Source organism: Pseudomonas sp. USTB-Z, from assembly GCF_019691255.1.
GTDB lineage: Bacteria > Pseudomonadota > Gammaproteobacteria > Pseudomonadales > Pseudomonadaceae > Aquipseudomonas > Aquipseudomonas alloputida.
On the sequence record NZ_JAECZP010000019.1, the window covers coordinates 1 to 57671 of the forward strand.

A 57671-nucleotide genomic window follows, 5' to 3' on the forward strand; every position below is an offset into this window, starting at 1 on the left:
CTACGGCAACCCGGACTTCGTCAAGTATGCCGAAGCCTACGGCGCCAACGGCCACCGCGTGGAAAGCGCCGAAGGCCTGCTGCCGCTGCTGGAGCACTGCATCAAGACCCCGGGTGTGCACGTGATCGACTGCCCGGTCGATTACAGCGAGAACGACCGCATCCTCAACAGCGAGCTGCGTGAGCGCGCGCTGGCGGTGTAAGCCCTGACGACCTTATCGCTGTAAGCCGGCACCCACAGGTATCTCAGATCCTGTAGGTGCCGGCGGGTGGTAGATGGCAACCACTTCACGCCTGTTGCAATTGATCATTCTCAGGTTCTCTACTCATGGAGAACCCGAGAACATGACTATTGGTTCGACACACAACCCTCCTGCCGATCTGGCCATCGACCCATCACTGCCTATGCAGCCATGGGCCGCACGTTTCCCTAATCCCCCGGATCTCTGCTTCGACTACCGCCGGCTTCTCGAACAAGATCAGGTTGGGAAATAACGGCGTACGGGCCATTTTGTAGGGGGAGTCCTACTGCCATTATGTGACTTTCCTTTGGTCCCATAGGACTCTCCTGACTGTCGCTCCCTGGCCCAACATCGCTTTACTGGCGTCCTTCCAAAACAACCACAAAAAGGAAGCCGCCATGTCTGAATCCTGTTCCCCCGTCAGCCCCGTACGTATCGCTGTCATCCAGTACGACCCTCAGGTCGGTCTTGAGCACTGTGAGAGCAACGTGAGCAGAGGCCTGGCATTGGCCCGGCGCGCAGCACGCGAAGGTGCCAACCTGATCGTACTGCCTGAACTGGCCAACACGGGCTACACCTTCAACTCCCGTGCCGAAGCCTATTCCCATGCGCAGGTGCTGCAGGACGGCCCTTGCCTGAAAACCTGGGCCGACTTCGCCAAGCAGTACCAGGTATACCTGGCTGCGGGGTTTGCCGAATGTGACGGGCTGAAGCTCTACGACAGTGCTGTACTGTTTGGCCCCGAAGGCCTGCTCGGGCACTACCGCAAAGCGCATCTGTGGAACCAGGAAAAGCTTTGGTTCACCCCTGGTGACCTGGGGTTCCCGGTGTTCGAGACGCCTATCGGCCGTATCGGCCTGCTGATCTGCTGGGACATCTGGTTCCCGGAAGTACCACGGGTGATGGCCGCGCAAGGTGCCGACATCATCTGCAGCCTCAACAACTGGGTATGGACCCCGCCGCCGTTGTTCGATGATGCAGGGCGCTGCATGGCCTCGTACCTGACCATGACGGCAGCGCATGTCAACAACGTTTATATCGCCGCCGCGAACCGTGTCGGCAGCGAACGGGGCGGGCGCTTCCTGGGCTGCTCGCTGATCGCCGGTACCAATGGCTGGCCGATCGGCGAGGTGGGCAGTGCAGAAGCCGAGGAGATTATCTATGCCGATGTCGATTTGAGCAGTGCACGCTCGGCACCTATCTGGAACAGCCTCAACGACCTGCCAAGAGACCGGCGCACCGACCTCTACGATGCCACCCTTGGCTATCGCTTGCATGCACCTATGCCACGTTGAGGAGTTGCGAATGAACACGCACTTCTTCTCACGACAGCAGCATTGGCTTGTGTTGATGTTCGGCTGCCTGCTGGTGTTTTTCGCTGCAAGCCTTGGCCATGGCCAATGGCTGGATTATGCACAGAGGGTGGCGACGCTCGATGAGCCGCTCAGCCGCTTGCGCTGGATTGTTGGTGATATCAGTGAAGTGGCTTTCTACAAGCACGAACTGCCCGCGCTAGGCTTGCTGCTGGGGGCGTGCCTGGCGCACTGGGCGCAGCTGCGAGGGTACCGCTGGCAGGGCTTTGCCATTTGCTATGGCAGCGGATTATGGCCATGGGTGTTTACCAGCTCGCTCTTGGGCTTGCTGCTCAGCCATGCGTTGTGGGGATGGACCTTGGCCAGTGGCATCTGGCAACCAACGTTCGTTGCCTTCGTGTCATTGCCGGCAGCCATGGTCTTGCTTTTTGGTGCGGGCTGGCGGGTGACGCTCACGGGGGCGCTAATGGGGGCTCTACTGGTAACACCGGCCAGCCTGCTGATGGTCAATTACCTGTGTTATCCCCTGCAGTTGCCCGTGGTAGTGGGCAATGTGAGTGGCATGGCAGTGGCAAGCGTGGTGGCCTTCATCCTGTGCAAGCGCTTTCCTTCATGGGTACGCCAATGCCGTGAACCCACCGTCGTGGAGCCGGTTGTCAATCAGCCTGACTACGGTGTGGTCTGGACTTTGCGGCGCGTTCTGGCCGACTTCAGCGAAGCCCCATTCTTTGGTAATGAACTGGCCAGCCTCGGGCTACTGCTGGGTGTGTTGCTGGCTTACCTGTTGAGCCCGGCTGCACTGTCCTACGGTTCTATGCTGGTGATGCAAATAGTGGCCGGGCAGGCCCTGGCATCCCTGGTCGGGGTTGTATGCTGGCGTGGACAGTGGAAAGCCCGTGGGTGGTACCCTACCTACATTCCGATCGTGTCGATCGTCCCGGCCGCGGTGTTGACACATGGCGGCAGCTGGCAAGTGGTGGTGGCCAGTGCAGTGCTGGGTGCACTGGTGGCTCCGCCGCTGGCAGTGGCGATCACTCAGAGGTTGCCGGCCTATGTGCATGGCTACATCGGCAATGTGGTGTCGATGGCCATCTGCACGCTTGGCATTGTGCCGGTAGTCGGGTTGATTGTGGGGGGAGAAGCATGAGCGAACATTCGAGCCTGCCCAGGCTGTCGATCGCTACTCTGGGCGGCACGGTCAGTATGCGGGCCGGTGCTGTCGGGGATGGTGTGACGCCAAGTCTGGATTGTGAGCGGCAACTGCTTCAGGTTCCACAGTTGCGCGAGATGGCGCAGTTGAACGTTGCTTCATTGTGCCTGCTCCCCAGTGCATCGCTGGGCTTCGCGACGTTGCTGGAGGTGCTGGCATGGGCCCGGGGCGAGGTGGAGCGCGGAGCTCAGGCCTTGGTATTGAGCCAAGGGACCGACAGCCTTGAGGAAACGGCCTATTTCCTGGATCTGCTCTGGCCATTCGATGCGCCATTGGTGATGACCGGTGCCATGCGCTCGGCGAGTCAGCCGGGCAATGATGGGCCGGCCAATTTGTTGGCTGCGGCTCAGGTTGCATTGGCACAAGACAGCCGTGGGCGAGGTGTGCTTGTGGTCATGAATGATCAGGTCCACTGCGCGGCAAGGGTTCGCAAGACGGCCAGCCTGGCGATGGCGGCATTCGAGTCGCCCGGATGTGGCCCGTTGGGCGACGTTGTGGAGGGTGTTGTGTTGTATCGCCATCCGCCCGGGCGACGGAAAGTGTTGCCGTTACCGTATCGCACCGACCAGCGCGTTGCCCTGCTGGAAGCCTGCCTGGATGCGGACACGGCGCTGCTGCGGGCTGTGGCCACATTGGGTTATGAGGGGGTGGTCATCGCCGGTTTCGGTGCTGGGCATGTTTCCGCCAGTTGGTCCGAAGTGCTGGAACACCTGGCGCCCACCTTGCCGGTCATGGTTGCTACGCGCACAGGTAGGGGGCCTACAGCCCGGGCAACCTACGGGTTTGCTGGTGCAGAGATCGACCTGCAGAAAAAAGGCGTCTACATGGCTGGGCAACTCTGCCCGCGCAAATGCCGCATCTTGCTGTGGCTGCTGATAGGCACCGACCGGCAACATGAGCTGCAGGACTGGTTGCAGCCCTGAACCATCTGCCCGCGCGGGCGTTCGCGCGGGCAGCCCTTCCGGCGTTGCTGTGCTAGGGTGCACACACTTTTGCTTCCCAGGATTCTTACCCATGCTCCCCGTACTCAGCGAAAAAGAACTAGACCGCCTCGAAGACCTGCTGATCACCTATGGCAATGACTACTCGGTGCTGGACCTGGCCGAGCTCAATGGCTTTTTCGTCGCACTCGCCAGTTCGCCGATCACTGTCCTGCCGGAACAATGGCTGCCGGCGGTAGCGGGTGGCAAGGTACCGAAGTTCAAGAAGCCCGCCCATGAGGAGGCCTACACGGCATTGATGCTGCGTTATGCCAGCCAGGTGGCAGAAGAACTGAGCAATGAGGTCGACCAGTTCGAACCGCTGTTCGAGGAACGCGAATGCGAGCAGGGCACTGTGATCGTGATGGAGGAGTGGTGTTTCGGCTACATGCGCGGTACCCAGGTGGCCGGTTGGGGCGAGTTGCCACCGGAGCAGGCCCCGCTCCTCAAGGCCATTTCGCTACATGGGTTGGAAGATAACTTCGAGCTGCTGGACCAGATGAGCAATGAGGATATCCAGGCCTGTGTGCCGCAGGTGGTCGAGGCTGCGCGTGGGCTGTACCGACATTTCAAAAAACTGCACTGATCGGATCGTAGGCTAGCGCTCACCTGCAGGCGCCAGCGCAAGTGTTTGGAAACCATTATTCCGCCCTGCGAAATTATGGTTTCCCCTGCGCACTGATTCTGCTGCCAGCCGATCCAGTGCAGCATGTGCTCCATCAGCCCCATCCCGGCGCTGACCAGGAGCCAAGCCCATGTCGAACCCGATCAAGCTCTACAACTTCCCCAAGTCTGGCCATGCTCATCGCATCGAGTTGATGCTCTCGCTACTGAACCTGCCCACCGAGCTGGTGTTCGTCGACCTGGCCAAAGGCGCGCACAAGCAGCCGGACTTCCTCGCCCTCAACCCGTTCGGCCAGGTTCCGGTCATCGATGACAACGGCACGGTGATTGCCGACTCCAACGCCATCCTCGTCTACCTGGCCAAAAAATATGACAACGGTGCCTGGCTGCCCGAAGAACCTGCCGCCGCCGCCCGTGTGCAACGCTGGTTATCAGTCGCTGCCGGCCCGCTGGCCTTTGGCCCGGCCGCCGCCCGCCTGGTCACGGTGTTCGGGGCTTCATTCAATGCCGACGAAGTGATTTCCCGTGCCCACACCTTGCTCAAGGTGATCGATGCCGAGTTGGCGAAGACGCCATTCCTGGCGGGTAGCACACCCACGATCGCGGACATTGCCAACTACTCCTACATCGCTCACGCCCCCGAAGGCAACGTGTCGCTGGAGCCCTATGCCAATGTGCGCAACTGGCTGGCGCGGATCGAGGCGCTGCCGCGTTTCGTCCCCATGCCGCGCACCGTGATCGGGCTGCAAACCCACGCCTGAAACCCCGCCATCGCGAGGAACGCCGCCATGCAACAATCTCCTGATCACCGCCCCTCGCCCTGGCATACGGGTGAAAAGACCCTGCAGGAAAAGGTCGGTGTAGCAGAACGCATGGAGGCGTTCGGGCAAAAGGTCATTCGTGACCACATGCCCGACCAGCACCGAACGTTCTATCACCAGTTACCCTTCATGGTCGCCGCCAGTGTGGATGCCCAGGGTCGGCCTTGGGCCACGCTGCTGGAGGGGCCAGAAGGGTTCGTAAGCTCGCCCGACCCCCGTATGCTGACGATCCACACCACGCTGCCAGCAGATGACCCCGCCACCCCCGGGTTGGCAGCCGGGCAGGCGGTCGGCCTGCTGGGGATCGAACTGCACACCCGTCGGCGCAATCGCATCAACGGGCAGATCCGTCACGCTGCCCAAGGGCAACTGCAAGTGGCCGTAGAGCAGGCGTTTGGCAACTGCCCGCAGTACATCCAGTTGCGTGACTACACCCGCGTCACCGAACCCGCCCTCGGGCGCATCGATGCGACAACACTGGATACCTCAACCGTCAGCATGATCCAGGCGGCCGATACCTTCTTCGTCGCCAGCTATGTCCAGCATGCTGACGGCCAGCGCTCGGTAGATGTCTCTCATCGTGGTGGCCGGCCAGGGTTCATCAAGGTCGAAGGTAATCGGCTGACGATTCCCGACTATGCTGGCAATCTGCATTTCAACACCTTGGGCAACCTGGTGGTCAACCCGCGGGCCGGCTTGCTGTTCATCGACTTCAATAATGGCAATGTGTTGCAACTGTACGGGCGTGCGGAGGTGCTGCTGGACAGCCCGGCCATCCAGGCCTTTGAAGGGGCTGAGCGGTTATGGACACTGCAGGTCGAGCAGGTGGTGTGGCGTCCGGCAGCCGTTGCGCTGCGCTGGGCTTTCAAGGAATACGCGCCGACCAGTCTGATGACCGGTACCTGGGCCGAGGCCGATGCGCGCCTGGAGCAGCGGCAACAACAGCGCCAATGGCTGGCCTGGCGGGTGCTGCGGGTGGAGCAGGAAAGCCGCGACATCCGCTCGTTCTATCTCGAACCACCGGCAGGCTGCCATGTGGCCTTTGCCCCTGGCCAGCATCTGCCTGTGCAGGTGCCGCGTGATGGCGAGCCGGCGCTGATCCGCACCTACAGCCTTTCAAGTGCCCCCGACGATGGATTCTTGCGCATCAGCGTCAAAGCCCAGGGCCCGGCTTCGCGGTATTTGAATGAGCACGTTGTGGCCGGCGAGGTGTTGAATGTGCGGTCGCCGATGGGCAGCTTCACGCTTGATCAGCAAAGCACGCGCCCGTTGGTGCTGATCGGCGCGGGGGTGGGCATCACGCCGTTGCTGGCCATGCTGCGTCAGCAGTTGAGGACGGGGCAGGCCCGGCGCATTCATCTGTTCCATGGCGCACGCAGCCTGGCCGACTTGCCGTTCCAGCAGGAACTGGCGACCTTGCAGCAACAGGCTGGCGAACTACTGCATATACACCGCGCCCTGAGCCAGCCTGAAGGGCACGCGCAGGTCGGTCGTGATTACGAGTTTGCCGGCCGGTTGGGTATCGAACAGGTCAAGGCAACGCTGGCGTTGGACGACTACGATTTCTACCTGTGTGGGCCGGGCAGCTTCACCCAGCAGCTTTACGAAGGGCTGCGTGGGGTGCATGTGCCGGATGCGCGGATTCACGCCGAAGCGTTTGGCCCGTCGACGCTGCGGCGGCACAGCGACGCAGACCAGCCAATCTTGCAACAGCCGCCTGCCGCCGACGAACCGGTGCCGGTGTATTTTGCTGCGTCGGCCAAGGAGGCTCGCTGGGTGCCCGGTAGCGGCACCTTGCTGGAACTGGCCGAGGCGCGTGGGCTGGCACCGGAGTTCAGTTGCCGGGGTGGTTCGTGTGGTACCTGCAAGACCCGGCTGGTGAGCGGCCAGGTGCATTATCCGAATCCGCCGGCAGAGTTGCCGGAAGCAGGGTCGGTGCTGATCTGTTGTGCTGTGCCAGCGAAGGGGGAGGAGGGGACGCAGGCGTTGGTGCTGGATGTCTGATTCAAGCCAGTCGTAGGAGCGGGCTTGCCCGCGAAGAGGCCGGCACAGCTAACACCACGCATCCAGATGAACGATAATCCGCACGCCCCATTACCCTCAGGAGCCCGCATGGACCAGATCCACCTGATGAAGGTATTCGTCGCCGTCGGCGAGCTGGAAAGCTTCGCCGCGGCTGCCCGCCGTCTGGACATTTCTGCGGCCGCCGTCACCCGCGCCGTCAGCGCCCTGGAAGAGCAGCTCGGGGTCAAACTGTTGCTGCGCACAACACGCAGCGTGCGTCTGACCGAGGCCGGCGGCCGCTATCTGGAAGACACCCGGCACATCCTCGCCAGTATTCACGAGGCCAATGAAGCCGCTGCCGGCATCAATGCGACGCCCAGGGGCGACCTGGCGGTGACCGCGCCGATTTTGTTCGGCAAGAAGTTCGTCATGCCGTGCATCGTCCGTTACCTGCAGCAGTACCCGGAAGTCGATGTTTCCGCGTTTTTTCTCGACCGCGTGGTGAACATGGTCGAGGAGGGCATGGACGTGGCCGTGCGCATCGGGCCGTTGCCCGACTCCGGGTTGAAGGCGTTGCGGGTGGGCAGGGTGCGGCGCATGTTGTGTGCCTCACCCGACTACCTGGCGCGCCATGGTGTGCCGAAGCACCCGTCGGACCTGGCCGGGCATGCGATAATCGGCACCACCAACCTGTCGCCGCGGGCGGGTTGGCGCTTCGGAGTGACCGACGAGCCGACCTTGGTGCGCATGAAGCCACGGCTGACGGTAACCAGCAATGACGGGGCAATCGCAGCTGCCAGCGGCGGGCTGGGGATTGCCCGGCTGCTGTCGTACCAAGTGGCAGACGAACTGGCCAGCGGGCAGTTACAGGTGCTGCTGGCCGAGTACGAAGAGGCGCCCTGGCCCATTCATGTGCTGCACCGCGAAAGCAAGTACGGCTCGGCCAAGGTCAGGGCCTTTATCGACATGCTGGCGCAAGACTTGCGCGATCAGCAGCTGGATTGAGGTCGTGTAGCGCGTCGAGAAATGGCGCCAGACAATGTTCGCTATCGTGACGGCCCTTTTTCAGGCAGCCCGCTCACAACACCCGATACTGCATCCTGAACCCCAGGGTCATTGCCTCCCCCCGGTTCAGCAACCGCAACCCCGGTCGCCCTGGCAGGTGATGCGCATTGATTGGGTGGCTAACAGGTTCAAAGCAGAAAAAACCTTGTCCCTGCGGGCAATACAGCAAGAAGTGTTCGGCCCCATTGGCACTGCACGCCAGTCGATAACCCGCGCTGGGCTGTTCGATCACGCACTCGCCTGGCCAGCCACTGAAGGCGTGATCAACCACTGTCTCGGGTAAACGCCCCATGGCATTGAAGCGCCATTGTTCGGGCACCTCGGCCTGGTACGACGGCAACCGCCCATCCTCGGCCAGCCACACGTTGCGTGCCGATGCGTACAACTTGGTATCGGGATACCGCGGAAAGTAAGGGTGCAACCCCAACCCGTACCAGTTGGCCGACTCATCCAGATGGGTTACATGCAGGTCCAGGTTCAGGCACCCCTCATGCAGATGCACATCCAGCGTGGCCCGGTAAGCAAACGGCACAGCACTGTCTAGCGTCAGCCGTGCTCGCTGTTCACTGTGGTGCTCCACCTGCCAGGCCTGCTGCCAGGCACTGCCATGGATCGGGTAAGGGTCATGCCCGGTATTGGGTGCCAGTGCCTGCCACCCCTCGGGTCGGGCAAAGCCACCCTCGCCAATGCGGTTGGACCAAGGCGCCAGTGGGTAGCAGGCGAGGCGTCGTGGCGTACCACTTTCCAGTGCGGCCAGGTCGGAATGGCGCAGCAGCGCTTGCCCGGTCGCTTTCACTTCCCAGTTGACCAGGCTGGCGCCCAACTCCGGAGCCAGGCTCAGGCGGGTCAGGCGGTCCTGCAGGTGCAGTTCGGTCGCAGGCATTCAAGGCTCCATTTAAATGAACGATCAATTGGCCCGACGGTAGGTGAGCAGCACGATGCCGCACACCACCACCGCGCCGCCGAGTAATTGCAGGGTGCCCAGTTGCTGGTCGAGCAAGGCCCAGCCCAGCAGTAGCGTGGCGATGGGTTCGACGTTCATCACGGGTGCGTTCTGCGCCATGTTCAGCCTTGGCACACAAACGAACAGCAAGGTGAAGGCCAAGCCATACAGCACTACCAGGCTGGCCAAGGCCGCCCAGCCACTGCTGCTGCCTGGCAGTGACAAACCGGACGGCATCACGCCGCTTGCGCCTGCAACCAGCATGCTGGAGAACACGATCAGCAAAGTCAGCAGGCTGCGCACGGGGCCGCGCACGCTGGCCAGTTTATGGTCGGTGATCCACAAGGCGCAGGCAAAGGCACAGGCGGCGCCGAAGGCCAGGCTGACCCCCGGCACCCAGTGCGGGTTGGCCGCAGCGCTGTCGGCCAGGCGTGCCGGGACATCCAGCGCCAGCACCAGGCCGCACAGGATCAGGCCCATGAACAGTACGGTGCGGCCCGTGGGGCGTGCGCCGCCCAGCGCCCAGGTGAGCAGCGCCAACAGCATCGGGAAGGTGTTGCCCACCAGCAGTGCCAGAGCCACCGGAATACGCGCCACCGCCGAGTACAGGCAGAGGCTCTGGGTGGCAATCAGCAAGCCGAGCAGCAGCTGCCAGCGGCGCGCACCAGCGGGCAGGGCCAGGGCCTGACGTTGCCACAGCAGCAGCCCGGCCAGTACCAGGAAGGTGATGCCCGAGCGACAGAGAATGGCCAGCAACACGCCGGTGCCGTCATCGAAGGCAATGCGCGCGGCGACATGGTTGCCGGCGAACGAACAGGCCAGCAGGGCCAGCAGGGCGATGGCCAGCTTGCGTGGGAACAGGGGTACGGCAGAGGAGGGGACAGCCATGTGCAGGATCCATTTGCAAGAGCCCAGGGGCCGCCAAGCGGCCCCCGGTCATAATTACAGCACCACGCTAGGCAGCCACAGCGAGATCGCTGGAATGTAAGTCACTGCCATCAGCACCAGGAACAGCGCCAGGTAAAACGGCAGCAGCGCCTTCACCGTCGACTCGATGCTCACCTTGCCAATGGCCGAGCCCACGAACAGCACCGCGCCCACCGGTGGCGTTATCAGGCCGATCCCCAGGTTTACCAGCATGATCATGCCAAAGTGCACCGGGTCCACGCCGATACCGGTAATCACCGGCAGCAGGATCGGGGTAAGAATCAGGATCAGCGGCGCCATGTCCATCACCGTGCCCAGCAGCAACAACATGAAGTTGATGCACATCAGGATCACGTAGCGGTTGTCCGACAGGGTCAGGAACGCCGTGGTGATCTTCGACGGGATCTGCATCAGCGTCATTACGTAGCCGAAGCTGGCGGCGAAGCCGATCAGGATCATCACGATGGAGATGGTCCGTACTGTGCGGTGCATCAGCTTGGGCAGGTCGCGCCACTTGTAGTCGCGGTAGATGAACATGGTCACGAAGAACGACCACACCACCGCCACGGCTGCCGATTCGGTGGCGGTGAACACCCCCGACAGGATACCGCCGAGGATGATGACCATGGCCATCAGGCCCCACAGCGCCTCACCGGCAATTTTCAGCGCCTGGCGCAGCGGGATCACTTCGCCCTTGGGGTAGTTGCGCTTCTTGGCGAACAACAGGCACAGGCCCATCATCACCGCGCTCAGCAGCAGGCCGGGCATCACCCCTGCCATGAACAGCGAGGCGATCGATACCGTGCCGCCCGCCGCCAGCGAGTACAGCACCGAGTTGTGGCTAGGCGGGGTCAGCAACGCCTGCACCGAACCGCTGACGGTTACGGCGGTGGAGAACTCGCGGGGGTAACCCTTGCGTTCCATCTCCGGGATCAGCACCGAGCCCACCGAGGCGGTATCGGCTACCGACGAGCCGGAAATCGCGCCAAAGAAGGTCGAGGCCATGATGTTGACCAGCGACAGCCCGCCACGCACGAAGCCCACCAGCACTCCGGCAAAAGCCACCAGCCGCCGCGACATGCCGCCTTCGGCCATGATCGCGCCCGCCAGCACGAAGAACGGAATCGCCAGCAGCGAGAACTTGTTAACCCCACTGGCCACCTGGATCATCATCGCCTGCAGCGGGATGTCGATCCACCAGGCGCCGATCAGTGCCGACAGGCCCAGGGCGTAGGCTACCGGCATGCCGATCAGAATCAGCACGATGAAACTGCCCAACAGAATGAACGCTTCCATTTACGCAGCTCCTTCGTTTTCTTCGACCAGATCAAAGCGCACGACCTTGCGGTTGCTCTGATCGTCCAGCAGGAGTTTTTCCAGCACGAACACCAGCGTCAGCACGCCGCCGACCGGGATCGGCGCGTAAGTCATGCCGACCCGCACACCGGGCAGCGAGGCCAGCGACTGGTTCCAGGTGGTGATGCACAGCCGGGTGCCGTAATAGGTCATGAACACGCACACCACGATCATCAGCAGTTGTACCAGCAGGGCGACCAGCTGGCGCTGCAGCGGCGGCAACCGGTCGGTAATCATCCCCACCGCCATATGCGCCCCGGCGCGATAGCTGGCGGCGGCACCAACGAAGGTGAATACCACCATCAGCAGGATCGAGACCGGCTCTGGCCAGCTGGAGCCGGTACCCAGCACGTAGCGGGCGAAGATGCCCCACGGGATGATCAGCGTCATGGCCAGGATCGACAGGCCCGCGATCCAGATGCAACTGCGGTACAGCGTGTCGTTCACGCTCAGGAAAAGCGATTTCATAGGCATCACCAAAGCGGCAGGGCGGCGGCGGCCGCACTGCCGAGGTCGTCTTGGAAGGGGCTGGTATTACTGGACGGCGTCGATACGCTTCATCAGGTCGGCGTACTGCGCGCCGTACTTCTCGCGTACCGAGGCGGTGGCGTCATAGAACGGCTTCTTGTCGACAGTGATGAACTCGACACCGGCGGCCTTGAGCTTCTCTTCGCTGGCGGCAGACTTGGCGTCCCACAGCGCGCGTTCTTCCATCTGTGCTTCGCGCGCGACCTTTTTCACCAGCACCTGCTGCTCGGGAGTGAGCTTGTTCCAGGTGGTCTTGGACATCACCACCGGCTCCGGCAGGATCAGGTGGCCGGTCAGGGTGTAGTACTTGGCGCTCTGGAAATGGTTGTGCTCAAGCAAGGTCGGCGGGTTGTTCTCGGCGCCATCGATCACCCCGGTTTGCAGGGCACTGAAGATTTCCCCGGTGTCCATGGCGATACCGTTGCCGCCCATGGCGTTCATCATGTCGATGAACAGCGGGTTGCCCTGTACGCGAATCTTCATGCCTTTGAGGTCTTCCAGGCTGCGCACCGGCTTTTTGGTGTAGATGCTGCGCGAGCCGCCGTCCATCCAGGCCAAGGCCACCAGGTTGAAGTCGGAGTTGGTGATCTTGTCGAGGATCTCCTGGCCGATCTCGCCATCGATAATCTTGCGCATGTGATCATGGTCGCGGAACACGAACGGCATGTTGAACACGTTCACATCCGGTACGACCGGGCCGACGATCCCTAAGCTGACGCGGGTCATCTGCACGGCGCCGATCTGAGCCTGTTCGATCACTTCCTTCTCCGATCCCAGCACCCCGCCGGCGAACATCTTGAAGGTAATGTCGCCATTGCTGGCCTGTTCCAGCTTTTTACCCATGTTCTGCTCGGCGACCACGGTCGGGTAGCCGGCCGGGTGGATTTCGGCGAACTTGATGTCCAGCGCCGAGGCGGGCATGGCCACGCTGAAGGCGAACGGGAGTACGGCAAGAAGCAGCTTGCGTTTGAACGTCATGATGAAACTCCGTGGTTTTTATTATCCGGTTTCGGGCGTGCAAGTGTGGGTGTGGCAGTGGGGCTCAGCCCCGGTAGGCAGGTTCCTCCAGGCCCTTGGTGCCAGGGTTGAGGGCAAATACCCCGCCAGCCAGTGGCTGGTCGCCGAGGTCGATGCCCGCGGGGCGGATCGAGGTGACGTACAGGGTGTCGAGGTTGGCGCCACCAAAGGCGCACATGGCCGGCTTTTTCACCGGCACGCTGAGCGAGCGGTCGAGGCGCCCGTCAGGGGTGAAGCGGTGAACTTGCCCGGCGTCGTTGCCGCAGATCCAGTAGCAGCCATCCTGGTCGATCGCGGCGCCGTCGGGGCGCCCTGGGTAGCCGCGCATGTCGACGAACAGCCGTTTGTTGTGCGGCGTACCGCTGTCGGTGTCGTAGTCGAAGGCCCACACCTTTTGCACGTTGGGGTGCGAGTCGGACAGGTACATGCGCTTGCCATCGGGGCTGAACGCCAGGCCGTTGGGCACGATCATGCCGTCCTGCTGCAGGTGCAGGTGGCCTTCGCCGTCATGCCGGTACAGCGCACCCACATGGGCGCCTTGCTGCATGTCCAGCAGCATGGTCCCGGCCCAGAAGCGGCCCTGACGGTCGCAGCGGCCATCGTTGAAGCGCATGCTGGCCTGGGCGTGCTGCACGTTGCTGAGCAGCCGGCTGTCCAGGATGCCGTCCGCCCTGGCCTGGAGCTGAAAGATGCCGCTTTCCATACCCGCAACCCAGCCCTGACCGCTGCGGGCGATGCAGGCCAGCATCTCGTCGCCTTGCCAGCACTGGTGTTTGCCATCGGCCGCTTGCCAGCGATGCAATTGGCGAGCGGGAATGTCTACCCAGTACAGGGCCTGTTCACCGGGGTGCCACACAGGGCTTTCGCCGGTACCGTTACGGGCGTCGACGATCAGTTCGCAGTTCATGGCCGTGCCTCCTGGCGTGGGGTCAGTTGAACGGGCCGGCCACGGCGAAAGCGCCGCCCTGGTAGACCATGCTCGGGTCATCGGCGGCGGGTGCCGGTTGGGCCTCCACGGCTGCGCGGAAGGCTTCCGAGCTGTCCTTGGGCACATAGCCCAGGTGCGCGGCATGGCGGTTGTCCCACCACACGGTGCGATTGTCGGAGGCGCCGTAGACGATGGTATGGCCAACGTCGGGCGTCGATAGGCCACGTTCGATCAGTTGCACCAAGTCGTCATAGCTCAGCCAGGTGCAGAGCATGCGCGGGTTCTGTGGCTGCGGGAACGACGAGCCGATGCGAATGCTGACGGTCTCGATGCCGTAGCGGTCAAAGTAGAAGCTGGCCACATCTTCGCCGTAGCACTTGGACAGCCCGTAATAGCTGTCGGGACGGCGCGGCGCGTGAGCATCGATGCGCTCATCCTGGCGATAGAAACCGATGGTGTGGTTGGAGCTGGCGAAGATGATGCGCTTGACCCCATGCTTGCGCGCCGCCTCGTACACGTGGAACACGCCGCAGATATTGGGGCCGAGAATCTCTTCGAAGGCGTGCTCGGTAGAAACCCCGCCGAAGTGGATGATGGCGTCCACGCCTTCGACCAGTGCATGCACCGCAGCCTTGTCGGCCAGGTCGCAGGTGATGACTTCCTCATGCGGGCCAGCAGCAGGCGCCATGGGGCTGATGTCGGAAAGGCGCAGGACCTCGGCGTAGCCTTTCAGGCGTTCGCGAAGGACCTTGCCCAGGCCGCCTGCGGCTCCGGTGAGCAGCAGGCGATTGAAGGGGGTAGTGGTCATGGCCGGCTCTTGTTGTTAGTTGTTGTAGGTTGTCGTATGACTTGGGTGATTATTGGCGGTGGTTCTGTGTGTTGTCAATGAGGCTTGGGCGGCTTTTGCCGGCCTTTTCGCGGGTAAGAAAAGGCGAAAGGCCTGCGCGGTCGCCCGTAGGAGCGGGTTTACCCGCGAATGGGCCAGGCCTGCTGGCCAATCTCCACCCGCCGTTCACCGTCGCCGCCACCACCGTATTCGCGGGTAAACCCGCTCCTACACCTGATCAATGGTGGACACAGGTCGGTGGTTGGGCGCAGGCCGTCGTGTAGGAGCGGGTTTACCCGCGAAGAGGCCAGGCCTGCTGGCCAATCTCCCCCCGCCGCTCACCGTCTCCGCCACTACCGTATTCGCGGGTAAATCCGCAGGTCTTGATCAGAGCAACGACAATGGGTAGTTGAAGATCAGCCGGTTCTCATCAAACTCGTTATTGCTGTAATCCCGGCGAATCGACGAGTTACGCCATTTCACACTCAAATCCTTGAATGCCCCGCTCTGGATCACATACGCAAGCTCCGTTTCACGCACCCACTCCTTGCCATCGGTCACCCCCCCGCTGTGCACATCGCGCCCGCTGATGTAGCGGTTCATCAAGGTCAGCCCTGGCACCCCGACGGTGACGAAGTTGAAGTCATGACGCACCTGCCACGAACGTTCGTTGGCGTTGTCGAAGCTGGAGTTGTAGCTGTCGTTGGCCAGGGTCCCGCCGCTGGTGCCGTTGACCCGCATCCAGGTATCGCCATCGACCTTCTGCAGCCCGACCCAGAAGGTGCTGCCACCGTACTTGGCCGAGAACATCCCCGAGTAGGTCTTGTTATCCAGTTCACCAGCGCGTCTGGAGCCGTCGTCATCGCCATGGAAGTAGCCCAGGTTGGCGCCCAGTGTCCAGTCTCCAACCGGCTGGCTGTGGCTCAGTTGCAGGTACTGCTGCTGATACACGTCCTTGAGCACCGCATTCCACAGCCCGACCAGGGTACGGTCCTTGTTGAACTTGTACTCGCCGCCGACGAAGTTGAAGCGGTCCGATACCCCGCCGCCGTAGCTCATGTCTTCCATGCTGGCGTCGTTGCGCGGGCTGTTGCCGCGGAACTGCCCGCCGTACAAGGTCAGGCCGGCAATTTCGTTTGATGTGACCTGCCCGCCACGGAACGTCTGTGGCAACGAACGCCCGTCGTCCGAGCGAAGAATCGGCAGCACCGGCATCCATTCACCGATCTTCAGTTCGGTCTTGGAGATTCGGGCCTTGCCTGCCACTGCCAGGCGCCCGTAATCGTCAGCAGGCTTGCCATCGTCATGGCGTGGCAGCAACGCCGTGCCATAGGTACCGCCACCGCCGTCGAGCTTGACCGACCACAGCCCCAGCACATCCACGCCGAAGCCGATTGGCCCTTCTGTGAACCCCGAGCGGGCATCGAGAATGAAGCTTTGCGTCCACTCCTCGGCCTTGCTCTGTGGGTTGCTGGGGTTGGTGAAGTTGCGGTTGATGTAGAAGTTGCGCAGCCCGAGCGTGGCCTTGCTGTCCTCGACAAATCCCGCAGCCAGGCTGGTGCCCGGCAGGCCGGCGATAACCCCGGCGCCAAGCAGGGCGAAGGGCAGGGTGTGGCAGATTTTCATTATTGTTGTGCTCCCTAAGGGTGTGGCAGCCCGTCCACCGGGCACGCGCAAGCGGCCTGCGGCAGGGGCGGGTAGATAACGGGCCGGTCAGGGCCAGGGGTGAATACGCGGTAACCGGGCGCTACGTATTGGCAGGCGTACGCGAGCTGGCCGGGGGAAGAGGGGTATGCAACAGACGTAGGTGTAGCGGGATGGATGTCGACATGAGTTCGTCCACTGATTGTTGTTTTTGTTATGTGTTGTCGTACAACTATGGGCGATTATTAGCAAGGGGGAGGAGGGCTGTCAACGGCTGATCGCAGAGCAAATAGGGTACTAGACGCCAAAAACTGAGCTGCAGAGGCTCTAGCCTGAACGCGCTGCAGACATACTACAACTGCCATGCACCACGCACGTCCACGATCTATTGCTAGCAGGCGGGCTTGCCCGCGAACACGGGTAAAGCCTGTGCCATCCACCCCATTGGCTGCTTCGCACCGCAAACCGGGGACAGGGTTACAAATCAAATCGAAACAGCGGTGGCCCCATCCCCGAGCCTGCGCTATCTTCAGATCTGGCCTCGCCCTTGACCACTTAGACTGGCATGTCCAGTCCCGGCATCCTTGCTGGTGCCGTACCCCTCCTGTCGGCAAGGGCGAGGCCTCTTCATTTGAAGGGAATGGCGCTGTGGTCACTTCCGGCAGACAAACTGCCATTGCAGAATAGCCAAGATCAGTGCTTTGTAATGACAATCGTCTTTACATGAGGGCTATGTCATGGCTTCTATCAATATCCGCGTCGACGACGATCTCAAAGCCCGCGCCTACAAAGAGCTCGATCGCCTCGGTGTCACCCCCTCCGAACTCATGCGCCAGGCCCTGCAATATGTAACTGAGCGGGGCAAGCTACCCTTCCGGCCGGTCCTGATGACCGAGGAAGATGAAGACCTCATTGCCACTGTACAAGAGCGGCTTGCTTCTCCGCAGCGCGTGAGGGTACAGCTGGATGACCTATAGCCTCGACTTTGATTCCCGCGCATTGAAAGAGTGGAAGAAGCTGGGCGATACCGTGCGTCAGCAGTTAAGAAGAAACTGGCAGAGGTCCTGCTGAAACCTCGAATCGAGGCAAGCCGCCTTCACTCGCTGCCAGATCGCTACAAAATAAAGCTTCGCAGCAGTGGGTACGGGCTGGTCTATCAGGTCATTGATCAAGAGATCGTGGTTTTTGTCGTCGCTGTCGATCGCCGTGAGCGGGATCAAGCTTATAAAAAGGCTGCTGAGCGACTTTAGTAGGCCTATAGGGTTTGGCAGCCCCAGGCCGAAATCTCAAGGTAAAACACCGCCTCAAAGCTAGAGCTGTGCTTTGGTGGGAGCGGGCTTGCCCGCGAAGAGGCCAGCACAGGCAATAAATGGCCCCTGTTCACATGGGCCTTCGCAGGGGCGGTCTTTTATAGGATTAAGAAATCAATCTTCTTAACTGACGTCAGGACTCTCGGGGAAAATCATAAAAAAAGGCTGCCAATCGGCAGCCTTCTCGATGCTCAGCCCTCATTTTTCACTGAGCGTCGAATAAAACCCTTTAATGAATAGAGGTTTTATCAGCAAGAAACGAACGAAAGAATCAAGAAAACTGAACCGGATGATAACTTTTCACTAACGATCGAATGACGTTGGCAAAAAATATGGTGATTACAGGTAGGGCATCCGCTCAGTGACCGGGAAGGCAGCTAGAATTGCTAGCTTGCATCGTACGTTTAAATAGGAAGCAAGTATTTGATCACTCTTCTATTGGTAGAATGGCCGAATAATGCTAGATGAGCGTAATAGTATAAATTGGCTGCATGAGCGAACATTTACTTTTGTGTTGAAATTTTTTGCGGGCTGAGCTGATATGTTGCTGTTAGAAATCATCGGAGCGGTGAGGGTTGATTTTTTTCATGTGGTGAGAAACATCACTTTGCTTGATGAGCTGCTTTCCTGATAACTCTGGAGGGAGACCGCTTGCAATGCGTATTTCACCTTTTGCTAACAATTCCCTGAAGTAATATTTTAAACCTATGCGCGCATCAGCCATGCCAACAGTACAAACCACTTTCAAAAGTCCTCTTAGTTTCTTGTAGTCCTCTGGGCTTACCCAGCGTCTTTTTTGTGCATGAATTATTTTTATGTAACCAGTTTTGATGAAGTTTCTGGTTAAAGCACATGATGATATATTTAGCTTTATACATACTTCACGAGTCGATATTAGGGTTTTTAGGTAAGTTTTTTTTGTTTTCGCTTTTGATAAAACGAACCCTATGCAGGTTAAGTCGCGAACTCTGTAAATAGTTTCAGAAGCGACCCCTTGTTTTTCATGAACCGGGAAAATATTTTTCTGTGCCAAGAAGCTTCCTATTTTCGTAGTAGGTATGCCACACCATCTCGAAATCGTTATGCCGTTAACGTGGGTCGTTGCAAAATTTGTAGCTTTTGATTTGCTGATGAAAAGAGAGCTTTGTCCCCCATCGCAGTCAGAAGAGAGGTCATGAGTTTTTAAAAGAGATATTATGGTCTTTGCTGTAAGTTTTAGATATTTACTTGCCTCGAGGATTGTCATGCTTTCCTCTGTGGAGCTAGTGTTGTGAGATATTAAACTATCTATATCTTTTCTTAGGAATATGTGTGTGCTGCTACCATCCCGAAGCGGTCCTGTGATGGGTTTTATTCCTAAGCTGATTACCAAGTTGGTTGCGATAGGGACGCTTGTGCCAATCATCTTGGAGTAATCAGTAGCTTTCAAAAAATTATGTTTGGCAAATATTACTTCTGTAATTAAAAGGTAGATCGCCGTCGACCCTCCGCTACGCTTTCGGTGGGGAGTAAACCAACCATTTTTAATGAGAGCCGCTATGGAACTGTCTGTGAAGCCTAATAATTTGGATGCTTCATTAAAGGTGCAGTAAGCATCAAGGTTTTGCTCATCAACAAGCTTTAAATGATCCCCGGTTGCGGAGTTGCGTCTATGATATGGTTTATGTCCTTCTAGGTAATGAATAATGCTTTCGGTATCATGGCGATGTATTAATGTCAGGTATTTAAATGTAATAGGGGTATAGGGCGAAATATTCAAAGTATGCATGGCTAATCTTATAGCTCTTTTTGTCCGGTTTGTTCTCTCGGAGAGGTGGTCTAAGGTTTCGTACTTCTCTGTGAAGCTGTGAAGTTGAGCTTCTGACATTCCAATATTGTGATGGTTCGATAGGGTGGTTGTATCAAGCAAGTTCTCCCTAATTAATCGTTTAATTGTGTTTAAGGGTACTCTCAGTCTCTGTGCGACGACGTCTAGAGTCATGTTTTTTTCTGGTTCAATATTAGGGGTGAGATTTCGCCCCTTCAATTCTTCAGCTGCCTCAAGAAGCTGCAAAATAAGGTTCTCAGAGAATAGGTGTCCAGAGCCAACACTTCTCCATAAAGATTGTTGTTCTCTGAGAAAAATTAGCCATAATTTTTCTGGCAGTCCTATTAACTTTTTCAGCTGGAAACGTGATAACGAAAGTGGTTGCTTTTGCAGGGGTGTGAGCGCGGAGATTGAGATGGGCGAGAGTGAAAGGGGGGGCGCGTCGGATTCTAAAAAGGTAAGTACGGCACTTCTTGCTGCTTCCGTTTTCACTCGACTGAGTGCTGCTGATATCACCCTTCGCTCCAAGTGCGGGTGATGATAATGTAGCGTAAAGAGGTAGTTTTCCAGCGCTTTTTTGTCGCCTTCAACTATAGCTATGGCAGCAATCAATGTGTATCTGTTCTCGTCATGGCCTAAAACCGGAAATTTGTAGTTAAGTAAGAGCAGAGCACGTTCGAAATAATCGATATTTTCTTGTTTCGACTCTCGAAACCAGTTCAGCAGGGTCTGTTCTGGTTCAGCTTCTTTGGGATTGCAGGGAGGGGAGGTGATTTCGTTTTGGCATACTCTGCATTGAAGTGTCAGTGTGTTAAGCCAGTGTAAGCGTAGTTTACATGTTGGGCAGGTGAATAAGTAAGTTCTGTCATGTAAAGGGCAGTGCATGCATACTCTGAAATCTTTAATGAAATGCTCTTTTCCCGTCCTCCAGCATTCTGAACAAAAGCCTGTGCCTGACCAACGTAGCATTCTGTCCTTGACGGTGACTCCATTTACAATGTGATATTTCGAGCCTGCTATAACTGTTGGCGTGTAAAAGCCAGATAAAAAGCGATCTCCATGAACACCGGCTATTTTGGCGATCCAAGCTGGTACATTCCCTAGACTACTAAGTTGCTGGGCATTCGCATTTGAGGGTGGAGCCCCTAGGCTATGAAACTGCGTGGGCGAAACGCACCCGTGTTTAATAACCAATCGTTTAATTAGACTAGTTGGGCTTTCTTCTGGAAAGGGGAAAGGCACAAAAAAGAATTCGTTCATGGCGTTATCCTAAACTCCTGGATTTTTGATTGAACATCTTTGCTATATAAAAATTTAAAGCTGTTCATCGGATCTAATGAGAACGGATTGCCAGGAGTTAGCCTCGTGTCTAGGCTGAGCAGTTCACAAGCATAGTGAAAGTCGGCCAGTTTTAAGCCTTTACCGTCATCGCGCAGTAGGCATCGCTTCAGCGCAACGAAAAGTACCTTCCTCAGCCAACCCAGATTCCCGGCTGTTGCCAAGTAAAGATTTAATGCAATCGCTGGGTCATGTATATTTATTTCACCATTAAGCTTGGTGATTGTGGATATGGCCTCATCAAGTTTTTGTAGTGTGCGAATGTACTCCGAACTCGGATCTTCACTGTAGCTAAAAAACTCCATGTTGACTTGGTAGGGGAATCTTGTAGCAAAAGAGTCAAGATGCCGTCGAATGTCAACGCATTCTTCAGTGCCGCTAATTATTACTGGTTTGCCCAATGCATTAATGAAAGAAGCTATCCAACCAAGAGTCTGAGGGCGGATTTTCTTAGCAGTACCAACACACAAACGGTTAATTTCGTCTAAGAAAACTAGCTCAACACGCCTTTGCTTAAGTAAGTGAATAAGTTGTTGCGTCATTTCCTCGGTACTACCTTTGGGATTTTCGATGCCCAGTGCAATCAGCATTTTTCGCGGCATGCCTTTGATAGTAACTTCGCTAGGTACTTCAAAGTAGATTACGGAAGCGCATAAGTCGACGCCGCCTTCGACTTCTGCCGAATATTTTTCTTTGAATTGGCCCATTACTTGGAAGCAAAGTGTTGTTTTCCCGACTCCAGATTTGGCACATAATATAGCGCCGTAAGGTTCGCCAGACGTGTTGGTGTCCTCAATCGCATTGAGTAGTATAGAATGGGCAGCATTGAAGCGTGGGAAGTGAACAATGCAGTTTCTAAATTTGTTTAGCAGAGAGCTAATTTCATCGACTTTCAAATTAGTCATCTCCAAGTGTTATGGTGAAATCTCCAGGGGTATCACTGTTGTACTCATCGCAAGCCAGTGCGAGAGATAGCGCACGTGTTTGTGGCTCTGAGGACTCCGTGGGCTGTTGCAGATTTTGGTCTCCATTTTCCAAGGCTGCCATAAGTGGTTGGTAGCCTTTTTTATTGGCTTTAGCGATTTTCCAGAGAAGTTGCGTTCGTGCTTCTTCAGCCCTGCAATAACAATGGGTTTGCCTTACTGCTTTTTGCTGTGCTCGTATCATGTGATGGAAGTTTAATGTCAAGCCGTTTTGATATGCAGGATGTAGAGCGTTCAATGGCTGGATATCATCAGGGTGGCTAGGGTGGCAGATCCACGCTTTACCAACATCGCCAGCATCAAAATAAAGAACCAGCTTCTTGGCCTTGGGCTGTTTTGTCCTGAAATAGCTAACGGCGGGGCCCCACCAATGTAAGTTGTCGTGACGCACTCGTCCGCTTGCCGTACCGGTGACTTCCGCAGACCGCCAAAAGCAGCGCCGCAAATCGTCTCCAGAGAACCGATGTGGCTGAAACTGCGTGCTCAAGCCTATTGTCCAGGCTTCGTTAGGAGACATTTCCAGTGAGCTGTGCTTGGCTGCATGATAGGTGTCGAGCCACGCGGCGAAGATGCTCCTGGCTTGTTCGAGCGTGTACATTGCCTGCTCTTCCGAATTGTAATCACCCCTTGCTTCAATACTCCCTTTGGTTGTTCCTCGCAGTTGATGCTCAATCTCACAGGCCCACGTCTCGAAGAATCTCTCTACATGTGGCTTTTGGTTCGGTTCGCCTGGCTCGCAAAAGGTAACTTCAGCACCCATCAGCCACAGAACCTTTCTCAACGATTTGGCGATGAACTCTGAGCCGTTATCGAAAATGTACAGCTCTGACAAACCACTATGCGGGTTATCGGCGTTCAATGAATCTCGCAATACGAGAATGGTAGTGTCTAAAGAGGCAGGATTAAATGAAAGGTGCCATGCAATTATGAACCGAGTTTTAATCTCGATAAATACGGTAAGTACTGGTTTGCCTAGTGGCTTTCCGTGTTTATCCACTAATATTAAGTCCAAGGGGCGCGAGTCGGCTTCTACACGCTCGAACAGACGCTCAGGCTCAGGAATTGTTGCACCCCAGTAATGAGCTCTCTTCGCGGCCTTTCGACCGCGTTGATGGAGGGTGGTTTCGTGAGCGTCGATCTCATTAATTATCCTATAAAGTGTGGATATTGATGGGATACGAAATTGCTCAGTGGTGCGGCGCCGACTATTAAGCGCATCCAGCTTTAACCTGATGCTGCTGATTAATGCTGTCTTGGTAAATGGCGTCGTTGTCCAATAGAAACTGGCGATGTCGGATTTTATTAAGTTTTGGACCTCGAATGGTTGGTGCGAAATGTGTTTGTTTATGGGTCTGAAGGTATTTGGTATGAGAGAGGTAAAGTTTCTTCCTGCATCAAGGAATGTCCTTTTCCACTCCCATAAAGTGGTGAAGCTAGGCGCTTTATGTGGGCCTATTCTGTTAGTCATGATCTCAATGAACTCGGCATAAGTTCGTCTTGTTACCCAGGTGTATTCTTCCAATAATGCTCTGACGTAAGCGACCCGCGTTTCCAGAGTGCGAGCTGCCTTTTTAGGCAGCCGGGCAATGATTAAATTAGGGTCGGTCTGTATAGGGGCTTCTTGTATCTTCAGCATTTTACCTTGGTCAACAGCTCGCCGAAGAGCGGAGAGATACTGATATAAAACTTGGGGAGGCCCGTAGACCGAGCGTAATTGCACGCGCTCGCCGTCCATCTCCATGACTTGGTAATCTCTACCGCAATAGTGATAGCGTTCTCCAGCTCGAAATTCAGTCAACGCACGCATGTTAAGAATTCCGCACGCGGGAATCGAGATTGAAGGGTTGGCTAAGATTGACGGAGGTCATCTTGTAAAAAATTGAATAGGCAATGTCTTCAGGCAGATAGCCGCTGCTCAGTAGATGCCGGACTGATAATTCATCAGAACCTGAATCAGTGATTGTACCAACTACCCGATGTGCGCCTTCTGACGTGCCATGCAGGGCGTGATGGTAAAGAAGCTTAAGATTATCAGTTTTTGGGGATTGGCTAATGCTGGCGAGAGTGATTATTTCCAGAGTTAGCCCCGCTTCACCAAAGAGTTCGCGGAGCCCGCTCTGCCTATCTTTCTCTACTTGAAGGATGACAGATGCAGGCTTCAACAGTTCGTAGAAGACCATATGGCCTTCTTCGAACAAGGCGCAGAAGTCAGGGCTGTAGCACTGATTACTGCTTTCGAAGCGAATTTTTCCGGGCCGGCTGCAGTAGCCTGTGACCCTGGGGTCATATTCTAAATGAATACAAAAATCCGAATGCTGAAGCACCGCGCAGCCCACAGCGGACTTGTTTTTATTCGATGGGAAGTGGGTGACTCGCCTATGGTGTTGACCAGTCGTTAATTCAGCACGCGCTGTGATCGTAACTGTGCTTGGCAGATGGCGTTTCAGATCAAGTTCCATAAAGTCTCCGTATAGACGGGCTATGGGCTCTCTAATCAAAATTTTGATCTTCCCCTGCCTCAGGCTCTGACTGTGGGCTTGACGCGGGTCAGCGGGGAAGACATCCGCGTTGACTCCATTCTCACCCAGCTCGGCACACCTTGACAGACCATCATATAAATCAAATCTATCGTTCTGACGTAGGCAATTTTTCGAAAAATCAATAGGTTAACAAATGCGAAAACTTCTGCATTTGTGAATAGGGACGGCAATGACCGCTCCTTGTAGTGCCGCAAGTCCGTCATGTAGTGGTAAGGCTTGATGTGTAGTGCTGCTACATTTTTTGTTGCGACACTACATTCAGATGCAATCCGTTTCCTCCTTATGGGTTAAGGCGACACTGCAAAGGAGTAGTTATATGAGGGACAGCCGGTTGGATTTGCCCGAGCTCAGACGTGCTCGTGGGATTGCTTTTTCCGTTTCGGTGGCTGAATGCTACAGGTGTCAAGACAGTGCTGCAGCGGTAGCAGCCTGTGAGGCAGCCCACGACATAACCGTCCTTCCACGAACGGGAACACCTCTAGAACTGCTCAAGCTTTGGCGACGCCGATTCAAAGGCGCCGTTGCTTCTGAGCCAGCTCGAGTGATTTTGTATGAGCGCTTTCCCGACCTCCGTGGCGTTTTCGATTCCTCCTTGTGGAGCTTGCTTAAGCCAGATTTGTTGTCCACACGCGTTGAAGAATTAGCGCGATCGTTGCGCTTGAATGGCAAGCAGTTGGTGGGCTTCAGCCCGAAGTCATTGGAAATACTTTCCGACTGCCCTCATTGGCAGCGGCTCGCTCCGCTTCTCGCGATCCTTCGTTCGAAATCGAGCGCGTTCCTCATGCAGCGCCGCTGGTTGAGTAAGTCCTTTGCAGCTTTTTGCTGCTTGATGTGTGTGCGACCAGGTCATAGAAAACTGGCTGTACCGCTTTGGAAGGCAATTGATTCATTAGAGGACCAGGGTAAGCTGGGTGACATAGCGTTTTGGCCGGCGGACGGGGCGTCGTTCGAGCGCCTCGTGATGAAGCAGATCAAACTGGGTGATCGGCTGATTAGTCGCGGATGGGTCGATGGTTGGGACGATGAATGTCTGCATTGGCTTTGGTCATTGGCTGAACCACAACACACTGGGTTAGTGGAAACGCTACTATCCACGGATGTAGTCCCGCACGTCATGAAACCGCCCGCGGTAGCCATTGAAGTGCAACGGGCATTAGTCAAAAGGGCACGATTTGTTGTCACGCTGTCGATGTGAAGAGGGATCAGACCCTCCAGATCACTCAATGTCCTCCGAGCGATAGGCCCAGGTCGGTAAAGGTTTGCTTGCTATGGTACCGGTCGAGTAGCAATACCCTGCCGATGTTCACGCTTGCTCCGGCGTTGATCACATCAAACGGGTGAGTCAGATTGTCATCTACCCCAGACGACAAAGCTCAACGTCACGGTGTTGAGTACATTTGTACTCTAGACGGAATGTCAGGATGATAATCTCATGCCGACACCTACAGAGAATTCCTTGACTGGACGGTGTGGGAGAACCGCTTGTAGCCCCTGGTGAGGCATCGTCACTAGTATCAAAATCCGCAGTTGGCTCAACAGGTTTGCACATTTTTCTGCATAAGTTCCTGTCCACCCTGAATCAGGTGACGCGGGCCTTTCATCGCTTTTCCACTGGTTGAACATGGCTGTTATCTACACATTCTTTTGCAGGTATTTTTGGACTGATCTACGCGTACTACCGCGGCAGCCGATCCGGACCAACGGGCCGGCCAGCCTATAGCGGCAGCGAGGCACCTAACCGGTCCCGCCTGACAGGTCAATGGCCGGCCTCCCTAGTGATGACGGGCTGGCCTTGGGGTGAATCTTATCGCTCATTGAAAGGCTGGCCGAGGGGCAACTTCACTGAGTCCAGGATGCCCCGGGGCTGGACGGATTTTCTCCAGTCTGGATACTTCCGTCACTGTCATCAATGCCGACATGCTTCGAGTCAATCGCTCACCACTTTGTGTCTTCATTGCCGTAGCTGCTTAACGATCTCATAGGGAATGCAAGATTAGCGATCAAATACTTTCTCAGAGCTCCCCTAGCGCAAAGCTCGTTTTTCACTCTTGTTATGCAACGGTGCTCAGAGCAGCTGATGCCCGTTACGATGTCCGTGGCTACGTGTTATTCAGATGGGCTGGGCTTGGCCTGGATCATACCCATTGACAGCTGCGGACTCCTGAATGACAACTGTCCACATTCCATGAAATGTGGACAGTTGATTTATCAAGATTTCACGATAGTCAAGGTATCCGTCCGGCCAACACACCTTCCTGACGCCTCCGCCGAAGGTGGGTTGGCCGGACGGATACCGAGAGCCAACCGCTAGCCCAGCAGGCCGTGGATACCTTGAGACGTTACCTTGCAGCCTTGGTCGCTGGTATCCCAGAATAGGACGTTGTGTCGTCACTGCGTTAGCTGTTCAATGGAATTATAGGTGTTTAGAGATTAGCGATCGAAATTTGCCCCAGAGCTCCCGTGATGCAACGCTCGTTTACCACTTTTGTTATGCAACTGTGCTCAAAGCGGCGGATGTGCGATACGACGTCCGTGGCTATCTATTATCGGAGTTAGTCAGCCTTTGCTTAGGCAATCGCGCAACCGTGCCTCTGGCCTATCGCGCCCGTTACGAACGCTACGTGCAAAGCGAGGCTATTGCGTTTGTGGAATCGTTCACCGGTCAGTTGCTATTTGGCTCGGGGCGATTCTCTCCTCATGAATACAGATACAGGGTAGAAGGACCGGTAGCTCCTAGAAGGCATCACCATCACCAATCAGACCTTCCCGACGCAGTTCGGGCTCACCAACGGGGCGTTGTGCAACATGACGGTATTTAGAATCCTCGTACTCAGCTCCCAATTTCCTGACAGGTGTTGGAGCCTAAAGCATCGCTGCTTCATGAGACGCCGTGAACAAATTTTGATGACAGCTGAGCAAGTGTTGGGCAAATCTGAGCTGGCTGAAGCATGGCTCACCAAGCAGGCGATTGGACTTAGCCGGCGTCTGCCGTGCATGCTCTTGGAAACTGATCAGGGGTACATGGAGATTGTGGATTTCCTGACACGGCTCGATTACGGTGTCTATTGATCGCGACGTATACTCTAGGTACCAGTTGCTGCCTGCCCCGATGCTGCCCCATTCGAGTACGAGACGACTAAGCGCTTGGGCAGTGTCGCTGAGCGTAATACTATCCACCTAAATTTCATGACACGCGGGGTGCCCATGAAGCAGATCAAACACGAACCCAAGCCTCTGATGATCGCCCGTTTTCAAGCAGAAGCACGCCAAGCACTGCCCAAGCGCAGTAACCAAAGTCGCTTTCTCGACATTGCTGCCTCCAAAGACCGTAGTTGGGAGCCTGTAGGGCGTCTGGCAGGTTAAGTCTACCTGCGAAAAAGCACTTTTCCGGGTCCAGCGCTAAGCCTGTTGTGTCAGCTTTCTACTCGCTTACGGTGGTAACGTATCGTGATTTGGTATGTCTACGACTTTGGCCAAGCCTAGGCAAATGTTGAGGCAACCCATCAACCCTGTAGCGCCCCGTACGCCTCACTTCGGGCGGCATCCAGTACCCGCGCCGGGTCTTCCACCATCGCATCCTTCGGCATCTGCCCCCCCAAGTAGCTATTGGATGAGCCGAACCAGAGCGCCACAGCCCAGTCTGGCTTGCTGGAACCGAGCGCCGCGATGATGGCCGCCAATGACGAAAATGGTCGGAAGTTGGAAGCGGGGTCAAAGGCATAGAGGGGAAAGTATTCCTTGTCCTCATGAGCCAGCGAGAAGATGTTGCCCGCGCGTTTCCACTTCTTGAGTTCAGCTCTGGATTGCTCTGTGCTCAGCTGAGCCAGCACTGCAAACGCATCGACAGTCAAGAAGTCACCGCTTCTCAGGAGGCGTGCTTTGCCCTTTTCCAGCATGGCCGTTTCACGGGAAAGGGTAGGGCGCATAGACATGGATATCCGTCTGGTGATCAGTGGCCGCCTACCACCCAATTTAATGATATGTGGTCAGTAAGCTCACAATCTAGCCTGTACGGGCGACCCAGGGTCGTGAGTAGGAACCTCCAGGTCGCTGTGGCGGGCTAGCCTAGTGCTGAAGGGTTATGAGGCTATCCGGGAATTTTCTGTTCATAAAGACTGGAACGTCAGCTTTTTCTTAAGCGGCCCATGAAAATCTTAATTTCTGGAGTTTTTCTGCATTTTTTCTTAACTTTCCTGCCCGCATGCGCTGACGCACACAGCGACGCTCGTGTGTGGAGCGACGACTCCGCGCCAGGCTCAATTCGTCATTGAATTGGGCTGTCGGATGATCCCGGCTCGACCAAGCCTTGCAGGCGTGCCAGTTGTTGCGCCTGCGCACGTAGGAGGCGCTGGTCATGTCGGTGGGCTAAGAGGTAAGACCTGGACTTCTCGCGTAGCAAGGTGATCTCGCCCGCCATTATTTCTTCCTGCTGATGCGCCTGGTTCATGAGCCGCTTCTCGGCCGCCAAGTGCTGCTGCGCGGCGTTCAACTCACGCTCGAGCTGACGGAGCTGTTGCTGCTGGAAGCCCTGTGCGCCGGTCGAACGCTCAAGATCACGGTAGAGTTGAGTCAGTTCTTCCTGGCGGACAGCGAGTTGTTCACGTAATCCCCGCACCTCGGCTTGTAACTGACTCAACTGCTGATCATGCCGTTGCAGTTCTTCCTGGCGTTGTAACTGATGCTGTTGGCGAAAGTGCTCCAGCGATTCACGCGCCTGTTGGTGTTTGGTCTCGAGCGAGTGGATCGTCGCCGCACGCTCCTCGAGGAGCTGGAGCTGCTGTCGGCACGCCTCCTCAAGACGCCGTCGCTCACCTTCGGCCAGCTGCAGTTGGCCCGTGAGCTGCACTTCACGCAGACGCAACTGCCGATGGGCCTCCATCTCTGCGGTGTGTGCCACTTGCAACTGCTCGAACCGCGCGACCTCCACCGCACGCTGCTGCTGATAGGCCGCTTGTTGCCGTTCCAGGCGGGCACGATCGACGGCGACCGTGGCCTGCGCTTCGTTGGCCAAACGCTCAGCTAGACTCTGCAGCAGCGCCTGCAATTCTTCCGACAGATTCACCTGTGGCGGGTGGGGTTCTGCCACGTCCAGTTCACGCAGGTAGCGAAGGATGGTGGTCTTCGAGCCCGTGTGGCCGAGTTCTGCACGCACGGCCTCGATACTGGGTGACAGACCACGGGCGAGGAGGGCATCCCGGGCGCGCTGCACGAGCGCTTTGTTGATTCCGGCGCGGGCCATGCTGTTGCTCCCACTTTTTCGTACTGTTCAAACAGTATGGAAGTACACGTGTACAGGCGCCTGATCCGATCCGAATAATCGGACAGACTGACGTTTGAGAAGCCAAGTTTCTCGAACGTGATGAGCCTTCTAGCGGTGTTTTTCTGCGTGCGGGGGTACAGATGGAGGCGGTGGTGGACACTTCGCCCGAGCGTTATCTCCAGGCCGCGCGTCGAGCCAGTACCGAGCGACGCTACGCCCAGGCCCTCGCGCACTTCGAAGCGGAATGGGGCGGCTTGCTGCCTGCCTCCAGCGAAAGTGTCGTGCGCTACCTCACGTATTACGGCGACCAACTGACAGCCCGTACGCTGCGCGTGCACCTGGCCGCTTTGGCGCGCTGGCATCAGCAGTTGGGCTTTACCGATCCCACCAAATCCTCTCGGGTGCGCGATACGCTGAAGGGGATTCAGGCGTTGCATCCGCAGCCGGTGAAGCAGGCCGAAGCCCTGGCGCTTAAAGAGTTGGAAGCCTGCATCGCCCAATTAGCTAAGGAGCTTGCGGATACGCTGCCCGCGGTGAGGCTGCGCGCTGCGCGTGATCAGGCGCTCATCCTGCTTGGCTTTTGGCGGGCATTTCGCAGCGATGAGTTGAGCCGGTTGCGCATTGAGCACATTCAGTTGCGCCAAGCGCAGGGGTTGGAGGTGTTCTTGCCGAGTAGTAAAACCGATCGGAGCAATCGCGGCCGCGTGATGAAGGTCCCAGCACTCAAGCGTTTGTGCCCGGTCGCGGCTTATGAGATTTGGTTGAATGAAAGTGGGATCACCGAAGGCGCACTGTTTCGCTCAATCGATCGCTGGGGACACATAGAGGAGCATGCACTCCACCCCAACAGCCTCTCCCGTTTGTTACGTCAGATTTTTCTGCGCAGCGGGGTCGATCCGGAAGGATACTCGGCACACTCGCTGCGCAGAGGATTTGCCACCTGGGCGAGTGCAAACCAATGGAGCAGTAAAGCGCTGATGGACTATGTCGGGTGGCGCGATGTCCAGACGGCCACGCGTTATATCGATGGTGACGCGCCGTTTGGTGAATGGGCGCGCTGATCGCTCACGTAGCCTTTTAATTACCCGTTGCCGATCATTAGCGGCCATGGTCAGGATCTATGCAGGGCGTCGGCTATCGACAATCTTCAAAAGATGCGACGCCATAATGATCATTTCCCTCGCCTCTGAGGCATCCAGGCCTACATGACGATGACTTTGCGGGTTTTTGTAGCTACCGATTGCACCACACATGAGGCTCATCAACGCTTGCCGCTCACCAGCTTCAGCGGCTGAGTCAGTCAGTGGACCGCTCTCTGGATTGAAAGCACGGGCTGCGAGCTTGGTTCCCAGCCACTCGTCACCGAGACCGGCCGCTTGGCGAATGGACACTTCAAGTAATTTAAACGCTTCGAAGACTGCTGTATCAAACAGCTCCTGTTTGTACAGCCGAAGTGCCATCGGCTGTAGCGCGGGATGAATCATTTCCTCGGGAAGTAGTCGATCTGCCATCCAGTTTTTGAGCGGAATCGCCTTCTCATAATGGCGTTTTCCCAAGCGCGTCAGGGAAATCCACTGAGCCTCATGATTCGGGTGTTGGCAGATGAAACCGTTGGAGTACAGCCAGCTCCAAGCTTCCGAGCACGCTAACAAGGCCTGCTCACAGCCATCATAATCGGCCTGTACGCTGAGGAAAAAATTGTGGGCGCATTCGCTGTCGTGTGGGCGCTGTAGCTTGCTTCCCAGCACTTGAAGCACATGCTGACTCAATTCCAATAGGGGAGCTTCATATAACTGGGCAGCCGTCGTATAGAAATCCTTTAGATTTGCCATGTTCGTGCTCCAATAAGTAACCACCCAGATCGTTAGCTTAGATTGATTTGGGAAGAAGTGATCCCATTGTAGGGCGATCTTTCAAAGAATAGCGCAGGGTCCAGCGGTGCCTTTCATGAAGAGATGGTTTCCATCCAAGGCCCCGGCAAAGCTGGAACACTAGGATAGATAGCTCAATCGAACCGGACGGGCTTTACTCTTAAAACACGGAGGTCTGCGGGAAGACCTCACATCGTAAATGTAGTCACGTCCTCGGTGCGCTCAGTACTTTGCTAGCTGGAATGGAGTGATGGGTCATAATAATGATGGGTCATATTATGACCGCAGATGTTCAAAAACTTTGAAGTCTTCGTCATTGGCGTTATTACGTTTTTGGTTGTCGGATCGGCCGACCCAAAACTCAGGATTATCTGCTATGGCAGACCGTGCCTTCATGAGACTGAGTATTCCCTTCCTCAAATGTTCGATCCACGTTTAAGCTTTGGGTGTGTATATCGGCGCGGGCTGTAGGCAGCAAAAACGTCGCGCTTGTGAAGTCTATATCGTGGTAACACCCTCACTAAACTTCCATTCTGTAGCGCGGATGCGGCTACAAAGTCTGGGATTAGGCAAATGCCAAAACCTTTCGTGGAGAGTGCCATGACTGCCTCGGACATATTCGCCCGCGACGACCAGCATACGTTATGCGTGCTGGGCTGCGGACTAAATCACACCTTGGCTTGCCAGCAGCCTTCCTAGGCGCGTCACGCGTTATGGCGAACAACCCTACGCCAGCGGATTTCAGCGTTGACTGCGCGTCTACGGGAGAGGTATTGACTGGTGTTACCGAGCACTAAGATATCTCCCGCAAGTTTCACCGTTCGCGGCTGCACCTGGCCAACCCAATTCGGGAACAACGACACTGCGATGGTGTGCGTGAGCTCGCCCGAGTGCTCGTCTATATGAAAGGGGCCGCTGTATGAGATGTACGTCATCCCTTGATCGCGGTACTCCGCATCGGTGCCCTCAAACCAGTCACCCGAGGAAAACAATGCCCGACGGGGCATGCTCAGCTGAGCCGACATATAGCCATCTGCCGTGTAGATAATGAACCCTTCAGGTTTGTCACCGAAGGGTTGCACTGGCGCAGAGCCGTCCACTGGGAATTCCGTGTAGGTGACGAGCGCCCAGGTTCCAACTAGCTTTTCACGCGTACTCATGGTCAAACCTCACATTGTCTGCTGCATGTCATTGTCGATCGGCAAAAGTTGTCCAGAAATGGACTTGCCTGCGTCCGATGCCAGGAAGACTGCCAGTTCTGCAATGTCTTTCGGGTCCACCAGGCGCTGTAGCGATTGAACAGAAAACGCCTTGGTACGTTCTTCCTCCACGGAGTTGCCGCTCAGGTTGGCTCTGCCTTTAAGCACGCTGTCGAAACGTTCCCCTTCGACAGCCCCGGGCAAAATGGCGTTGACACGAATTCCAAACACGCCGAGTTCACGAGAGAGGCTTTTGGTGAAACCAATCAATCCCCATTTGCTGGTTGAATAGGGGGATCGATCGGGATATCCCAGTCGCCCCGCAACTGAAGACATGTGGATGATTGAGGGATGGGAAGAGCGCTTGAGGGCAGGAATGGCCAGGCGCGTCACGTTGAAGGTCCCATTCAAGTTAATCCGCATGACGTTGTCCCACTCATCCGGGTCAAGCTGATCTACGGGAGCAGTGGGGCCGGATACCCCAGCATTGTTGACGAGCACATCTAGACCCCCCATGGCTTCGATGAGGCCTGGAATGGCGTGTTCAAGGCTGTTGCGCTCGGCTACATCGCACACCGCGGTGCGAATACTGGGCTGCTCCAATTGAAGACGGTTCAAGCCTTCGGAGTCGATGTCTACGACTGTGACATCCGCGCCGCGGCTGTTGAACGCCAGCGCGATCGCGTACCCGATACCAGATGCTCCGGCTGTAATCAGTACTCTTTGCTTGCTCATGGTCAATTTCCAATTGCGTAGGTCTGGCTGAACAATAAATTCACGCGAAGGTATCCATGAAATTGTTTATCGTTATGCGACCTATCATTTGGGTGGATTGGTTATGGACCTGTCGCGTATTGATCTCAACCTTTTGGTTTCACTGGACACGCTCCTGGCTGAGTTGAACGTGACCAAGGCGGCTTCACGCCTTCACATCAGCCAGCCGGCAATGTCTGCACAGCTTTCACGCTTGCGCGAGCTAATGGGCGACCCGTTGTTGGTCCCGATACAAAAAGGCCGGAGCATGACCCCCACCGCCCGGGCGTTGGCGCTGCGGCGCCCGCTGCGCTCGGCGTTGAAGACGCTTGGCTCGGTCATACAGAGTGAGTTGGGATTTAATCCCTGGAGCGACAAGAGGGTCTTTCGGATCGCCGCCTGTGACACAGCTTTGAGTACTATCTGTGAGCCGTTGATCGCCTCAATCACGAAGCACGCAGGCTCCCAGATCCAGGTGTCCATCAACGCCGTTGACCCCGAACTCATAGGTCGGCAAATGGAGGAGGGTGGGTTTGACCTATTGATCGACTCGAGCCGCGGTATTCCGCCGGGGATGAAATACACGGCACTGGGGACTGATCAGTTCGTCATGGCACAGCGCAAAGGGCACCCTCGTGGACACAAGCCTCTTACTTTGGATGGGTACTGTGAACTCAATCATCTTGTCGTTTCGCCAGAACGGGAAAGCTTCAAAGGCTACATGGATGACTATTTGCGCTCCGCGGGTATGAGTCGAAGGATTTACCTTACGGTGCCCACCGCGGTGATGGTTCCAGGCGTACTGATGTTGACAGACTTGGTTTGTACGATGCCTCGCATGCTCATTCAGTCCCGCCACGAAGCCATCGAAACGGTTGAGTTGCCGTTTGAAAGCGAGCCTTTCCAGCTCATGTTGGCTTGGCATCCTAGGGATGATGCTGACGCGGCTATTCTCTGGCTGCGTCAGTTGGCTCAAAATCTGCCCGCACCATTTCAAACCTGACCGAGCGGTGCCAAATAATTTCGTTATCTGGATAGCGGCTACTGGGCCTGGATAGTCATGTTCGAGGTCCGGAGGATAATTGGAGCTGTGGTCGATTTGTTGGCCATACCTCAACGGCTTTCAAAAGCCTCACAGCCCTGACAACGAAAAAAAGAGGGTTTGCTTCATGCCAGGTACGATGTTGGCTGCTCGCCTCCACGAAGTTGGTGGCAAATTTACCGTCGACGAAATTCCGCTTCCTGATGTTGGCGAGCATGACGTCCTGATCAAAACTGCCGCCTGCGGTGTTATCCCAAATCTGCGTAACGTAGTCACAAATTTCCCTGAGTGGTACCCGTTCCTACCTCTGCCGGAGCTGCCTGCTGTGTTCGGGTTGGATGCCGCAGGTACTGTGGTATCGGTTGGCCGCTCTGTGAAAGATTTCAAAGAAGGTGACCGGGTCTATGTCAATCCAGGACTGAGTTGCGGCAACTGTAAGCAGTGTCTGGCTGGCCTTCCGACGCGGTGCGCTAGCTACACCTTCATGGGCTATTTCGGATTCAGCCCGTCTTCGAGTGACGTATTTCGCGAGTATCGCCATGCCGGGTACGCCCAGTATCTTCGAGCGCCTGCGCGTAACCTGATCACCTTGGCTGACGAACTGCCATTCGAGGTTGCCACACGCCTTGGATACTTGGGCACAGCTTACTCTGCGTTGAAAAAGCTTGAACTCACGCCCGGTCAGAGCTTGCTAGTACTGGGGGCTTCAGGAACCTTGGGTATCGGAGCCACGCTTGCTGCATTAGCGATGGGCGCGACGGATATCATCGTGGCAGCGCGAGATAGGAGTGCACTCGAACGACTTCGCCAATTGGCCCCAAAACGCATTCGCTCCCTACAGATCACGAGTACCGACTTGCACGCAAGCATTCGTGACATGGCTCCGGGAGGAGTCCACGCGATAGTTGATACGCTTGGCGCGAAAGCTCCAGCAGAGCTTTCTGTTTCGGCTATGAACGCCGTCACGTCGGGAGGAAAGATCGTACAGATCGGCGGCGTAAGCGGACCTATTCCGATCGATCCTCACCCTTTCATGTGTACCCAGCTTCATTACATCGGCTCACTGTGGTTTACCACAGCAGAAGCGCAGGAGCTGATGGCGTTGATCAGAGCGGGATTACTCGACACCAATCAGTGGGCACCCCGTCCTTACACACTGGACCAGCTCAACCAAGCCCTCGAAGATATCCAAACCGATGCCAGCGGCTTCTTGAACTATCACATCGTGCACGCATAACGGCGAAGCAAGGCGACGACACAGATCGTCGCCTTGACGTTGTTCTCAGCTCTCTTATGTTGGTAGGTTGCTGGTATAAGTCATCGCCGTTTTGGAGGGCTTTCCATGGCCTGGCCCAACGTCTCCCCATTTATACCCTCTGATCAGGTACTCGCGGATTTCAGCGTATGCGAGTCGTCCGACCTAGAGGAGGCGGTGCTATGCGGTGAGCGGATGTTCTGCAAGAACCGGCTTGAAAAAAAGGGAATCGACTTCAAGGCTCGATTTTTTCATCGATCGGCCGGCGAGGCTGGGGTTGCCAGAATGTCCTTTGGGGGAGAGGTAGCGATCAACCCTGGGAAGCTGGATGACATCGTGCTGGTCCAGTCGGTCCTTACTGGACATGAGCACGCGATCAGTGATCAGTTGCGCCTCAACTGCAACCCCGGACATGCTACGGTTTTCAACTACCATCGACACTCCTTCTTCAATCATTTCCCTGGCACTGACAAGCTGCTCGTCTGCATTGATCAAACGCTCTTGGAAACCATGCTTCAACGTCAGCTGGGAAGAAGTATTAAGCAAGACATCTACTTTCAGCCTCATCTGCCCACGGATACGTCAGCAGGCCTGAATTGGCTACAGACAATGGGGTGGGCATACAGTCAGTTATCGTCCAAGTCATTAGTTTCATCGCATCTACAAAGTCAAATTGGGGAGGTGCTGGCCTCTTCTTTGCTCGACTTTCATGTAAGTAATTACAGCCAGGCGCTGCGAGAGTCGGCCGAAAAAAGGGTGGTCCCTGCGGTTGTTCGGATGATTGAGGAATTCATGGAAGAGCATGCTCAGGAGCCTCTCACGATCTCGCAAATTGCAAGGCACGCCGGCGTGACTGCTCGTACGGTTCAACTCAGTTTTCAACGATTCCGTGGGCTATCACCGATGCAGTTCTTGAAGGAGATTCGCCTGCGGCGCGTTCGTGCAGAGCTCGAAACCCAGCAGCATCCAGACGTTCAGGTCTCGTCCACGGCACTAAAATGGGGTTTTACCCATCTTGGTCGGTTTTCGTCTGACTACAAGCAGCGATTCGGAGAATCACCTTCCATGACCATCAAACGGCGAGGAGCTTAGATGGGCGTCACCTAATGTTGATGGCGAGAGCTAGGAATGATTGGATTAGAGCAGTGTTGAACGTAAAGGGTGAGAAGTCTATTAATAGTGACTATCAGCGTGTTTGATTTTGTCAGCGCTAGTTTTTCCATTACTTTGTTTTTCAATGAAGCGAGGCGCGGTACCCCTCCTTGTACCAACCGAGTGTCCTTCATTGCCCTTGGTGTTGCCGCTTGCCTGCAGGCGGCTTTTTTACCAAAAATCTTTCAGTCATTGCGTATGAAATGAGCACGCAGTGATCTCTTCTTGGCTCCTTGGGATGGGATAATAACCTCCCTTTACCATGGCCGTCAGGCCATGGTTTTTTTATTTTCGGTTGAGGCAGAGAGTAAAACCGCCTGGGGAAAGGCGGTAGAAATGTTTCCTTGAGACTTACTGAGCGCCTTCTTTATCCACGCTAGCAAGCGCCTCCTGCAAAGTGCTGAGGGCAGGTCCTAGAGCGGTTGCAAGCTGGTTGGCGCGTTCTGTGGGTGTCCAAGCCCGCTTACCCAAAAAGAGCTCATCACCAAATCGTTTGCGAAGCTTAGCTATGGTATTGCTGATAGCTGGCTGTTTTACACCCAAGCGCTCAGAAGCCCGAGTCACTCCCCCTTCTTGATATACCACCAAGAAAGTAATCAGACTGTGTAAATCTGCAGCCAGTAGCGCTTTTTCAGGATTCTGCATGTTGCCCCCGCATTTCATTGTCCATAAACAATGCTCTAAAGGAGATGCTTCGGCAATGGGAGGTCAAGCAATCAGTTAATGCTGCGAAACTTGAGCTTGAAAAATGATCTATCATATCTTTCTCGTTGTCCCAGAAGCCGCTAATGATCATCGAGCTGAAGTAATTGTTCAGCGCGATTATCGTATAGCTCATACACCCCGGCGCAGTGCGAAGCACGTTAACCAGGTCGTCTACGGCTAAAAGTACATCATCGTCAGGGCGGTCTTCGAAGCGAACCTCTAACGCGCTTGCTGATATCAACCCCATTGCTAATACTCCCGATTTAAAATCGACGATAATTCGCCACTTCAGTTCGAAAAATATTTAAATTTGGAATCTAGGGCAGCGCTACTGCTAGTCGCTGCCCAGGATCTTAGTTTTGACTCACGCTCCAGCCGCCCCCGAGGGCTTTGTAAAGCTGGACTTCACTATTGATTTGATCGAGCTGATCATTCAATAGCTTCTGTTGTGAGGAGAACAGTTCGCGTTGAGCATCCAGCACTGTCAAATAGCTATCGACGCCCTGGTCATAGCGCTGCTGAGCTAAGCTAAAATAGGCTTTATAATTATCAACCAACTCGCTTTGAGCACTGAGCTGCTTGCCATAAGTTCCCCTCGCAGCGAGTCCATCGGCTACCTCTCGGAAAGCGGTTTGGATACTCTTCTCGTAGGTCGCTACGCCCACATCCTTTTGAAGCTCAGCGTAATCGAGATTAGCTCGCAGCTTTCCTGCGTTAAAAATCGGCACGCTGATTTGAGGAGCGAAACTCCAGCTGTCAGATCCGCTGTTGAACAGTCCATCAAGATCGCTGCTGGCTGAGCCCGCTGAAGCTGTCAGGCTAATGCGTGGAAAAAATGCCGCACGAGCTGCGCCGATATTTGCGTTCGCGGCCATAAGTTGATGTTCAGCAGAACGGATGTCCGGTCTGTTCAGCAGCAGATCAGCAGGTAGCCCAGCTGGAACCTTCCCTAGGGAGCTCATGGCCAGTGGCGAGTTTTTTGGCAAATCCGTTGGAATTTTGCTGCCCAGCAACAATTCCAGTGCGTTCACATCCTGCGCTATTCGCCGGGTGTACAAGGCCTGCTGGGCCTGGGCTTGGTTCACCAAAGTCCTGGCCTGTCGAACATCTAGCTCCGACGAGGTTCCTGCCGAAGCACTCGACTCGATCATTGCCAAGCTTTCAAGGTAGCTGGTCAGCGTCGCTTCGGTAAGCTCCAAAAGCGCTTGGTCGGTTCGCCACAGAAAATAGGTGGTTGCCACATCGCCTATCAGTGCGATCTGAACGCTGCGCTGTGCCTCCTCAGTAGCCAGATACTTTTCAAGTGCTTGGCTCGACAAGCTTCGGATTCGGCCAAATAAGTCCAACTCGTAGGCAGTGACCAGGCCGACTTGGTACTGGCTATCGACCCGAGAATCGCCGGTAGGGGACAAATCGTCAGGCAAGCGGGTTCGATTTCCAGATGCTTCGCCATCAAGTGTGGGAAACCGCTCCGCTCGCTGGATGCGGTAAAGCGCTCTGTAGGATTCAACATTTTTGGCAGCTATTCGAAGATCTCTGTTGTTCTCTAGCGCCGCATCGAGGAGGCGGCCCAGCGCTGGATCTTTGAAGAACTCTTTTGCCTCGGGGAGAGCCGCCCCGATGCGTTGATCTCCCTGCCCGCCGTAAGCTTCGCCCGTTGGCCACTGCGCCTGCACGGGGGCGGCTGGCTGCTCATAGTCGGGAATCAAGCTGCATCCGCTGAGCATCAGCAATGCAAACACGGGGAGCGACTTAAACATCATGAGTCACCTCCTTGACCGCTTTTGGCTTTCGTTTCATGAGCCCCTCGAACAGCTTGACAACTACCACGTAGAACAACGGAACAAAGAAAACAGCCAGCACGGTTGCTGTGATCATGCCGCCGACGACGCCCGTAGCAATGGAGTGCTGGCTGCCAGCACCTGCGCCGGATGCAATGGCCATCGGCAGCACACCGAAGGTGAATGCCAGCGAGGTCATCAATATCGGACGCAAACGCAGCTTGGCGGCCTCTATCGCAGCTTTGACGATCGGATAACCCTCCTTCTCATACAGCTCTTTGGCGAACTCTACGATCAGGATGGCGTTCTTGGCGGACAGGCCTACCGTGGTCATCAAGCCCACCTGGAAGTACACATCCGCCGTCAGGTCGCGCCAAAGCGTTGCCAGCACCGCGCCCAAAATACCCAGAGGTACAACCATGATCACTGAGACCGGTACCGACCAGCTCTCATACAGCGCGGCCAGGCACAGGAAAACGATCAGCACAGTCAACGCATAGAGCAACGGTGCCTGGTCGCCAGTTTGGATTTCTTCATAAGAGAGACCGGTGTAGCTCAGGCCAATGCCTGGAGGCAGTTGTTGCATGATTTCAGCGATGGCTATCATCGCGTCACCAGTGCTGTATCCAGGGGCTGGCTCGCCGAGGATGTTCAGGGAAGAAATACCACCGTAGCGCTCCAGCTTCGGTGAGCCGTTTACCCACTCACCGGTTGCAAACGCCGAGAACGGAACCATCTGGCCAAGGCTATTGCGCACGTACCATTTATCGAAGTCCTCAGGTGAGATTCGCGAGATATCTTCGCCCTGGACATATACTCGCTTGACCCGGCCGCGATCGATGAAGTCGTTGACATACATCGAGCCCCAGGCTGCCGACATCGTTTCGTTGATAGACGCGATGCTTACCTGCAGCGCACGGGCCTTTTCGTCATCAATGTTCACCTGGAATTGCGGCTCGTCGTCCTTGCCGTTTGGACGCACTGCTTGGAGCTTCGGATTCTCGCTAGCCAATTGCAGGAACTGGTTTCGAGCTGCCATCAATGCTTCATGGCCAAGACCAAGGTTGTCCTGCAGGTACAAGTTGAAGCCCATCGCGTTGCCCATTTCCAAAATGGCAGGGGGCACGAATGCCATCACGCTTGCATCTTTGATCTTGGCAAAATGCTGATTAGCCCGCTGCGCGATGCTGAATACGTCTTGCCCGGCCCCGTGACGCTCCTTCCAATCCTTGAAGGTGATCAGCACCAGCCCCGAGTTCTGACCACGACCAGCAAAGTTGAAGCCATTCACCGTCATGAAGTGCTCAACCAACGCGCCCTCATCATTTGCCAAGTAGTCTCGCACCTCTTGAAGTACACCCTCGGTACGCTCTGCGGAAGCGTTTGCCGGCGTACGCACTTCGATCATCATCAAGCCCTGATCCTCGTTGGGCAGGAATGCCTTCGGGATCTGAGTGAACAAATAGCCAGTTCCCCCCGTGATGAGCAAGAATGCGAGCAGGTACCTAACGCGGCCCTTCAGCATTGCGCCGACGCCTCGCTCGAATCGCACCGTGCCGCGGTCGAAAACGCGGTTAAACCAGCCGAAGAAGCCCTTTTTCTCGTGGTGGGAATTACCCTCCGGGGCTTTGAGGATGGTCACGCAAAGTGCTGGGGTGAACACAAGAGCGACGAAGATCGACAGCCCCATGCAGACCACGATCGTGATCGCGAACTGTTGATAGATGATGCCAGCGGATCCACCAAAGAACGCCATTGGTACGAATACAGCCGACAGCACCATTCCGATGCCCACCAAGGCCCCGGAAATCTGATCCATCGACTTGCGGGTAGCCTCAAGAGGCGACAAGCCCTCGTCATGCATAAGCCGCTCAACGTTCTCGACTACGACGATTGCATCGTCAACCAGCAAGCCGATAGCAAGCACCATGGCGTACATGGTGAGCACGTTGATATTCAGGCCGAAGTACGGCAGAAGGGCGAATGTGGCGAGCAGCACCACAGGAACTGCCAGAGTGGGGATAAGTGTGGCCCTGAAGCTCTGTAGGAACAGATACATGACCAGGAAGACCAGTACCACTGCCTCAAAGATGGTGTGTACTACCGATTCAATCGAGGCATCAACGACAGGTGTTGTATCGTAGGGATAAATCACTTCCACGCCGTCAGGCAGGTAGGCCTTTTGCTCCTCCATCAGCTTTTTGACCGCCTCTACGGTCTCCAGCAAGTTGCCACCGGTGGACAACCGCAGCGCCAGACTTGCAGTTGGCGAGTCCTTGTACTGTGCAGAAATGGCGAAGCTGTCAGCCCCCAGCTCGGCGCGACCGACATCCTTCACTCGTACCTGGGAGCCGTCCGCGTTTACCTTGACCAAAATCTCATCGAACTGGCTAGGCGTCGTCATACGCGTCTTGCCAAGAACGGTTGCATTCAGCTGGACGCCTGAACGAGTTGGTAATCCACCCAACTGGCCCGAGGACACCTGGACGTTCTGCTCCCGGATAGCATTGGCGACGTCAGTAGGCGTCAGCTGATAGCTGTTGAGCTTGCCAGGATCCAACCAGATACGCATTGCGTATGGCGAGCCAAACAGCTGGAAATCGCCGACACCAGGGATGCGCGAGATCGGATCCTGAAGCTGGGAAGCGATCAGGTTACCGAGGTCGAAGTTATTGAGCTTGCCCGAACGGTCCACCAAGCTCATGACCAGGAAGAAGTTCATCTGGTACTTCACTACTCGAAGACCCTGACGCTGAACTTCCTCCGGCAAACGTGGTGTCGCCAACTGCAGCTTGTTCTGCACCTGAACCTGAGCGATATCAGGATCGGTTCCCTGTTCAAAAGTCACGATGATGGTCATGCTGCCGTCAGAGGCGCTCTCAGCCGACATATATCTGAACCCATCCAGACCACTGAGCTGTTGCTCAATCACCTGGACCACCGTGTCCTGTACGGTTTGTGCAGAAGCGCCTGGGTAGCTGACCTGGATCGAAACGGCTGGGGCCGCGATGTTCGGATATTGGCTGATCGGCATCTTCGCCAGCGACAGCGCGCCGGCAAGCATAGCCACGATAGCGAGAACCCAGGCGAAAATCGGCCTGTCGATGAAAAAACGAGACATCAGTCGTGCCCCCTCAGTTAGCCGAGGCTTCTGTGATAGCGGCGAAGCCGTCTACCAAATTCACATTCTTGGCCTCAACCGCGTTGACAGCGATGCCGCTACGAACACGTTGAACACCTTCGGTGACGATTCGCTCTCCCTCGGTCACGCCGTTGCTGATCAACCAGGCATTGCCCACGGTTCGGAGGGTCTGAATCTCGCGGGACTCGACGGTGTTGTCAGCCTTCACGACCCAGACGCTTGGCACACCTCGCGTATCGCGGCTGATGGCTTGTTGCGGTACCAAGATTGCGGCGTTTTGCACGCCCTCTTTCAGTAGAGCATGTACAAACATGCCTGGTAGCAGCTTGCGATTAGGATTGGGAAATTCGGCGCGAAGGGTCACAGAACCTGTTGTGGGATCAACGCTCACCTCAGAAAACTTCAGAGTCCCTGGCAGTGGATAAGCACTTCCGTCATCCAGCGTCAGGCTGACTTCAGCCTGGTTCTCGCCTGTCTTTTGAAGGCGGCCTGACTCCAGCGCCTTTTGCAGACCAAGAAGCTTTGTGATTGGCTGAGTGACGTCGACATAAATGGGGTCCAGCTGCGTGACGGTGGCGAGCGACTGAGCTTGGCCATTGGTAACGAGCGCCCCCTCGGTGACCGTCGAGCGACCAATGCGCCCGGAGATTGGGGAAAGCACCCTTGTGTATTGAACGTCGATGCGAGCAACCTGGTAATCGGCTTCTGCTTGTTTCCATGCGGCAAGCGCATCGTCGTACTGCTGCTTGCTGACTGCCTTGGTCTTCAACAGCGTTTCATAGCGACGAGCCAGGTTTTGTGCGCTCGTTCGATTCGCTTCTGCACGACGCAACTGCGCTTCGTACGTCCGTGGGTCAATCTGATAAAGCTGCTGACCCAGCTTGACTTCAGCGCCTTCAACAAACGACCGCTTCTGAAGGATCCCCGAAACCTGCGGGCGGACTTCCGCTACACGGAATGCCGAAGTCCGGCCAGGCAAGTCAGTTGTCAGGGTCAGAGCTTGTGCACGCACGGTGTACACGCCCACGTCCGGTGGTTGAGTTGCTGAGCTCACCTGTTCTTTCTCACCACATCCCGTAATCAGCATCAGCGCAGTTAAGGGGATTACGCGTAATGCACGCGGGGATCGTATCTGTCTCACGGTTTGGCTCCATCTCTCTGCCCGCATGACGGGGGCTATTGCTGAATCGTAATGCGGTAGAGTGTACCATTATGCGATACTCTTGATGCAAGCAAGCCTGAGCCGCCGTTGGTCGAGGTTTACCGATTGAGGCGTTCGCGATGTGTAGCTGGCTAGCGGAGGCAGAGAGCTCTACAGTGGCGGCCAATGTGATAGGTCGCAGCCGTACGCGCAGAGGAAAGATATGAACCAATCAGATGAAAATGTTGGCAAGGCCGGGGGCATCCAGGTCATCGCCAGAGCAGCCTCGATCATGCGAGCGCTTGGCAGTCATCCGCATGGCTTGAGCTTGGCGGCCATTGCGCAGCTGGTCGGGTTGCCTCGCTCCACCGTTCAGCGAATCATCAACGCTTTGGAAGAAGAGTTTCTAGTCGAGGCTTTAGGGCCTGCCGGAGGCTTTCGACTTGGCCCTGCGCTTGGTCAGCTAATCAACCAGGCGCAATCAGACATTCTGTCTTTGGTGAAGCCGTATTTGCGCTCACTGGCTGAGGAGCTAGATGAGTCCGTGTGTCTGGCCTCTCTGGCCGGAGACAAAATTTACGTGCTTGACCGCATCGTGTCAGAGCGAGAGCTGCGGGTAGTGTTTCCGATCGGTATTAACGTGCCCGCCGCTGCGACTGCAGCTGGCAAGGTCCTCTTGGCAGCTTTACCTGACGAAACCCTAAAAGCAGCGCTCGGCGAGCAGCTGCCAGCATTCACCTCTAACACCCTAGGGCGGAAGGCGCTTGTCAAACAACTGAGCGAAGTGAGGCAGAGTGGTTTCGCTAGCGATCTTGACGAGCATATTGATGGCGTGTGCTCATTCGCAACGCTTTTGGATACCTACCTTGGTTATTACTCCCTTGCGGTCGTAATGCCGAGTTCCAGAGCGAGCAAGCAGTCAGACTTGATCAAAAAAGCTCTGCTGCAGAGCAAGCAGAACATAGAGCGTGCTATCGGCCGCGCGTCGAAGAAAGCTCCCTAGATAAGATGGCCAGAAAGACGGCAGCCGAGGCGGAGGAGACAAGACAGCGCATTATTGATGCGGCGCTTGAGGTGTTTGTTGCCCAGGGTGTTCCCGACGCGACCCTAGATCAGATAGCTCGGAAGGCAGGCGTCACTCGTGGTGCTGTCTACTGGCATTTTAACGGGAAGCTGGAAGTGCTCCAGGCGGTGCTGGCATCTCGGCAGCATCCCCTCGAATTGGACTTTACTCCTGACTTAGGGATTGAGCGCTCTTGGGAGGCGGTGGTTGTCGCCATGCTGGACGCAGTGCATAGCCCCCAGTCAAAGCAGTTCTCGGAGATCTTGATTTACCAAGGGCTTGATGAGTCGGGCCTGATCCATAATCGAATGGTGCAAGCGAGCGATCGGTTCCTGCAGTACATTCACCAGGTTCTTCGGCACGCGGTTACCCAAGGGGAATTGCCCATAAATCTGGATCTTCACACCTCAATCGGCGTCTTCAAAGGACTGATCACCGGACTGCTCTATGAGGGATTACGAAGCGAGGACCAGCAGGCTCAGATAATCAAAGTTGCGCTGGGATCGTTTTTGGCTTTGCTCAGGGAACCTCCTCGCTTCTTGTTGTGCGAGGAGGCTCAGATTAAGCAAGCCAAATCCTTCGAGTGAGGGGATGACGCGCCGGTTATATCGCCAGTGCTCGTTCCCGAAGCTCGCTGTTGAGGATGCGGTCGTTCTCGCTATAGTCGACAGGGCAGTCAATCACGTGCACGCCAGGGTTGGCGATACAGTGGTCAAGCAGCGGCAGCAAGGCGTCAGCGCTTTCTACTCGATAGCCGTGGGCACCGTAGGCTTCAGCATATTTGACGAAGTCCGGGTTGCCGTAGTCCAGGCCGAAATCGGTGAAGCCCATGTTGGCCTGTTTCCAGCGAATCATGCCGTAGCCATCGTCACGCAGGATTACCACGGTAATGTGCATGTTCAAGCGCACTGCGGTTTCCAATTCCTGGCTGTTCATCATGAAGCCGCCGTCACCACATACCGAGATCACCGGGCGATCCGGGTACACCAAGTGCGAGGCCATGGCCGATGGCAAGCCAGCGCCCATGGTCGCCAACGCGTTGTCGAGCAGCACGGTGTTGGGCTTGTGTGCCTTGTAGTTGCGGGCGAACCAGATTTTATAGATGCCGTTATCCAGGGCGACGATGCCTTCGGATGGCAGCACGCGACGGATATCGGCGACCAGACGCTGAGGGTAGACCGGGAAGCGATCGTCGTCGGCACCTTCGGCGATTTGCGCTTCGTTGGCCTCACGGATGGCCATCAGGCGCGTGAAGTCCCAGTGCGCGGTGTCGGTCAGCGCTTCGCTGATCTGCCATACGGAGTTGGCGATGTCACCGATCACTTCCACTTGTGGGAAGTAAACGGCGTCGACTTCGGCGGAACGGAAGCTGATGTGGATGACCTCGGTGCCGCCGCGGACCATGAAGAACGGCGGCTTCTCGATCACGTCGTGGCCGATGTTGATGATCAGGTCGGCCGCTTCGATGGCGCGGTGGACGAAGTCACCGGCGGACAGCGCGGCATTGCCGAGGAAGCGCGGGTGGCGTTCGTCGACCACACCTTTACCCATCTGGGTGGTGATGAATGGGATACCGGTCTTGTCGATCAGTTGCTTGAGGACCTTGGCAGTCATCTTGCGGTTGGCGCCGGCGCCGATCACTAGGATCGGGCTGCGTGCGCTCTGCAGCTTTTCAATGGCGGCTTCAATTGACCTGTGCTCGGCGAGCGGACGGCGGTGCAGGCTGCGTGGAATTGGAAGCGCATCGGTCTGCTCGGCAGCGATGTCCTCCGGCAGCTCCAGGTGTACCGCGCCCGGCTTCTCTTCTTCCGCCAGGCGGAACGCTTCGCGCATACGGGCCGGGATGTTGTCGGCCGAGGCGAACTGGTGGGTGTACTTGGTGATGGGGTCCATCATGCCGCACACATCGATGATCTGGAAGCGGCCCTGCTTGGACTTCTTGATCGGCTTCTGGCCGGTGATCATCATCATTGGCATGCCGCCTAGGTAGGCGTAGGCACTGGCGGTTACCAAGTTGGTCGCGCCAGGGCCCAGGGTCGACAGGCTGACGCCGGTCTTGCCAGTTAGGCGGCCATAGGTGGCGGCCATGAAGCCCGCGGACTGTTCGTGGCGGGTCAGCACCAGCTTGATCTTCGATTTGCGCAGGGATTCCAGCAGGTCGAGGTTTTCCTCACCAGGAATGCCGAACACATACTCGACACCTTCGTTTTCCAGGCATTGCACAACGACATCAGCGGCCTTAGCCATAGTCACCCTCATCGCACTCAAGGCAGTTGAGCCCCTAAGTAAGGCGTAGCAGCAGGTTCGCCGCTGTGCCCACGGGCCCTTATCGGTTGATTTTTCTTTCAAGCGTTCCAGCGCAGTGGGCCGGTTGGCCTCCTGCGAGGATGTGAGCAAATAAAAAGAAGGCCCGGCATTTCGGGCCGGGCCTTTTGAGGTAACACTTAACCGAGGACGCTTTTGAGCGCCTGCTGCAATTCTGAAGCAGCTTCATCGGAAGACCAGACAGCATTGCTGTGCCGCCAGGCGATATATCCATCAGGCCGAACCAGAAGGGCACCGGCCTCGTGAATTTCACGAACCGATTGCCAATCGCAGTAAAGGTCCGCAGTACCTTTTGCGCCTGTGACAACGGTATTCAAGAATGGCAGGTTCAAGCTCTCTGCAGCAGCTACCCAGGCCTGACCGGCAAGGCCAGTGATAAGGGTCATTTGCCCTTTACCTACGACATCGAGCGTCGAAATCCGGTGTCCGTTCTCGTTCACCAGCCAGGCGTGAGGAAGTTTGGCACCTGCGCGAGTGGTGGCCTGCAGGTACAGTTCTTTGTCCCTAGCCCAGAGCTCAGCACCGTCTCTTGGGTCTGGCTTAACAGCAGAGGATACGTAGCGCTGATTCAGTTCGACACCTTGAGCGTTGAATTCTCGACTCTTGATTTCCAGCGCCTTCTGCAGGTTCATGCGAACTTCTACACCCTCCGGGCTCGGGTCGCGCATGCGATCAAGCAGCTTGGCGATAGTGTCCACGCCATTGCCGAAGTTGAAGCACTCTTTCAGCAGGGCATAGTCCTTGCGGGACTGGTTGGCACGCGCCACGATCTGCTTGCCCACTGGAGCGCGCTCTGCGGTGTAACTTTCCAGCAGATTCGGATCGGCGAATCCTTTAAGGACATAAGCGAGTTTCCAAGCGAGGTTGAAACCGTCCTGCATGCAGGTATTGGAGCCCAAACCGCTGGACGGCGGGTGACGATGAACCGCGTCGCCAGCGCAGAATACGCGGCCACGAGAGTACTCGGTGGCATGCGCCTGGTTTACATACCAGGTCGACATGCGCTCAACCTGGACTTCCAACTTTGGATCGCCGACCAAGAGACGGATTTTCTCCAAAACAGCTTCTGGGGACAGGTCTGGAGCGCCTTTGGCCATGTCGAAGCCCCAGCCTGCAATCCACTGATCCCACGGGCGAATGGCGCGCAGCAAGCCCATCCCGATTTCGCCAAAACCAGCTTCTGGAGTAGCGATCCACTGAAGGATGCTCGGGCGATGTTGTACGTACTTGCTTAGATCGGCGTTGAAGATGACGTAAGCGGTTCCGGCCCTGGCCATCTCGCCAACAATTGGCAGATCGATCTCTTTAGCTACCTTCGAGTTAGCTCCATCGGCGCCCACCAGGTACTTCGCTCGGACTTCGTACTCGACACCGGTCAGAACGTCCTTCATGCGAGCAGTCACACCTTCCGCATCTTGCACATGGCTCAGATACTCGGTGTTAAAGCTCAGTTGAGCACCGCGGATCGCGGCATGCTTCAGAAGGATCGATTCCATCTCGGGCTGGATGAGATCCAGCATGGTGCATGGGCTGCCTTGGACGTAGTCGCCCTTGCGTTTGTCGCCAGTACCCCAGGTGCGCATACGTGCGATTTCTTCACCGGCCAGGCTGGTGGTGAAAAGCGTATCGCCCATCTGATCCCAAGGTGTGGCTGCTCTGACAACCTCGTCTTCCAGTCCAAGATCACGCACGACCTCCATGGCGCGCTGGTTCGTGATATGGGCTCGCGGCGAGTTCGCAAGCCAATTGAACATGGTGACCATTTTGACCCGTACACCGTAGGTGGCGAGCGCCAAGGCAGTAGTTGCACCAGCTGGGCCGGTGCCAATCACCAGTACGTCGGTATCGAAGCTAGTGGAGGTAGTCATTTATTATTCTCCAGGCATTACTTGTTGATGCTCTGAACTTGCACGCAAGCCCGGAACATGTCCGACAGGTCCCAAAGCCAGCCAGCACGAAACAGCACCGACCTGGCGTTCGAGACATTAAAAAATTTGGGAAACGGCGGGCTCTACTGGGACCCGCAGCTCGGGCGAGCGATGCGAATGAGGGGGAAGAGATTCATGGTACCTCCTGATCTTGTATTTTTTTTCAGGCCATCAGAGTGTCTGGTTCAGCGGTATTAGCTGGCAGGCGAGATCACTCAATTCGTGCTTGCATGCTAGCATGCAAGAGTGGTGGTCGCAATCATCTGGAAATGCCTTTCGTCACGCAAAAAAAAGCCACGAGGTGAGTTCGTGGCTAAGGGTGCAGCGCGTAGTGAGTGGAGCTACGTCGGCTTCACCAAAGGGCAAAGGTGTAATCAATGTTCACACGAAGCTCATTGTCATCCCGATGCGTTGCTCCAGGGCCGAAATCATTGCGGTACCAAGCGTGTCTGACCCGGAATGCCACGTCCTTGAACGTGCCGCTTTGGATGACATAGGAAAGCTCAACGTCTTTTTCCGACTCTTTGAGCTTGTTGCCGCCGAGATTCGGAAGATCAATGTTGTCCCCGCTTACGTAACGCAACATCCCCTTCATGCCGGGAACACCAACGCCAACAAAGTCATAGTCGTATTTGACCTGCCAGCTTCTCTCCTTGGGGTTCAGGAACTCCGAGCTCAGTGTGCCTTCCGTGATCACCAGCGGTTCGGTACCAAACAGATAGGGCATTGCGGTGTCGCCGGTCAGCTGCATGTAGCCAGCGCCTAGACGATGGACGCCGAGCTGGTAGGTCAACATCAAGGCAGTATTGCGGTTATCAACCTTCCCAGCTTTTGCGGATCCATTGTCTTTGGAATCATAGAAGCGGAAGTCGGAAGTGAGCCGGCCTGGGCCCAGCTCACGGTTGTCCACGAAACCCAAGTAGTTCTTGTCGTAGATGTCTTCGAGCTCTGCGTAGTAATACTTGAGCGTGAGGTGCTTCGACCAGGCGTAATCGCCACCAAGGAAATAAAACGCATCAGACTCTGCGGCCCCGTTGAAGCGTCCGTTTGGAGCTGAAACTCGCATCTTCTGGTAGTCAGTCGAGTCCCGCAGGTTGATTCGGTCCAACCAACCCGCGTGCAGAGAAAGATCTGTGATGTCTTGCGAGCGTAGGTAAGTGCCGCGGAAGGTTTGGGGCAGTAGCCGTGTTGGACTTGCGAATGCGATCGGTAAAAACGTGCTTACGGTCCCGTACTGAAGCTCAGTTTTGGAAACCTTGACCTTCGCTGTCAGCCCTAGCTCGGAGTAGTCCTTAGCTGGCTCCCTAGTGGAGGCAGAGAACGGCAATAGGCCGGTGCCGACACGATCTGGTGAGGAGTCAAGGCGTAACCCCATCATGGCTTGGGCATCCAGTCCAAAGCCGACAACCCCCTCTGTAAAGCCCGAATTGAAGTTGACGATGAAACCCTGGGCCCACTCTCGCGCTGCAGCTTGCGGTGTCTGGTTGATGTAGTTGCGATCGAAGTAGTAGTTGCGCAGTGTTACCTTGGCTTTCGAATCTTCCACGAAGCCGGCCGCCTGTAGAGAAGCTGCATGTGCAGCCAGCAGCCCTGCGAATGCAATTTTTTTTGATTTGCTCATGTCGTGTCTTCTTTCTTGTTTTTGTGATGACGCAGTCACGCTTAAACCACCGAAGGGCTCAGCTCAGGGCGTTTCTTCAGCGACGAGAGATAAAGCAGCGAGATAGCCGCCAGAACGATGCCGGGCGCCGAGGCCAACATGACACCACCTGCACCGGCCCCAAGGACCATCATTTTTCCTACGACGAGTGGACCGGTCATGGCACCGATACGGCCGACTGCGAGTGCTGCACCGGTCCCGGTAGCCCGCCCATTAGCGGGATAGAACTGCGGAGCGAGGGCGTAAAGGACGCACTGGCCACCCGTTGTGAAAATGCCTGCCAAGAATCCTGCACCGATCATGGTAGGGAGTGAGGCCGCCACTGTAAGGCAGGCCAAAGAAATCAGGATGCCCCCATATACCAGCGCCGACATCGCCCAGATAGGCAGGCGATCCATCGCAACGCCAAGCATCAACGTGCCCATGGCCGCGCCAAGCTGCATGGCCAATACGACGACGCTTGCCTCGCTCGGCTTGAAGCCCTGTCCAATCAGAATGCTCGGAAGCCAGTTGATGAGGATGTAGGTGACCATCAGCGTGAAGAAGAAGCTGACCCACAAGAGCAGGGTTTTCTTCAGCGCACCGCCCTCTACCAAAATGGCTTTGGTGGAGGGAACTTCGATAGTGGAGGTAGCTGAAATTGTTTGCTTGTATACGTCAGGCAGGAAAAGAAGCAGCAGGGGGACAATGACCAGAGGAACAATGCCGCCTACATAGAAGACCAGCTTCCAGCCAGCCCCGAAATCCAGTAGACCAATGGCGGCTGCCAACGCTGCCCCCAACGGTACACCGCAATACATCAAGCTGACTGCTGTGCCTCGCATGCGCTCACCAGCTGCTTCAGAAGCGAGTGCAATGAGGTTAGGCAACGACGCACCCAGGCCCACGCCTGTCAGGAACCGGGCGAATAACAACGCGCCGAAACTCCAGGCTACCGTGGTGACGAGAGAGAAGATGCCGAACAGTGCAACAGAGGCAATGAGCACTTTTTTTCGGCCATAGCGATCAGCCAGGCGTCCGCCAACGAAAGCTCCTGGAAGCATACCCAGAACGCCAACACTGAAGACCCAGCCCATTTCCAGCTTATCCAAGCTGTACTCGGCAGACATGCCGTGCGCCGCAATCCCTGGGGCTTGGAGATCCAGGCCTTCCATCAGTGCAACGAGGAAACAAAGCGCGATGGTGATGAAAAGTTTGGTCTTATCGGTTTTATCAGTCATAGCGACCCCCTCCGAAGCCCTTCAAAAGGTCTTCAGAAAACACGTGATTTTGGTTTTAGTACCGCCAGTGATGTGGAGTTATGTCAGCTCAGTAATCACTCAAGAAAAGTGAATAGTGGGGCTGATCACTGCGTGTTCGGAGGTGCTGCGATTCGGAAGTATGCGAGGCATTCATGTTGGAGGTTTCTCTTATTGTTGTGTCATAGACCCCCTCCTTTACAGGAGGGGGATTGCTGCAGACAGCTTGCGTGGAGCTGCCTGCGAACTCAGCGCTTCAGCAGATCGAGTGCGACGTCGACGATCATGTCTTCCTGGCCACCGACCATACGGCGTTTGCCCAGCTCGACCAGAATGTCTACTGCCTTGATGCCGTAGCGAGCAGCTGCAACTTCTGCATGGCGAAGGAAGCTCGAATAAACGCCGGCGTAGCCGAGAGCGAGAGTCTCGCGGTCAACACGTACAGGACGATCCTGGAGTGGGCGAACCAAATCATCTGCTGCGTCCATAAGAGCGTACAGATCAGTGCCGTGGTTCCAGCCCAGCTTGTCTGCGGCTGCAATGAAGACTTCCAAGGGAGCATTGCCAGCACCGGCGCCCATGCCCGACAGGCTCGCGTCGATGCGGTCACAGCCTTCCTCGACGGCGACGATCGAGTTGGCAACGCCGAGGCTCAGGTTATGGTGCGCGTGAATACCGGTATGAGTGGCCGGGTCGAGGACTGCCTTCACTGCGCGGAAGCGGGCACGAATGTCATCCATATTCATCGCGCCGCCGGAGTCGACGACGTAAATGCAGGTGGCACCGTAGCTTTCCATCAGTTTTGCCTGCTGCCCGAGCCCTTCCGGGGTCTGCATATGGCTCATCATCAGGAAGCCAACCGTGTCCATGCCGAGCTCACGGGCGTACTCGATGTGCTGTTTGGAGACGTCTGCCTCGGTGCAATGGGTAGCCACACGTACAACACGAGCACCCGCGGTATAGGCTGCTTTGAGGTCGTGTAGAGTACCGATGCCCGGGAGCAGCAACGTTGCAATCTTGGCGTGCTTCACTGCGTCGGCGGCAGCTTCGATCCACTCGATATCGGTGTGCGCGCCAAAGCCGTAGTTGAAGCTGGAGCCTTGAAGGCCGTCGCCATGCGCGACCTCGATCGAGTCGACCTTGGCGGCATCCAGTGCGCGAGCGATGGCCTGGACCTGATCCAGTGAGTACTGGTGACGAATGGCGTGCATACCATCACGCAGGGTCACGTCCGAGATGTAAAGCTTCTTACCGTTCATATCTGCGCTCCTCAGGCCTGGCTCATCGACTGTGCCATGCGCTCGGCGGTAGCGAGCGCGGCAGAAGTCATGATGTCGAGATTGCCTGCGTACGCTGGCAAGTAATGGGCAGCACCTTCGACCTCAAGGAAAACTGAGGTCTTCAGGCCACTGAATTTGCCTTGGCCAGGAATGTTCAGTGGGGCAGACTCAGGGATGACTTCAAACTGCACTTTCTGCTTGAGGCGGTAGCCAGGGACATACGCATGCACTGCGGCAACCATTTCTTCAATGGAGGCTTCAACCTGATCCTGGTCCGCAGCTTCAGACAACACGTAGACGGTGTCGCGCATCATCAGAGGAGGCTCAGCCGGGTTCATGATGATGATGGCTTTACCTTTGGCTGCACCGCCGATCACCTCGATGGCTTTCGATGTGGTTTCGGTGAATTCGTCGATGTTGGCTCGGGTGCCCGGGCCTGCCGATTTGGAGGCAATCGATGCAACAATCTCTGCGTAATGCACTTTGGCTACACGCGATACTGCAGCGACCATTGGAATAGTTGCCTGCCCGCCGCACGTAACCATGTTCAGGTTCTGCGCGTTGACGTGCTCTTCGAGGTTCACCACCGGCACGCAATAAGGGCCGATAGCTGCCGGAGTAAGGTCGATCACTCGAATGCCCGGCTTGCACTCACGCAGCATGGCGTCGTTTTTGACATGAGCGCCGGCACTGGTTGCATCGAAGACGAAATCGATGTCAGCAAATTCTGGCATTTTGACCAGGCCCGCGACACCCTCGTGGGTTGTGGCGACGCCCATTCGGCCTGCGCGGGCAAGGCCGTCAGATGCGGGGTCGATACCAACCATCACGGCCATTTCCAGATGCTTTGAATTGCGCAGGATCTTGATCATCAAGTCGGTGCCGATGTTTCCGGAGCCGACGATGGCGACTTTGCGTTTTGTTGTCATTACTAGATCTCCATCACTCGACACTGAACGACACGCCGACGCGGCCAAGGCCTTCAATTTCGGCTTCAAAATGATCACCTGGGCTCACGCCAACCATTGGCCCCAGGGCGCCAGTGAGGATGATGTCGCCTGCTCTGAGAGGCTCACCAAACTCAGCCATTGTGCGGGCGAGCCAAACGGCCGCATTCAGCGGGTTGCCCAGGCACTCAGCACCACTTCCGGAACTGACGACCTCACCATTTTTGGAGAGGCGCATCGTTGCACCACGCAGGTCAAGGCCATCGATGCGCTGCGCAGGGCCACCGAGCACAAAGCACCCGCTTGATGCGTTGTCAGCCACGGTGTCGGCGAACTTGATGTTCCAGCCTTCGATGCGGCTGCCGACAATTTCGAGCGCCGGGAGAACCCAGCCAGTTGCGGCAATGACGTCTGCGAAGGTTGTAGAAGCGCTAGGCAGGTCGCGTTCCAGAACCAGTGCAATTTCCGCCTCAATCTTGGGCTGCAGAACACGCTCGAACGGAACCACTTCGTTGTCGCCGTACGCCATGTCGGCAAACAGGCAACCGAAGTCCGGTTGGTCTACGCCCAGCTGCGCCTGGACCTTAGGGTTGGTCAAGCCGATTTTTCGGCCCACCAGGCGTTGCCCATTGGCGATGGCGTAGGCTTGGTTCAGGCGTTGAATCGCATAGGCACTTTCCACATTCGTGGCGCCGATGACGTCACGCAGTGGTCCAACAGGCTCGCCCTTTCCTTCAGCTCTGCGCAGATCAGCCGCCAAGCGCTCAAGGGTCTCTTGTGTGATGTTCATGCTGACCTCGATCAGTGGGTGAGGAAGTCGAGAACCATGCGGTTGAACTTGTCCGCGTGTTCCCATTGGGCCCAGTGGCCGCATTTGTTGAAGACATGCAGTTGAGAATTGGGAATGCCAGCAACCAGACGCAGGCCAGTATCCATAGGGACAAAGCGGTCGTTGCGACCCCAAACTACGAGGGTTTCGGCCTGAATCTCGCCGAGACGATGACCGAAGTCGGGGAATTGCTTGAGGTTCGCAGCGAGGCTCGCGGTGAAGTTTTCGAGATGATCTTTACGAGCCAGCATGTTGTCGAGGCGTGCTTGGAACAGCTCCTCCGTGAGATCGCTGGTGTCGTAGACGAAGATGTTCATCATCTTCTTGAGGTTCTCGATCGTTGGCTCGCGGTACAGTCCGTTCAGCAGCTTGATACCTTCAGTTGGCATCGACACGAATGGGCTGACCCCACCGGTGCCACCGCCCATAAGCACGAGCTTGCCTACGCGCTCAGGCCAGGTCAGCGTGAACGCCACGGCAGTGTGGCCACCCATGGAGTTGCCGAGCAGGTGTACTTTGTCCAGATCCAGCTTATCGACCAACCCTTTCAGAACGCGGGCATTAAGATCGGAGCGAGAGCCGGTGCTGACGATCGAATCACTTTTGCTCCAGCCAGGGCAGTCCATGAGAATGACCCGGAAACCGGCTTCTACCAGTGGCTCGATGTTGCGATTGAAGTTAGCCCAGCCGCTAGCACCAGGGCCGGAACCATGCAGCATGACAACGGTTTCTTTGCCTTCACCGCAGTCGTTGTAATGAATATTCAGATCCAGCTCGCCGTCTTGGATGCGAACGAATTTGCTGGTGCCTTTTTCAGTAATTGCAGTCACGATTGATTCTCCGTGAAGGTGTGTTAGCGCTGAGAGTGCGCACTGATAGAGCCGAAGCCTGCGATCCACTCCGGGATCTCTCGGTAGTAGCGATCTGTCGCGGTATATGCGCCGTGGGCAGCGAGTGCTGAGAACGCAGCGACCCAGGCCTTGACCTCATGCGTGGATTTACCGGCCAATTCGGAAAGATGTGCGTTGGGGAGTTGATCCAGGTCGCTTAGCAGGTCCTGCTCAACAACGTCGAGGAAGTACTTATCCCACTCAGGGTTCAGCGGATGCAGGGTGGTCTGGTCTTCGACAAACCGCTCAGCTGCAATGACCACTCGTTGAGTGCGAGCGGTACGTTCGTCTTCTGGCAGATTGCGGCCACTTCCCATGAGCCGATCAGCCATCCGGGCATCGACTTTGGCTAACTCTGGAACTGGCGGTTGGTGTGAAAGGCCTCCCGACCCAAGGAACAGCACCCGCTTGTTCAGAGTGCGGGTGAATCGACCGACCGCATCACCCATCAATCTGACTCGTTCGAAGGTAGGCAGGGGCGGGGCCACGCAGTTCACGAAGATCGGCAAGACCGGATACATGTCTAAACCGCCAAGAAGAAATTCGAGCGGTTGAGCGAAGCCGTGGTCGACCTGCATGCGATACGAAACAGGCATGTCGATGCCATTGCGGAGCAGAGAATCAGCGCAAGCTTCAGCGATAGATTTGGGCACAGAGAGGGTGCCGGCGAGCGAGCCAAAATCGCCTATGGCTTCAGCCGCCATGCCCAGGCAGAAAGGGGGCATGACATCGTAGAAGAAGCCGTTGTAATGGTCTGGAGCGAAAAGCACCACGAGCTCAGGATCGAAAGCAGCGATGCGTGCACGGGCAGCGCGGACCACCCCATCCACTTCATCGAGCACATTCTTGGGCGGATCGAAATGCCCGATGAGGGGCGTGTGCGATAGGCAATGCAGGTAAGCGTTCATCGATACGACACCTTCACGTCGTGCCCCAGTGCAGGCCGCCTCGCACTGGGACGGCATGAGCGTCTCCTCAACTCCCAACAGGGGTAGAGGGGCAACGCCATGCAGGTAGATTTGTTTTTGTCTGCCTAATCATCATGCACGCTAGAATGCTAGCATGCAAGCTTGACGATGCCCGCTCATCGTCGGATGGATCCTCCCCGTGGCAATGGGCCGCGACGTATGACGAAGCGATGGGTGCAAAAATCTGGTTTACTATCCGAAATGCTAGTATGCAAGCCAGTTAGCGAAATGTTGAACCGTGCACTCAGTTCTAGGAAAACCATACCGATGCAAGTGGCAAACAAGAAGACCGCTATCTATCAGCACATTTTGGAACGCCTACTGAGTCGTAGGTATGCGTTCGGTGAAAAAATCCTGGTCAAGGAAATTGGCGAAGAGACTGGTGTCAGTCGTCAGCCGATCATGACCGCGCTGAACAGCCTCCAGGAGAGGGGCTTTGTTGTGATCACAGCCCAGGTTGGATGTGAGGTTGTGCACCCTACACGTTTGGAAGTCGATGACTTCTACCAGATGTTCGCGAACAACGAAGCGCTAATCGCAGGGCTTGCGGCTGAACGTGGGTCCCCTGATGATGTGCTGCGTATGTCTGAGATCAACGACAAAATTAGAAGCATCAACCCAGCTCACAGCGATGCCGCCGACAGCTATCGAACATTGAACGTCGAATTCCATCGCCTGCTGCACGCAATGGCAAAATCGCCAATACTCTCGGCGCGCCAAGTGGCAAATTTTGAGCTGTCCGACTTTTTCATCGTGCAGACCTGTGGCTTCCAAGTGCATTTGGATGCTGCTACTGATGAGCACGATGAGATTCTTGCAGCGCTGAAAACCCGGAAC

The 57671-nt window shown here is 56.2% G+C and carries 51 protein-coding genes and 1 pseudogene (1 of these 52 running past the window's edge); 20 read left to right on the forward strand and 32 right to left on the reverse strand.

The window, feature by feature from the left end; genetic code table 11:
- The 8 genes from I8746_RS20015 to I8746_RS20050 all read left to right on the forward strand — a co-directional run.
- On the forward strand, positions 1-202 hold a 202-nt coding region (locus I8746_RS20015; RefSeq protein ID WP_256817661.1), incomplete at its 5' end, for a thiamine pyrophosphate-dependent enzyme.
- A gap of 437 nt (positions 203-639) precedes the next feature.
- Positions 640-1536, forward strand: a complete 897-nt coding sequence (locus I8746_RS20020; RefSeq protein ID WP_012051440.1) for a nitrilase family protein — start codon at positions 640-642, stop codon at positions 1534-1536.
- Positions 1537-1546: 10 nt separating this feature from the next.
- Complete coding sequence (locus I8746_RS20025) at positions 1547-2701, forward strand: hypothetical protein (RefSeq protein WP_221100976.1); 1155 nt, start codon at positions 1547-1549, stop codon at positions 2699-2701.
- Positions 2698-3687: an asparaginase gene (locus I8746_RS20030; RefSeq protein WP_088513455.1), complete on the forward strand. Its 990-nt coding sequence runs from the start codon at positions 2698-2700 to the stop codon at positions 3685-3687. The genes I8746_RS20025 and I8746_RS20030 overlap by 4 nt, the downstream gene beginning before the upstream one ends.
- A gap of 91 nt (positions 3688-3778) precedes the next feature.
- On the forward strand, positions 3779-4330 hold the full coding sequence (locus tag I8746_RS20035) for a UPF0149 family protein (protein ID WP_221100977.1): 552 nt from the start codon (positions 3779-3781) through the stop codon (positions 4328-4330).
- A 169-nt stretch (positions 4331-4499) separates the two neighbouring features.
- On the forward strand, positions 4500-5129 hold the full coding sequence (locus tag I8746_RS20040; protein ID WP_012051444.1) for a glutathione S-transferase family protein: 630 nt from the start codon (positions 4500-4502) through the stop codon (positions 5127-5129).
- Between the two features lie 27 nt (positions 5130-5156).
- A complete protein-coding gene (locus I8746_RS20045; RefSeq protein WP_221100978.1) occupies positions 5157-7193 on the forward strand; it encodes a pyridoxamine 5'-phosphate oxidase family protein in 2037 nt (678 codons plus the stop codon).
- Between the two features lie 108 nt (positions 7194-7301).
- Entirely contained in the window at positions 7302-8198 is an 897-nt protein-coding gene (locus I8746_RS20050; protein WP_003254840.1) for a LysR family transcriptional regulator, read from the forward strand.
- A 73-nt stretch (positions 8199-8271) separates the two neighbouring features.
- On the opposite strand, the gene I8746_RS20055 is transcribed toward I8746_RS20050, so the two are convergent.
- The 8 genes from I8746_RS20055 to I8746_RS20090 form a co-directional block, all read right to left on the reverse strand.
- The gene (locus I8746_RS20055; RefSeq protein ID WP_221100979.1) at positions 8272-9141 is read right to left on the reverse strand and encodes an aldose 1-epimerase; all 870 of its coding nucleotides are present in this window, start codon (positions 9139-9141) and stop codon (positions 8272-8274) included.
- A gap of 24 nt (positions 9142-9165) precedes the next feature.
- Positions 9166-10089: an EamA family transporter gene (locus I8746_RS20060; protein WP_014755559.1), complete on the reverse strand. Its 924-nt coding sequence runs from the start codon at positions 10087-10089 to the stop codon at positions 9166-9168.
- Positions 10090-10143: 54 nt separating this feature from the next.
- On the reverse strand, positions 10144-11424 hold the full coding sequence (locus tag I8746_RS20065; RefSeq protein WP_014755560.1) for a TRAP transporter large permease: 1281 nt from the start codon (positions 11422-11424) through the stop codon (positions 10144-10146).
- A complete protein-coding gene (locus I8746_RS20070; RefSeq protein WP_221100980.1) occupies positions 11425-11952 on the reverse strand; it encodes a TRAP transporter small permease in 528 nt (175 codons plus the stop codon). It abuts the gene before it with no gap.
- Between the two features lie 66 nt (positions 11953-12018).
- Positions 12019-12990: a TRAP transporter substrate-binding protein gene (locus I8746_RS20075; protein WP_012051448.1), complete on the reverse strand. Its 972-nt coding sequence runs from the start codon at positions 12988-12990 to the stop codon at positions 12019-12021.
- Between the two features lie 64 nt (positions 12991-13054).
- Positions 13055-13936, reverse strand: a complete 882-nt coding sequence (locus tag I8746_RS20080; RefSeq protein ID WP_221100981.1) for a glucurono-1,5-lactonase — start codon at positions 13934-13936, stop codon at positions 13055-13057.
- Between the two features lie 22 nt (positions 13937-13958).
- On the reverse strand, positions 13959-14765 hold the full coding sequence (locus tag I8746_RS20085) for an NAD(P)-dependent oxidoreductase (protein WP_003254828.1): 807 nt from the start codon (positions 14763-14765) through the stop codon (positions 13959-13961).
- 405 nt (positions 14766-15170) lie between these two features.
- Entirely contained in the window at positions 15171-16409 is a 1239-nt protein-coding gene (locus I8746_RS20090) for an OprD family porin (RefSeq protein ID WP_221100982.1), read from the reverse strand.
- A 755-nt stretch (positions 16410-17164) separates the two neighbouring features.
- Between I8746_RS20090 and I8746_RS20095 the strand changes: the two genes are divergently transcribed.
- Positions 17165-17404: a type II toxin-antitoxin system RelB/DinJ family antitoxin gene (locus I8746_RS20095; RefSeq protein ID WP_221100983.1), complete on the forward strand. Its 240-nt coding sequence runs from the start codon at positions 17165-17167 to the stop codon at positions 17402-17404.
- Positions 17394-17677 (forward strand): annotated as a pseudogene (locus I8746_RS20100) (type II toxin-antitoxin system RelE family toxin). The gene I8746_RS20095 and the pseudogene I8746_RS20100 overlap by 11 nt, the downstream one beginning before the upstream one ends.
- A gap of 610 nt (positions 17678-18287) precedes the next feature.
- On the opposite strand, the gene I8746_RS20105 reads toward I8746_RS20100, so the two are convergent.
- Genes I8746_RS20105 through I8746_RS20120 form a run of 4 tightly spaced genes read right to left on the reverse strand, consistent with a single transcriptional unit; the run spans position 18288 to position 24324 of the window.
- Positions 18288-20804: a hypothetical protein gene (locus I8746_RS20105; RefSeq protein ID WP_221100984.1), complete on the reverse strand. Its 2517-nt coding sequence runs from the start codon at positions 20802-20804 to the stop codon at positions 18288-18290.
- Complete coding sequence (locus I8746_RS20110; RefSeq protein ID WP_221100985.1) at positions 20801-21778, reverse strand: TniB family NTP-binding protein; 978 nt, start codon at positions 21776-21778, stop codon at positions 20801-20803. Before I8746_RS20110 ends, I8746_RS20105 begins: the two co-directional genes overlap by 4 nt.
- Position 21779: 1 nt before the next feature.
- Complete coding sequence (locus tag I8746_RS20115; RefSeq protein ID WP_221100986.1) at positions 21780-23672, reverse strand: DDE-type integrase/transposase/recombinase; 1893 nt, start codon at positions 23670-23672, stop codon at positions 21780-21782.
- Position 23673: 1 nt separating this feature from the next.
- Entirely contained in the window at positions 23674-24324 is a 651-nt protein-coding gene (locus I8746_RS20120) for a hypothetical protein (RefSeq protein WP_221100987.1), read from the reverse strand.
- A 397-nt stretch (positions 24325-24721) separates the two neighbouring features.
- On the opposite strand from I8746_RS20120, the gene I8746_RS20125 reads away from it, so the two are divergent.
- The 3 genes from I8746_RS20125 to I8746_RS20135 all read left to right on the forward strand — a co-directional run bounded on the left by I8746_RS20125 (position 24722) and on the right by I8746_RS20135 (position 27768).
- Positions 24722-25600: a hypothetical protein gene (locus I8746_RS20125; RefSeq protein ID WP_221100988.1), complete on the forward strand. Its 879-nt coding sequence runs from the start codon at positions 24722-24724 to the stop codon at positions 25598-25600.
- Positions 25601-27285: 1685 nt separating this feature from the next.
- Positions 27286-27474, forward strand: coding sequence for an antitoxin Xre/MbcA/ParS toxin-binding domain-containing protein (locus tag I8746_RS20130; RefSeq protein ID WP_221100989.1), 189 nt, complete (start codon positions 27286-27288; stop codon positions 27472-27474).
- A 135-nt stretch (positions 27475-27609) separates the two neighbouring features.
- The gene (locus I8746_RS20135) at positions 27610-27768 is read left to right on the forward strand and encodes a hypothetical protein (protein ID WP_221100990.1); all 159 of its coding nucleotides are present in this window, start codon (positions 27610-27612) and stop codon (positions 27766-27768) included.
- A gap of 140 nt (positions 27769-27908) precedes the next feature.
- Here the strand turns inward: I8746_RS20135 and I8746_RS20140 are convergent, their stop codons facing one another.
- On the reverse strand, positions 27909-28337 hold the full coding sequence (locus tag I8746_RS20140; RefSeq protein ID WP_221100991.1) for a hypothetical protein: 429 nt from the start codon (positions 28335-28337) through the stop codon (positions 27909-27911).
- Positions 28338-28669: 332 nt separating this feature from the next.
- A complete protein-coding gene (locus tag I8746_RS20145) occupies positions 28670-29644 on the reverse strand; it encodes a DNA-binding protein (protein ID WP_221100992.1) in 975 nt (324 codons plus the stop codon).
- A 173-nt stretch (positions 29645-29817) separates the two neighbouring features.
- On the opposite strand from I8746_RS20145, the gene I8746_RS20150 reads away from it, so the two are divergent.
- Complete coding sequence (locus tag I8746_RS20150; RefSeq protein WP_221100993.1) at positions 29818-30726, forward strand: site-specific integrase; 909 nt, start codon at positions 29818-29820, stop codon at positions 30724-30726.
- A 57-nt stretch (positions 30727-30783) separates the two neighbouring features.
- Here I8746_RS20150 and I8746_RS20155 read toward each other — a convergent pair whose 3' ends face one another.
- The 4 genes from I8746_RS20155 to I8746_RS20170 all read right to left on the reverse strand — a co-directional run bounded on the left by I8746_RS20155 (position 30784) and on the right by I8746_RS20170 (position 33470).
- Positions 30784-31497 (reverse strand): TIGR02391 family protein, encoded by a 714-nt coding sequence (locus I8746_RS20155; RefSeq protein ID WP_221100994.1) that lies wholly within the window; start codon positions 31495-31497, stop codon positions 30784-30786.
- 455 nt (positions 31498-31952) lie between these two features.
- Positions 31953-32153: a LysR substrate-binding domain-containing protein gene (locus I8746_RS27660; protein WP_409078016.1), complete on the reverse strand. Its 201-nt coding sequence runs from the start codon at positions 32151-32153 to the stop codon at positions 31953-31955.
- A gap of 87 nt (positions 32154-32240) precedes the next feature.
- Complete coding sequence (locus I8746_RS20165) at positions 32241-32696, reverse strand: lipocalin-like domain-containing protein (protein ID WP_259674179.1); 456 nt, start codon at positions 32694-32696, stop codon at positions 32241-32243.
- Between the two features lie 9 nt (positions 32697-32705).
- Entirely contained in the window at positions 32706-33470 is a 765-nt protein-coding gene (locus tag I8746_RS20170) for an SDR family oxidoreductase (protein ID WP_221100997.1), read from the reverse strand.
- 103 nt (positions 33471-33573) lie between these two features.
- Between I8746_RS20170 and I8746_RS20175 the strand changes: the two genes are divergently transcribed.
- The 3 genes from I8746_RS20175 (at position 33574) to I8746_RS20185 (ending at position 36877) form a co-directional block, all read left to right on the forward strand.
- Positions 33574-34491, forward strand: coding sequence for a LysR family transcriptional regulator (locus tag I8746_RS20175; RefSeq protein WP_221100998.1), 918 nt, complete (start codon positions 33574-33576; stop codon positions 34489-34491).
- Positions 34492-34657: 166 nt separating this feature from the next.
- Positions 34658-35767, forward strand: a complete 1110-nt coding sequence (locus I8746_RS20180; protein ID WP_221100999.1) for an alcohol dehydrogenase catalytic domain-containing protein — start codon at positions 34658-34660, stop codon at positions 35765-35767.
- A 105-nt stretch (positions 35768-35872) separates the two neighbouring features.
- A complete protein-coding gene (locus I8746_RS20185) occupies positions 35873-36877 on the forward strand; it encodes an AraC family transcriptional regulator (RefSeq protein WP_221101000.1) in 1005 nt (334 codons plus the stop codon).
- Between the two features lie 411 nt (positions 36878-37288).
- On the opposite strand, the gene I8746_RS20190 is transcribed toward I8746_RS20185, so the two are convergent.
- The 5 genes from I8746_RS20190 to srpA all read right to left on the reverse strand — a co-directional run bounded on the left by I8746_RS20190 (position 37289) and on the right by srpA (position 43706).
- On the reverse strand, positions 37289-37582 hold the full coding sequence (locus I8746_RS20190) for a LysR family transcriptional regulator (protein WP_221101001.1): 294 nt from the start codon (positions 37580-37582) through the stop codon (positions 37289-37291).
- Positions 37569-37889, reverse strand: coding sequence for an antibiotic biosynthesis monooxygenase (locus tag I8746_RS27665; RefSeq protein WP_409078017.1), 321 nt, complete (start codon positions 37887-37889; stop codon positions 37569-37571). Before I8746_RS27665 ends, I8746_RS20190 begins: the two co-directional genes overlap by 14 nt.
- 106 nt (positions 37890-37995) lie before the next feature.
- Positions 37996-39405, reverse strand: coding sequence for a solvent efflux RND transporter outer membrane subunit SrpC (gene srpC, locus I8746_RS20195; protein ID WP_221101002.1), 1410 nt, complete (start codon positions 39403-39405; stop codon positions 37996-37998).
- Positions 39395-42544: a solvent efflux RND transporter permease subunit SrpB gene (srpB, locus tag I8746_RS20200; RefSeq protein ID WP_221101003.1), complete on the reverse strand. Its 3150-nt coding sequence runs from the start codon at positions 42542-42544 to the stop codon at positions 39395-39397. Before srpB ends, srpC begins: the two co-directional genes overlap by 11 nt.
- Positions 42545-42557: 13 nt before the next feature.
- The gene (gene srpA / locus I8746_RS20205; RefSeq protein ID WP_221101004.1) at positions 42558-43706 is read right to left on the reverse strand and encodes a solvent efflux RND transporter periplasmic adaptor subunit SrpA; all 1149 of its coding nucleotides are present in this window, start codon (positions 43704-43706) and stop codon (positions 42558-42560) included.
- A gap of 223 nt (positions 43707-43929) precedes the next feature.
- Here srpA and srpS point away from each other — a divergent pair, with 223 nt between their 5' ends.
- Both srpS and srpR read left to right on the forward strand, forming a co-directional pair.
- On the forward strand, positions 43930-44709 hold the full coding sequence (gene srpS, locus I8746_RS20210) for a solvent efflux transporter transcriptional repressor SrpS (protein ID WP_221101005.1): 780 nt from the start codon (positions 43930-43932) through the stop codon (positions 44707-44709).
- A 5-nt stretch (positions 44710-44714) separates the two neighbouring features.
- A complete protein-coding gene (gene srpR, locus I8746_RS20215) occupies positions 44715-45356 on the forward strand; it encodes a solvent efflux transporter antirepressor SrpR (protein WP_221101006.1) in 642 nt (213 codons plus the stop codon).
- A gap of 16 nt (positions 45357-45372) precedes the next feature.
- Here the strand turns inward: srpR and I8746_RS20220 are convergent, their stop codons facing one another.
- From I8746_RS20220 to mhpB, 9 genes are all read right to left on the reverse strand, one after another.
- The gene (locus I8746_RS20220; RefSeq protein WP_221101007.1) at positions 45373-47016 is read right to left on the reverse strand and encodes an acetolactate synthase large subunit; all 1644 of its coding nucleotides are present in this window, start codon (positions 47014-47016) and stop codon (positions 45373-45375) included.
- Between the two features lie 197 nt (positions 47017-47213).
- On the reverse strand, positions 47214-48962 hold the full coding sequence (locus I8746_RS20225) for an FAD-dependent monooxygenase (protein WP_221101008.1): 1749 nt from the start codon (positions 48960-48962) through the stop codon (positions 47214-47216).
- A gap of 412 nt (positions 48963-49374) precedes the next feature.
- On the reverse strand, positions 49375-50643 hold the full coding sequence (locus I8746_RS20230; protein ID WP_221101009.1) for an OprD family porin: 1269 nt from the start codon (positions 50641-50643) through the stop codon (positions 49375-49377).
- A gap of 41 nt (positions 50644-50684) precedes the next feature.
- Complete coding sequence (gene mhpT / locus I8746_RS20235) at positions 50685-51902, reverse strand: 3-(3-hydroxy-phenyl)propionate transporter MhpT (protein ID WP_139657517.1); 1218 nt, start codon at positions 51900-51902, stop codon at positions 50685-50687.
- 266 nt (positions 51903-52168) lie between these two features.
- On the reverse strand, positions 52169-53179 hold the full coding sequence (mhpE, locus tag I8746_RS20240; protein WP_221101010.1) for a 4-hydroxy-2-oxovalerate aldolase: 1011 nt from the start codon (positions 53177-53179) through the stop codon (positions 52169-52171).
- Positions 53180-53190: 11 nt separating this feature from the next.
- Positions 53191-54129, reverse strand: coding sequence for an acetaldehyde dehydrogenase (acetylating) (locus tag I8746_RS20245; RefSeq protein ID WP_156867044.1), 939 nt, complete (start codon positions 54127-54129; stop codon positions 53191-53193).
- 13 nt (positions 54130-54142) lie between these two features.
- Complete coding sequence (mhpD, locus tag I8746_RS20250) at positions 54143-54937, reverse strand: 2-keto-4-pentenoate hydratase (protein WP_019437720.1); 795 nt, start codon at positions 54935-54937, stop codon at positions 54143-54145.
- An 11-nt stretch (positions 54938-54948) separates the two neighbouring features.
- Positions 54949-55806, reverse strand: a complete 858-nt coding sequence (locus I8746_RS20255) for an alpha/beta fold hydrolase (protein ID WP_172402805.1) — start codon at positions 55804-55806, stop codon at positions 54949-54951.
- 23 nt (positions 55807-55829) lie between these two features.
- Positions 55830-56774, reverse strand: a complete 945-nt coding sequence (gene mhpB / locus I8746_RS20260; RefSeq protein ID WP_221101011.1) for a 3-carboxyethylcatechol 2,3-dioxygenase — start codon at positions 56772-56774, stop codon at positions 55830-55832.
- Positions 56775-57101: 327 nt separating this feature from the next.
- Between mhpB and I8746_RS20265 the strand changes: the two genes are divergently transcribed.
- On the forward strand, positions 57102-57671 hold the 5' portion of the coding sequence (locus I8746_RS20265; RefSeq protein ID WP_156867047.1) for a GntR family transcriptional regulator. Its footprint extends 96 nt past the window's final position; 570 of the gene's 666 nt are visible here — the first part of the coding sequence; its start codon is at positions 57102-57104; the stop codon falls past the right edge of the window.

What these genes read in the sequence shown, in the direction of transcription:
- I8746_RS20020 (WP_012051440.1), top strand. Translation starts at nt 640, where the DNA reads ATGTCTGAATCCTGTTCCCCCGTCAGCCCCGTACGTATCGCTGTCATC.
- I8746_RS20025 (WP_221100976.1), top strand. Translation starts at nt 1,547, where the DNA reads ATGAACACGCACTTCTTCTCACGACAGCAGCATTGGCTTGTGTTGATG.
- I8746_RS20030 (WP_088513455.1), top strand. Translation starts at nt 2,698, where the DNA reads ATGAGCGAACATTCGAGCCTGCCCAGGCTGTCGATCGCTACTCTGGGC.
- I8746_RS20035 (WP_221100977.1), top strand. Translation starts at nt 3,779, where the DNA reads ATGCTCCCCGTACTCAGCGAAAAAGAACTAGACCGCCTCGAAGACCTG.
- I8746_RS20040 (WP_012051444.1), top strand. Translation starts at nt 4,500, where the DNA reads ATGTCGAACCCGATCAAGCTCTACAACTTCCCCAAGTCTGGCCATGCT.
- I8746_RS20045 (WP_221100978.1), top strand. Translation starts at nt 5,157, where the DNA reads ATGCAACAATCTCCTGATCACCGCCCCTCGCCCTGGCATACGGGTGAA.
- I8746_RS20050 (WP_003254840.1), top strand. Translation starts at nt 7,302, where the DNA reads ATGGACCAGATCCACCTGATGAAGGTATTCGTCGCCGTCGGCGAGCTG.
- I8746_RS20055 (WP_221100979.1), bottom strand. Translation starts at nt 9,141, where the DNA reads ATGCCTGCGACCGAACTGCACCTGCAGGACCGCCTGACCCGCCTGAGC.
- I8746_RS20060 (WP_014755559.1), bottom strand. Translation starts at nt 10,089, where the DNA reads ATGGCTGTCCCCTCCTCTGCCGTACCCCTGTTCCCACGCAAGCTGGCC.
- I8746_RS20065 (WP_014755560.1), bottom strand. Translation starts at nt 11,424, where the DNA reads ATGGAAGCGTTCATTCTGTTGGGCAGTTTCATCGTGCTGATTCTGATC.
- I8746_RS20070 (WP_221100980.1), bottom strand. Translation starts at nt 11,952, where the DNA reads ATGAAATCGCTTTTCCTGAGCGTGAACGACACGCTGTACCGCAGTTGC.
- I8746_RS20075 (WP_012051448.1), bottom strand. Translation starts at nt 12,990, where the DNA reads ATGACGTTCAAACGCAAGCTGCTTCTTGCCGTACTCCCGTTCGCCTTC.
- I8746_RS20080 (WP_221100981.1), bottom strand. Translation starts at nt 13,936, where the DNA reads ATGAACTGCGAACTGATCGTCGACGCCCGTAACGGTACCGGCGAAAGC.
- I8746_RS20085 (WP_003254828.1), bottom strand. Translation starts at nt 14,765, where the DNA reads ATGACCACTACCCCCTTCAATCGCCTGCTGCTCACCGGAGCCGCAGGC.
- I8746_RS20090 (WP_221100982.1), bottom strand. Translation starts at nt 16,409, where the DNA reads ATGAAAATCTGCCACACCCTGCCCTTCGCCCTGCTTGGCGCCGGGGTT.
- I8746_RS20095 (WP_221100983.1), top strand. Translation starts at nt 17,165, where the DNA reads ATGGCTTCTATCAATATCCGCGTCGACGACGATCTCAAAGCCCGCGCC.
- I8746_RS20105 (WP_221100984.1), bottom strand. Translation starts at nt 20,804, where the DNA reads ATGAACGAATTCTTTTTTGTGCCTTTCCCCTTTCCAGAAGAAAGCCCA.
- I8746_RS20115 (WP_221100986.1), bottom strand. Translation starts at nt 23,672, where the DNA reads ATGCGTGCGTTGACTGAATTTCGAGCTGGAGAACGCTATCACTATTGC.
- I8746_RS20120 (WP_221100987.1), bottom strand. Translation starts at nt 24,324, where the DNA reads ATGGAACTTGATCTGAAACGCCATCTGCCAAGCACAGTTACGATCACA.
- I8746_RS20125 (WP_221100988.1), top strand. Translation starts at nt 24,722, where the DNA reads ATGAGGGACAGCCGGTTGGATTTGCCCGAGCTCAGACGTGCTCGTGGG.
- I8746_RS20130 (WP_221100989.1), top strand. Translation starts at nt 27,286, where the DNA reads ATGAGACGCCGTGAACAAATTTTGATGACAGCTGAGCAAGTGTTGGGC.
- I8746_RS20135 (WP_221100990.1), top strand. Translation starts at nt 27,610, where the DNA reads ATGAAGCAGATCAAACACGAACCCAAGCCTCTGATGATCGCCCGTTTT.
- I8746_RS20140 (WP_221100991.1), bottom strand. Translation starts at nt 28,337, where the DNA reads ATGTCTATGCGCCCTACCCTTTCCCGTGAAACGGCCATGCTGGAAAAG.
- I8746_RS20145 (WP_221100992.1), bottom strand. Translation starts at nt 29,644, where the DNA reads ATGGCCCGCGCCGGAATCAACAAAGCGCTCGTGCAGCGCGCCCGGGAT.
- I8746_RS20155 (WP_221100994.1), bottom strand. Translation starts at nt 31,497, where the DNA reads ATGGCAAATCTAAAGGATTTCTATACGACGGCTGCCCAGTTATATGAA.
- I8746_RS27660 (WP_409078016.1), bottom strand. Translation starts at nt 32,153, where the DNA reads ATGTCCGAGGCAGTCATGGCACTCTCCACGAAAGGTTTTGGCATTTGC.
- I8746_RS20165 (WP_259674179.1), bottom strand. Translation starts at nt 32,696, where the DNA reads ATGAGTACGCGTGAAAAGCTAGTTGGAACCTGGGCGCTCGTCACCTAC.
- I8746_RS20170 (WP_221100997.1), bottom strand. Translation starts at nt 33,470, where the DNA reads ATGAGCAAGCAAAGAGTACTGATTACAGCCGGAGCATCTGGTATCGGG.
- I8746_RS20175 (WP_221100998.1), top strand. Translation starts at nt 33,574, where the DNA reads ATGGACCTGTCGCGTATTGATCTCAACCTTTTGGTTTCACTGGACACG.
- I8746_RS20180 (WP_221100999.1), top strand. Translation starts at nt 34,658, where the DNA reads ATGCCAGGTACGATGTTGGCTGCTCGCCTCCACGAAGTTGGTGGCAAA.
- I8746_RS20185 (WP_221101000.1), top strand. Translation starts at nt 35,873, where the DNA reads ATGGCCTGGCCCAACGTCTCCCCATTTATACCCTCTGATCAGGTACTC.
- I8746_RS20190 (WP_221101001.1), bottom strand. Translation starts at nt 37,582, where the DNA reads ATGCAGAATCCTGAAAAAGCGCTACTGGCTGCAGATTTACACAGTCTG.
- I8746_RS27665 (WP_409078017.1), bottom strand. Translation starts at nt 37,889, where the DNA reads ATGGGGTTGATATCAGCAAGCGCGTTAGAGGTTCGCTTCGAAGACCGC.
- srpC (WP_221101002.1), bottom strand. Translation starts at nt 39,405, where the DNA reads ATGATGTTTAAGTCGCTCCCCGTGTTTGCATTGCTGATGCTCAGCGGA.
- srpB (WP_221101003.1), bottom strand. Translation starts at nt 42,544, where the DNA reads ATGTCTCGTTTTTTCATCGACAGGCCGATTTTCGCCTGGGTTCTCGCT.
- srpS (WP_221101005.1), top strand. Translation starts at nt 43,930, where the DNA reads ATGAACCAATCAGATGAAAATGTTGGCAAGGCCGGGGGCATCCAGGTC.
- srpR (WP_221101006.1), top strand. Translation starts at nt 44,715, where the DNA reads ATGGCCAGAAAGACGGCAGCCGAGGCGGAGGAGACAAGACAGCGCATT.
- I8746_RS20220 (WP_221101007.1), bottom strand. Translation starts at nt 47,016, where the DNA reads ATGGCTAAGGCCGCTGATGTCGTTGTGCAATGCCTGGAAAACGAAGGT.
- I8746_RS20225 (WP_221101008.1), bottom strand. Translation starts at nt 48,962, where the DNA reads ATGACTACCTCCACTAGCTTCGATACCGACGTACTGGTGATTGGCACC.
- I8746_RS20230 (WP_221101009.1), bottom strand. Translation starts at nt 50,643, where the DNA reads ATGAGCAAATCAAAAAAAATTGCATTCGCAGGGCTGCTGGCTGCACAT.
- mhpT (WP_139657517.1), bottom strand. Translation starts at nt 51,902, where the DNA reads ATGACTGATAAAACCGATAAGACCAAACTTTTCATCACCATCGCGCTT.
- mhpE (WP_221101010.1), bottom strand. Translation starts at nt 53,179, where the DNA reads ATGAACGGTAAGAAGCTTTACATCTCGGACGTGACCCTGCGTGATGGT.
- I8746_RS20245 (WP_156867044.1), bottom strand. Translation starts at nt 54,129, where the DNA reads ATGACAACAAAACGCAAAGTCGCCATCGTCGGCTCCGGAAACATCGGC.
- mhpD (WP_019437720.1), bottom strand. Translation starts at nt 54,937, where the DNA reads ATGAACATCACACAAGAGACCCTTGAGCGCTTGGCGGCTGATCTGCGC.
- mhpB (WP_221101011.1), bottom strand. Translation starts at nt 56,774, where the DNA reads ATGAACGCTTACCTGCATTGCCTATCGCACACGCCCCTCATCGGGCAT.